Raw genomic sequence first — 56,660 nt, 5'->3', positions numbered from 1 at the left:
TCCGAGGTGCCGCCGCTGCCCACCGTGCCGGTCCAGCGTCCCCGCCGGAAGCCCACCTGGCTGTTCCTCGCGCTCGGCGTCGTGCTGGTGCTCGCGATGATCATCGGCGCGACCGTGTTCCTCAACGCCCGCGACGACTCCTCGGCCACGGCCCCCACGCCGGCCAACGTCGCGCCCGCCGACGCGCTGGGCATGGCCGAAGCCAAGCTGCCCACGCTGCCCGGCGCGGCGAGCCCCGACAACGGCACGCTGGAGCTCGGCAAGGCGGTCTCGCTGCAGCTCATCACGCAGGCCGACGCCGACCTGATGAGGACGAGCGGCGCCGACAAGATCGTCTTCCGGGCCTCGGCCGACCCCGCGAACAGCCCGAACGGCACCATGACGATCGTGGTCCCGGCGTCCGCCCCGGCCACGGCCGACCAGCTCGCGATGGGCCTGCGCAAGGAACTGACCGGATACGGTTTCACGATGTCGCCGCTCGGCCAGTCCGAATCGGAACTCGCCTTCGTCGGCAGCAATCCGAGCGGGCGGGTCATGGCACTGTGGTACAGCTCGGGATCGCTCGCCGTCGGAATGGGCGTCTCGCAGCCGCTGACGGGTGACCCGGCCGAGCTCCGCAGCCGTCTGGACCACGTTCGTGCGCAGGTCACCGCCGCTTTGCCGGCGAGCTAACGCCTGCCCCGCGCGGGTAGATAACAATACGACCCGCGAATCCACACGAGGCCGCTGCCGTGCACAATGTGCACGTCGCATACACGTCGAGTCGCGGTTCGGCCGACTCGTTCGCGAAACCAAGAGATAGGGGGCCCCTGGTGTCCTGGCAGGAGGAGCTGCGCAAGCTGGACGAAGAGCTTGCATCCGGGCGACTCTCGGCGGACGACTACCGGGTACGGCGTGACCAGGTGCTGTCGTCGGCCGTCGGGCAGCCGGACACGCAGCAGTCCCCGTCGCCGCAGCAGAACGGCGGCAACAGCGCGGACTCGACACAGGTGATCGCGCCCGTCAGCCCCCCGCACGGCACGCCGCAGCAGCAGCCGCCCGCCGACAACAGCGCGGACCGCACGCAGGCGGTGCCGCCGTGGCAGCCCCAGCAGCAGCCCGCGGACGCCGGCCGCACCGAATACGTGGCGCCGCCGCAGGCGCCCTACTCGCCGCCACAGGGTTTCCCGCAGGCGGGCCCGGCCTCCCCCGCCGGCGGTTTCCCGCAGGCCCAGCAGCCGTGGAACGCACCCGAGTCCGACCAGAGTCCGCCGTGGGGCGGTGGCGACCTGCCGCCGCTGGTTCCCGCCGGTGACTCCGGCTGGGTGCAGCAGGGCCCGGAGTCGTTCGAGGACAAGCCGAAGAAGGGCAACGGCGCCAAGATCGGCGCCATCGTCGCGGCGGTCGTGGTGCTGGCCGGTATCGCGTTCGGCGCCTACATGCTGTGGGGCCGCGACAGCGGTGGCGCCGCGGAGCAGAACACCGCGACCCCGGCGCCCAGCTCGGTGCAGGCCCCGCCGGACCCGATGGCGGTCGCCGACGTTCCGGGCACCGCGGAGAACTACGACAGCATCAAGACCTTCACGCAGATCCCAGCGCTGAACTACCTCACCTCCGACGAGCTTTCGACGTACGAGACGGCGCAGGCCAGCGACGTGAAGTTCGTGGTGCACGACCTCGACGGCGGGGCCCGCGTGATCCTGATGCTGACCGAGGTGAACAGCCCCGCCGCGGCGCAGAACGCGGCGAGCCAGCTGCTGGCCACGCAGATCCGCAACGGCGCCACCCGCGTCAGCGGCACCCCGGCCGGCGTGCTCGCCTCCTCGGTCGACGCGAAGGACGGCGCACCCGCGCAGATCCGTGCCCACTACGCGCACGACAACGTGGTGGTCCGGATCGAGGTGACCGCTCCAGGCAGCCTGCAGACCGCGCGCACGAACTTCGACTCGATCCTCGACGCCCAGCTGAAGGCGCTGCCGAGCAATGGGTGACGCGCGCAGAGTCACCGCGTGCACGATCGTCGCGCGCAACTACCTGCCCGCGGCCCGTGTCCTGGCCAGGTCCTACCTGGACCAGCATCCCGAAAACGACTTCGTCATCGCGGTCATCGACGGCCACGAGGACGAGCGCGACGGGTACCGGGTCGTCGGGCAGGACGCGTTCGGCATCGACCGCGACGACTACCTGCGCATGGCCACGGCCTACTCGGTCACCGAGCTGGCCACCTCGGTCAAGCCCTATCTGCTGCGTGAACTGCGCCGCGAGTACGACGTGGCGATCTACCTCGACCCGGACATCAAGGTCTTCACGGCGATGCCGGAGATCGCGGAGCTCGCGATGGAGCACGGCATCGTGCTCACCCCGCACGTGCTCTCCCCGCTGCCGCGCGACGGGATGGAGCCCGACGAGGCCGTCATCATGGGCGCCGGGATCTTCAACCTCGGCTTCATCGGGGTCGGTCCCGGCTCCGGCGACTTCCTCGATTTCTGGGCGCAGCGGCTGCGTCACGACGCGATCGTGGCGCCGGAGCAGCAGCTGTTCACCGACCAGCGCTGGGTGGACAACGTGCCCGCGCTGTTCGGCCACCACGTGCTCACCGACCCCGGTTTCAACGTCGCGTACTGGAACCTGCACGACCGCCCGGTCAGACGCGAGGACAATGGTGAACTGACCGCAGGCGGGGCGAAGCTGCGGTTCTTTCATTTCAGCGGATACCGGCCGGAGACGCCGTGGCTGCTGACCTACTACTGCGCACGCAAACCGCGCGTGCTGCTCTCGGCCAACCCGGAACTGCGCGAGCTGTGCGACGCCTACGGTGCGGCGCTGCGCGAGGCGGGTTACGCCGAGACGCTGGAAGCGGTGCCCTACGGTTTCGCCGGTTTCGGGGACGGCACACCGCTGCCGAAACTGGCCCGGCGCGTGTTCCGCGAGGCGTGGATCAAGGCCGAGCGCAAGAAGAAGCGTCTCCCACCGCACGCCTACGGCGAGGACGGCGGCCGCGCACTGCGCGAGTGGCTGGCCAGCCCGGAGGATTCAGCGCAGGCGGCGTCCGGGCTGAACCGCGCGGCGCTCGCCGTCTGGGACGCCCGTGTCGATCTTCGTATCGCCTTCCCGCACCCGACCGGTGAGGACGCCGAGAAGTTCCGTTCGTGGTGCGTGTCCTCCGGCATCAACGAGGGCGAACTCGCCGAGTGGGCGCTGCCCGGTCGTCCGGTGGCCGCCCGCGCGCCGGTGGACGAGTTCGGCGTCAACCTGCTCGGCTATCTGACCGCCGAGCTGGGCGTCGGCGAGATGGGCCGGATCGTGCACGAGGCGATCGAGACCGCCGGGGTGCCGATCGCGTCGGTGGTCGAGGAACGCATCCTCAACCGCACGGATCTCGAGCAGCCCGAGAGCCTGGGTGACCCGCGGTTCCCGGTGAGCGTGCTCGCCGTCAACGCCGACCAGACGAGGGTGCTGCTCGGCACGCATCCCGAGGTCGGGCACGACCGCTACCGGATCGGCCTGTGGGCGTGGGAGACCGAGGACTTCCCCGCGTCGATGCACGAGGCGTTCGGGCTGGTCGACGAGGTGTGGACGGTCAGCGACTTCTGCCGCACCGCGATCGCCGAGCACTCACCGATCCCGGTCAAGACCGTGCCCGTTCCGGTGCGCGACCCTGGCGAACCGTCGCGTCCCGCCCGCGAGGCCGGTGAGCCGGTCCGGTTCCTGTTCGCGTTCGACTTCAACAGCATCGCGCAGCGCAAGAACCCGTGGGGCACGATCAAGGCGTTCCAGCAGGCCTTCCCTGGCCGCGACGACGTGCGGCTGACGATCAAGACCATCAACGCCAGGCAGCGCCCGTTCGAGGCGGAGCGGCTGCGCGCGGCGGCCGCGGGCGATCCGAGGATCGAGCTGATCGAGCGCTACCTGTCGGTGGCCGAACTGCATGAGCTCTACGACCGCAGCACCTGTTACGTGTCGCTGCACCGGGGTGAGGGCTTCGGGCTGACCGTGGCCGAGGCGATGGCCCGCGCCATGCCGGTCATCTCGACGGACTACTCCAGCACCACCGAGTTCCTCGACTCGACCACCGGCTGGCCGGTGCCCTACCGGCTGGTCCCGGTGGGCAAGGGCAACGACCCGTACGAACCGGACACCCGGTGGGCGGATCCGGACGTCGAGGCGGCCGCGGCCGCCATGCGCGAGGTCGCGGACGATCCGGAGGAGGCCGAGCGGCGCGGCCGGAACGCACGCCGGCAGGTGCTGCGCACGCGGTCCATGGCCGCCGCCGCGGAGTGGATGCGGCGCGAACTGCGCGGCGCACACGAGATCTGGCGTTCGCGCCAGGCGCACCGGCCGCAGGAGCCCGAGCACCCGCTGACCCCGGTGCGCAAGGCGGCGGAGGCGCTGCACTGGCGGCCGGAGCCCGGCGCGCCCGCGCGGACGCCGCTGGCACCCGCGCTGCGCAAGGCCGTGCTGCGCGCGATCGACCACTACGACGTGCACCAGCGCCGGGTCATGGGCGAGCTGCGCGACGCCACCGAGGAGACCACCAGCAGGCTGCTGTCCCGGCTGGAGTCCGTGGAGGCCCGCCTCGACGACGCGCAGCGCGCCGCGGAGCTGAGCCGCCGTTTCGACGACAAGCTGGACACGCTCAAGACCTCGGTCGAAAGCCGGCTGCGGGCGCTGGAGACCTCGGTCGAGTCGCTGCGCGACCAGACGCCCGGCCTCGATCTGGCGGTGCGCACCATCGAGGCCGACGTCAGCAAGCTGTCGGAGAGCTTCACCGGCGAGCTGGAGTCGGTCACCGCGCGCGTGCACGCCGACTTCTCGGCCCGCGACCAGCGGCTCGACCAGGACGAGGAGGCGATCAACCGAGTCTCGGTCGACCTGGGTGCGCTCCGCGACGCCGCCCGGCTCTCCCACGTTCCGATCCCACGCGACGCCGAGGTCGTGGTCAGCGACGTGGGTGCGCTGCTGATGCCGGTCGACGAGGTCATGCTTCCGTGGATCCAGTTCCACCGGTCCTGGGAGAACAGCGAGGCCGAGCTCATGTGCGAGCTGGTGACCCGGCATCCCGGCGCCATCCTCGACATCGGCGCGCACGTCGGCTACCACACGCTGCGGCTGATGCGGTCCTGTCCGGACGTCACGCGCGTGATCGCCGTCGAGGCCGATCCGCTCAACGCCCACTACCTGCGCCGCAACCTCGAGGTCAACCTGCCCGCCGCCGCGGTCGAGCTGACCACGGTGCTGCCGGTCGCCGCCTGGGACCACGCCGGCACCGTGCGGCTCACCCATCCGGAGGCCGACAACAGCGGCGACAACCGGGTCAGCGAGGACGGGCCGGGTATCGAGGTGCCCGCGGTCCGGCTGGGCGAGGTGCCCGAGGTGCGCGAGCAGCAGATCACCCTGATCAAGGTCGATCTGCAGGGCCGCGATCACCGGGCGCTGGCCGGGCTGGACGAGGTGCTGCGCCGCGACCGCCCGCACATCGTGTGCGAGTTCTGCCCGAGTGCGATCGAGGAACTCGGGGACGATCCCCATGCGGTGCTCGCCCGTTACCGCGAGCTGGGCTACCAGCCGATCGAGGTCGGCGACGAAGGGCCGGTCACCTACCCACAGGGTGACCGGGAGCTGATTCGCATCGCGCGGCGTAACGAAAAGGACTTCGTGACGCTGTGGCTCCGACCCGACCCCGCCTCGGCAGGGTGATTTTCCAACCGTAGAAACCACTCGGTGTTTCTTCGTTACACTCCCTACGGACTAAGTCGGTTCGACCAGCTGGGGGTGCGTGTTGGCCGAAGTCACGCCCTCCGAACCGGCGAAGAAGAACCGGATCGTCTTCATCGACATCGGCCGCGGGCTCGGCGCGCTGCTGGTCTTCTACAGCCACATCGCGCATCCCTGGGTGAAGGCCAAGGGCGAGCACGCGCCCTACATCGACTTCATCGAAGCGCTCACCAGCAACCCGATGCACATGTCGACCCAGGGCATCGGGCAGATCGCGGTGCCGTTCTTCTTCCTGGTCAGCGGTTTCGTGGTCACCCCGATCGCGCTGCGGCAGGGCACCGGCCGGTTCGCCGTGAACCGGCTGATCCGGGTGTACGCGCCGATGGTGTTCGTGGTGCTGCTGACCGCGCTGCTGATACTGGTGCACCTGCATCCGCCCGCGACGCCGGGACAGTCGCAGGAGCTGACGCCGCTGACCGTGCTGACCAACACCCTGCTGGTCAACTACCTGATCAACCCGCAGATCGTGCTGGTGCCGGTGGCCTGGACGATGATCGTCGAGGTCCTGTTCTACGTCATCCTGATGCTGCTGCTGCCGGTGCTGCGCCGGTGGGTGTGGCTGGCCATCGCCATCGAGATCACGTTCATCTTCGTGGTGATGACGAGCGGCAGGCAGCTCACCGCCGAGTACTTCCTGTTCGCGGTGAACGTGTCCTACCTGCCGATCATGATCATCGGCCAGGTCATCTGGGCGACCACGTCGAAGAAGATCCCGCTGTGGGCAGGCGGCGTGTTCGGTGCTCTGGCGTGGAGCCTGTACGTGCTCGGCGACGTCATCGACGTGGGCCGCGTGGACACCTCGTACAACCTCGCGATGGCCTTCGCGGTGGTGTGCTTCCTGATGGGCATCTTCGCCGAGCCGAAGCTCAAGCAGCGGCGGTTCTGGACGGCGCTGTCGGAACGCAGCTACTCGATCTACCTGCTGCACATGCTGGTCACGTTCGTGCTGCTGAACCTGCTGCGTCCGGCGGTGCCGCTGCCGCTCGCGCTGATCATCGTGATCGCGTGCGTGTTCGGCGTGGTCGAGGTGAGCTACCGGTTCGTGGAGCGGCCGAGCCACGCGCTCGCGCGCAGGCTGTCGCACAAGCCGAAGGACGGCGACAGCACGCCGAAGCCCATCCCGGTCAGCGCGGAGATCACCGTCGAACTCGCGCCCGTGTCCACGCACCGTCCCCGGCCGCGGCCGCAGCCCTCCGAGGAGCGCACGGTCGTGATGCGCCCGGTACCGCGCAATGGACGTCACGCGGCACCGCCGCGACACCAGCGGCGCGTTACACCTAACAGGTGACTTCTGGGCCTGTCACCCAACGCCCTCCCGCGCTGGAGCGCCTTCTAAGTGAGCATCGGGGGCGAAGGGAGGAGCTATGTGGTGGCAACTCGCCTTGGTCATGGCGGTGGGCGTCGTGTTCCTGGTGCGGCTCGTGGCTAACCTGCGCTCCCGGGGCTGACCAGGCCCGACTCGTAGGCCAGCACGACCAGCTGGGCGCGGTCGCGGGCGCCGACCTTGGTCATGATGCGGCTGACGTGGGTCCGCGCGGTCGCCTTCGAGATGACCAGGTATGCGGCGATCTCGTCGTTGGACAGCCCGCCCGCGACGAGTGCGAGCACCTCGCGTTCCCGCTCGGTCACCTCGCGCACGGCGCTGGTGTCCACACGGCGGTTCTCCGGGCGGTTGACGAACTCGGCGATGAGCCGTCGTGTCACGGTGGGCGCGAGCAGCGCCTCGCCTTCCGCGATGACGCGCAGTGCCCGTAGCAGGTCGACCGGCTCGGTGTCCTTGAGCAGGAACCCGCCGGCGCCCGCGCGCAGCGCCTCGTAGACATAGGAGTCGACGTCGAAGGTGGTCAGGACCAGCACTTTCGTGTCCACCAGCTCCGGGTCCGAGGTGATCCGCCGGGTGGCTTCCAGCCCGTCCACGCCCGGCATGCGCACGTCCATCACGACGATGTCCGGGTGGTGCTCCTTCGCCAGCGCCACGGCGCCTGCGCCATCGCCGGCCTCGCCGCACACCTCGAACCCGTCCTCGGTCTCCAGCAGCACCCGGAACCCGGCGCGGACCAGCGCCTGGTCGTCGGCCAGCACAACCCGGATCGTCATTTCTCCCCCGTTCGATCTTCGACGGGCAACGCGGCCCGCACCTCGAAGCCACCGTCGACGGCCCGCGCCGTCAACTCGCCGCCGAGCGCGGCCGCCCGTTCGCCCATGCCACGCAGCCCATTGCCGATCCTCGGGTCGGTCGCGTCCTTGCCGTCGTCGCGCACGACCAGCTCCAGCCTGCCGTCCTTGCGTCCGAAGTGGACGTCCACGGTGCCGGGCCGGTGCGCGTGCCGCACCACGTTGGTCAGCGACTCCTGCAGGATCCGGTACGCCGCCCCGTCCACCGGCGCGGGCAGCTCCCCCGGCGAACCGTGCACCCGCACGGTCAGTCCGGTGGCGCGCGTGTGCTCCAGCAGCTCGTCCAGCTGGCGCAGGCTCGGTGCCGGACCGAGCCCCTGGCCCGACCGCAGCACCGTCACCGTGGCGCGCAGATCGGCCAGCGCGGACGCACTCGTTTCCTTAATCGCCAGCAACGCCTCGACGGCCTGCTCCGGCCGCCGGTCCGCGATGTGCGCGGCGACTCCGGCCTGCACGTTGATCAGGGCCAGGCTGTGCGCGACGACGTCGTGCACTTCCCGTGCGATGCGCAGGCGTTCCAGTTCGCTCATCCGATGCTCGTGCTCGGCCGCCCGCTCCCGCGCGGCGCGGATCGCGGCGACCCGGTTGCGCACCGCCGTGCCGATGCCGATGACCGCGATCAGCCAGACGACGAGCAGCCCGGCGCGCGCGTCGTAGACCATGTTGCCGCTGGTCACCAGCCGCATCACGGTCGCGACCAGCAGCGTCGCCACACCCGCGATGCCGGCGACGAGCGGGCCACGGATCCTGGTCAGCACGAACAGGGCGATGGTGGGCAGCAGCATGGCGGGTCCGCCAGGGTAGGCCGACCAGTAGTAACCCAAGGTCAGCGCCGCGGTGGCGACGAAAACGAGCAGCGGGAAGCGGCGCGCGAGCAGCAGCGGCAACCCGGCCGCGACGAGCCAGCCGTAGCCGAGCGCGTCCAGCTGCCGCGCATGTGGCTGGAAATGCCCCGCCGCCGTGGTCACGCCGAGCACGAACGCCAGCGGCAGCAGCGTCAACAGCGCGTCACCCGCCCACCGGACACGCTCGCTTCGCCACACGACACAAAAGCTACGACAGTCGCCTGGCCGGCGCGTCCGCCCGGAAGCGGCTGTTCGGTTACGACAGGTGCTGTACGAGCTTCGCCGCGGTCTCCTCGTCGCCGGGAACGAACGTGGTGAGCCGGATTTCCGACCGGCTCCCGAACCACAGATGAGTCGTCTCGAAGGTGAGCGAGCCCGCTACGGGATGCCGGAACCGCTTGGAGAACGCGTACATGGGCTGCACGTCGTGCCGGTTCCACAGCGCGTCGAACTCGGACGACTCCCGGCGCAACCGTTTGACCAGCGCTTTCCAGGCCGGCTCGTCGACGTGTTCGGCCATCGCGGCCCGCAGCTGCGCGATGGCGCGCGGCGCGTTGCCCGGCCAGTCGAACATCCTGGCTTGCCACTCGGGATTGAGAAAGCACTGCAGGATCGAGTTGCGCTCCTCGAACGGCAGCCTGCCGACCTCGAACAACCAGTCGTAAGGCGCGTTGTGCGCCAGGATGTCCGTGCGCGCGTTGTAGACCGCCGCGGGATAGGGCGCGAGCTGGTCGAGGATGGCCCGGACGGCGGGTGAGACCGCGCTGCAGTCCTCGCGTTCGGTCGGTGCGACGGTCCCGGCGAGGGTGTACAGGTGCGCTCGCTCGTGCGGATCCATGTGCAGCGTGCGCGCGACCGCGTCCAGCACCTGCTCGGAGGCGTTGATGTCGCGGCCCTGTTCGAGCCACGTGTACCAGGTGACCCCGACCCCGGCGAGCTGCGCGACCTCCTCACGCCGCAGGCCCGGCGTGCGGCGCCTGCCCGCGACGGGCAGCCCGACCTGCTCGGGCGTGATGCGCTCGCGGCGGCTGCGCAGGAACGCGGCCAGTTCCCGGCGCCGGATGGCGTTGCGATCGGCCGGCATGGTGGTGGTCATAGTGCCAGTCTCGCGCCTCGCGCAGCCGGGTACCAGGTAGTGCCGATACCTGGATAAGTGACAACTGGTACCCGGCTCGTCGCGGGCGAAGCGTGGTTGTCATGGCCAATGACCTGCGGGACACCCGCACCCGACCGGTCCTTCTGCGCCGGGAGCTGGGCGGAGCCGGCCTTTTCACCGTGCTCCTCGGCGCCGCGCTGGCGCCCATCGACCTGTTCATCGTCAACGTCGCACTTCCCACCATCAATGCCGAGCTGCGCACCTCGTCGGCGGCGCTGGAGTGGATCGTCGCCGCGTACGGCGTCGCGTTCGCCCTGCTGCTCGTGGTCGGCGGGCGGCTCGGGGACGCCTTCGGCAGGCGGCGCCTGTTCATGACGGGGCTCTCCGCGTTCACGCTGACCTCGCTGGCCTGCGGTATCGCTCCGAACGCGACCGTGCTCGTGATGGCGAGGGCCGCGCAGGGGGCGGCCGCCGCCTTGCTTGTGCCGCAGGTGCTGTCGATCATCCAGGCCACCACGAGTGGCGAGCGGCGTGCGCGGATCCTCGGCTACTACGGCGCCACGGCCGGCCTGGCCATGGTCGTCGGCCAGTTGCTCGGCGGAGTACTGGTGTCCGCCGGCGGCTGGCGTGCCGTCTTCCTCGTCAACGTGCCGATCGGACTGGCGGGTGTGCTGCTGGCCCGGCACACGGTGCCGGAGACGCGTGCCGCGAACCCGCTCGGCGTGGACCGCTGGGGCACCGCGCTGCTGGGCCTGACGCTGCTGACCTTGCTGGTGCCGCTGATGGAGGGCCGCGCACTCGGCTGGCCGGCATGGTGCTGGGTGCTGCTCGGCCTCTGCCCGTTCGCGGCGGCGGTGTTCCTCGCGGTGGAACGGCGCATGGAGGCGGCCGGCGGTGTGCCGCTGCTACCCATGTCGATCCTGCGGGTCGCGAGCATGCGGCGGGGTCTCGGTATCGCCGTGCCGTTCTTCATCGGATTCGGCGGGTTCATGTTCGTCTACGCGCTGACCCTGCAGAACGGTCTGCGGCTCGGGCCGTTGGCGTCGGGGCTCGCGCTGTCCCCGCTGGCCGTCGCGTTCCTGGTCATGTCGCTCTACAGCAGCAGGATCGCGAACCGGCTGGGGCGCCGGGCGGTCGTGCTGGGCGCGAGCGTGCAGTTGCTCGGACTGCTGGTCCTCATCGGCACGGTCGCGATCGCGTGGCCGGACCTCACCGTGCTGCATTTCGTGCCGGGCACGTTGCTGTGTGGCGCGGGCCAGGGACTGACCGCGCCGACGATGTTCCGGGTGATCCTCTCGCGCGTGCCCGGCGAACTCGCGGGAGCGGGCAGCGGCGTGCTCACCACGACACAGCAGACCAGCCTCGCGCTCGGCGTGGCGATCCTCGGCACGGTGTTCGCCACGTTGGGTGGCACCCCGGCCGCGTTGATCACGTGCACCGCGATCCAGGCGGCGCTGGTCGCGGCCATCGCGGTGGCGGCGAACCGGCTACCCGACCCGCGCGGCTGAAAAATCTCGTTCAGGATCGGGCACGCGGAGCTCGCGATCGGCACTGTCCGATGTGGGCGCAGCGGTGCGAGCAGAACCCGTTCGGGCGCACTGCCGAGTGCGTGGACAACCAGGGCATCGAGTTCGGGCTCCGGCAGTCCTAACCCTGCCGCGCGAAGCCGGTCGACTGGAGGGACTGACCGGCGCGGGGGCGGCCGAGGCCGAGCCAGCACAGACCGGCGTCCATGATCGCCGTCGGGTCCAGCAGGTTCCGCGTGTCGACCACCGAATCGCCGTGCATGATGTCGGCGATGTAGGCCCAGTCGAGCTTGCGGAACTCGTCCCATTCGGTCAGCACGACGATCGCGTCGGCCGCCTTCGCGACCTGGTAGGGGTCGTCGACCACGCGCATCCCGGGCAGCTCACCGCCGACCGCGGGGTCGTACGCGGTGACCTCGGCGCCGTGCGCGGCCAGCATCGCCGTCACCGACAGCGCGGGCGAGTCGCGCAGATCGTTGGTACCGGCCTTGAACGCGAGGCCTAACACCCCGATGCGGGCACCGGCGAGCGTGCCGCCGACCGCACCCGCGATCTTGGCGACAATGCGGTCGCGCTGCGCGATGTTCTCCTGGATAGCGGCCGAGAGCAGGGAGAAGTCGAACCCGACGGACTCGGCGACCTGCACCAGCGCGTGCGTGTCCTTCGGCAGGCACGAACCACCCCAGCCGGGGCCGGGCTTGAGGAAGGACCGGCCGATGCGGCGGTCGTAGCCCATGCCCTCGGTGACCGAGGCGATGTCGGCGCCGAGCCGCTCGCACAGTTCCGCGACGGCGTTGACGTAGGACAGTTTCATCGCGAGGAAGCAGTTCGCGGCGTATTTGACCAGTTCGGCGCTGGCCGCGTCGGTGACCACGCTGGGCGCGGACAGGTCGGTGTAGAGGTCGGCGACCCAGCGCGCGGCGTCCTGGTCGTCGGCGCCGACGACGATGCGGTCCGGGTTGAGGAAGTCGCTGACCGCGGTGCCTTCGCGGAGGAACTCGGGGTTCGCCACGACCGGGATGTCGGTGCGGCCGAGCAGGTCGCGGATGCGCTGTGCGGTGCCGACGGGGACGGTGGACTTCGTGATCACCGAGCAGCCGGCGGGCAGCACATCGGCGACCTCGTCGATGACGGCTTCGACCGCGCGCAGGTCGGCGGCGCCGCCCGCGCCCATCGGCGTCGGCACGCAGAGGAAGACGCCCTCCGCGTCGGCGACCGCGTCGCGCGAGCCCACGACGAAGCTGAGGCGGCCGGTCGACAGTCCGCGAGAGACCAGCTCCTCCAGCCCGGGTTCGAGAATGTCCACCTGTCCGACGGCGAGTCTGGCGACCTTGGCCGCGTCCACGTCCACGCAGGTGACCTGGTGACCGAGGCTTGCCAGGCAGGCGCCCGTGGTCAGTCCGACGTATCCGGTGCCGATGACGGCGATCCGAGCTGAGCCCATGGATGCAAAATGACAGCCGGAGTTGACGGCCACGCTAACTGCAGGGGTCAGCCCCGAGTACTCCACGCTACGGGTGAGAAGGGCCACGAATCCAGCGTCTGAACGGACGTTAACCTGGGGTTTCCTAGCCAGGAAGGGATTGACATGCGGATCTTGGACACGGCCGCGATCGTCACCGGAGGTGCCTCCGGACTCGGCGGCGCCACCGCGAAGGCGCTCGCCGACAAGGGGGCGCGGGTGTTCGCGCTCGATCTGCCCGCGGGCATCGAGAAGGCCCCGCAGGTGGACGGCATCACCTATGTCGCGGCGGACGTGACCGACGGCGACCAGGTGCTCGCGGCGGTCGAGCAGGCGGCGGCCGCGGGGGTCCCGCTGCGCACGGTGGTGAACTGCGCGGGCATCGGTCCCTCGGCGCGGATCCTGTCGAAGAAGGGCCGTCACGATCTCGGGCTGTTCCGCAAGGTCGTGGAGATCAACCTGATCGGCACGTTCAACGTGATGACCCTGGCCGCGGAAGCGATCGCGAAGACCGAGCCGCTGGAGGACGGCGCACGCGGCGTGGTGATCAACACCGCGTCGGTGGCGGCGTTCGACGGGCAGATCGGCCAGGTGGCGTACTCGGCTTCGAAGGGCGGCGTCGCCGGGATGACGCTGCCGTCGGCGCGCGACCTGGCCTCGCAGGGCATCCGGGTGATGACGATCGCGCCGGGCATCATCGACACCCCGATGCTGGCGACGGTGAGCGAGGATTTCCGCGCCGGCCTCGCGGCGGGCGTGCCGTTCCCGAAGCGCCTCGGCCGCCCGGACGAGTACGCCCAGCTGGCGATCGACATCGTGGAGCACGACTACCTCAACGGCGAGGTCATCCGCCTGGACGGCTCGCTGCGGATGGCGCCGCGCTGACCAGCAGCGGACGGCGAAGCCGGTTCTTCCCGCCTCGATCCCCAGCCTCGCTCGGGATCGGGGCGGGGAAGGCTAAAGACTTCCCATGAACGGGATCTCGTTGGCGGGTCCGGACATCCACTCGCGCAGTACCTTCGTCGCCCGGACGTCGTCCTCGTTGTAACGCAGCAACCGTTCGCGCTGCTCGACGTCCGACGGAAGATCGTTCATCCCGACCGCAGCCCGGTACCACCGCATCGACGCCTCGCCGCCGGCCTCCGGGTCGCGCCAGGCGAATCCGGCGACCGGCGCCACCACCTTCAGTCCCTTGCCCCGCGAGCACAGGAACTGGTCCGACACACTGCGGAACAGATCCACCCACTCGTCGGAGTCCACAAAGGACTGGACCTCGCGCTTGACCGGAATTCCGGGATGGTCGCCGAATCGTTCCACCGAACCGAACAGCCAGCGGTTCTCGGCCATCGCGTTGTAGCAGTAGGCGCGGAAGGTCAGCCCGGCGGCGAGCGCGCGGGCGCGCACCTCCATCAGCCACGTCCAGAACTCCGCGAACGAGCGCGCTTCGTCCACTGTGGGCAGTGGGTCCCAGGTGACGAACGACCGGTAGCCCGGCGCGAACCCGACGTCCGCACCGGACAGCAGGCATCCCCACAGATACGCACCGGACTCGCCGAAGCTCTCCATGTCCACGTCGACCTCGACGTCGGCGCGCGGCACCTCGACCGAAGGTACCTTGCGCACCACGGTGAGATCGGCGAGCCACGCCCGCGCGAGCGCGACGGCGTCGGCGAAGGTGCCCGACGTCCACAGGATCGGCGGCTCCTCCGCCGGATCGAGCGCGGCCAGCTTGTCCACAGTGGATACGCCCGCGCGGCGCAGCTCCATCGCGTCCTCGCCGCGGACGACGAGGCTGACGTCCCGGACGGCGTTGAGTTCTGTCTCGCAGGTGGGCCACCACGGGCAGGTGCGGCATTCGAGCACGCGTGACGGTTCGGCCAGCGCGGGCCCGCCGCCTGCCGCCGCCTGCGCGACCGCGACCCGGTCGGCGAGCCGCACGTCGTACTCGTCGAGCGCGTTGCGGCCGCCGGGCCAGGTGGGGGCGGTCAGGTCGTGCCACAGCACCAGGTCCGCGTCGAGCCCGATGACCGCGCCGAGCGGGCGGACCGTGGCCAGGCCGCGCGCCTGCAGCATCCGGCGCAGGTGCGCGAGCCGCAGCTGATCGCGTGGCTGCGAGCGCACCTTGCGGGTTTCATCGACGGTGGCGTTACCGGGATCGAGGTCCGTCAGTGAGGTGGTGACCGCGCCGGTGCCGGGGTCGGTGATGCGGTGCCGCACGACCAGCATCGGCAGGTAGCCGCCCTCGGTGCCGATCAGCAGTTCGGCCCCGCCGCGGCGGTGGCCCTCACGATCGGCGGGCAGCAGCGCGCCCCAGATGTAGGAGACGCCGTCGGCCAGCGCCTGCTCCGTCATCCCGACCCGCTCGTCGGTGGGCAGCTCGCGCGGTACCACGACCCACGAGCCGGGTACGGCCTCGACCAGCCGCTGCCGGATCTCGGCCCGGTGCGCGGCCGCGTCGGCGATGCGCTGCTCGGCGGCGGGATCCGGCGGGGCGAGCGGGGTGCCGCGCATGGCCGGATCGTGCTCGAGGTGCACGCGGCGACGGCACCGGCTCATCGCGGTGGCGTCCAGCAGCACCTCTGTTTCCATGCAGACCACTTTAGAAGCTACCCCCGACAAAAAGTCACCGGCCGGTCACGTGTCCGGTATGCCGCCGCGGGACTCGACCAGTAAGTTTCAGTGCATGTCACGCAACAAGGCGGAGAGCAAGGGCCTGACGCCGAAGAAGGCGCGCAACGCCGTCTCCGTGGCCAAGATCGTGGTGCCCGCGGTGGCGCCGGTCCTCGCCCCGGTCGCGGTGCGTGCCGCCGGAGCCGTGCGCGAGGCGTACGACCGCTATCAGGCGCGGCGGCTCGGCGTGCCGGTCGCGCGGCTCTCGGAGTTCACCGGCCGCGGCGCGCATCTGCTGGCGCGTATCGCCGGGGTGCACGAGGCGCTGGCCGACCTGCGCAAGGCCGAGCGGCACACCGGCGAGGACGAGAAGTTCGCCGCCGACGCGCAGGCGACGCTGGAGCAGCTGACCGCGGCCGTGCGCGCCGCGGAACGCATGCCCGCGGCGCGCCGGAAGTCGGCTCACCAGGCGGTGGCAGGGGAACTCGAGCAGCTCGAGTCCCAGATCCTGCGCCGCCTCGGTGTCTAGCCTGCCGACCCGGAACCCCGACTCGGCAGCGCCAGCCCGAACTCGACCGCGCGCCAGCCCGAACTCGGCCGCGCGCCGACCCGGACTCGCCGAACCCGAGCCCGCCCGCACAAACCCGAACTCGGGCGCACGCAAACCTGAACTCGGCAGCGCGCGAACGTCAATTCGCCAGCGCGCAGACCCGAACCCGACCGCATGCAAACCCGAACCCGACCGCATGCAAACCCGGACTCGGCCGCACACAAAGCCGGACTCGCCAGCCCACACACCCGAACTCGGTAGCGCGTAAACCCAGACTCGGCCGCGCGGAAACCTCAACTCGCCAAGGCCACAAACCGAGCCCGCCAGGCCACAAACCCGAGCCCGCCAGCCCGCACGCCCCCGAGCCTGGCCACGCACAAACCTCAACTCGGCAACGCGCAAGCCTCAACTCGCCCACACGCAAGCCTCAACTCGCGAGCGCGCAAGTCTGGACTCGGCCGCACGCAAGTCTGGACTCGCGGTTAGCTGATGAAGCCTTTGGAGATCATCCAGTCGCGGGCGACCTCGCCGGCGTCCTTGCCGTCGACGTCGACCTCCTTGCAGAGTTCGATCATCTGCTTGTTGTCCAGCGCCTTGCCGACCGGCACGAGCACGTTCGCCAGCGCCGGGTGTGCGGCGAGGAAGGACTGCTTCATCGTCACGGCGGCGTTGTACTGCGGGAAGAACTTCTTGTCGTCGTCCAGCACGCGCAGGTTCAGGCCCGCGATCCGGCCGTCGGTGGTGAAGATCTCGCCGAAGTTGCAGGTGCCGGCCGCGATCGCCGAGTAGATCGCACCGGTGCCGAAGGTCTTGACGTTCGTGGCCGGGAAGCCGTAGGTCTTCTGCACCCCCGGGAACCCGTCCTGCCTGGACGCGAACTCGGTCTCGACGCAGAACACCGCCTGGTCCGGGTGCTGCTTGAGGAACGCGGCCATGTCCGAGTTGGTCTTGAGGTTGTGCTGCTGCGCGTACGCCTCCGTGGTGCCGAACGCGTAGGTGTCGTTGACCGGCGAGTAGTCCAGCCACGTGATGCCGTTCTTCTTCTCGTCGGCGGCCTTCACCGCGTCGTACTGCGCGCGCTCGTCCGGGATCGGTTCGGTGTTGCCCTGGTAGGAGATCCAGCCGGTGCCGGTGTACTCCCACATCAGGTCGATCTGCCCGTTGAGCAGCGCCTGCCTGCCGCTGTTCGACCCGGCGATGTTCGTCATGTCGATGACGTCGGCACCGGCGGCGGACAGCGCCAGTTCGGCGATATATCCGAGGATGATGTTCTCGGTGAAGTCCTTCGACCCCACCGTCACCTTCACCCCCTGCAGGCTCGGCACCGGCCGGATCGACCCTGGCTTGACGTCGTAGGGCAGCGCGGCGTTGACGTTGAGCCCGCACGCCGTCAGCGACGTGGCGAGCACGGCCGCGCTGATGATCGCGGCGACTTTCCTCATGACAGCCCCCTCGGTCCGAGAAGCTCCTCCAGCACCGCGCCGATCCAGTCGATGAGCAGCGCCAGTCCGACCGCGAGCACGGCACCGACGATCAGCACCGGCGTGCGGTTGAGCTTGTAACCGGTGTCGATCAGTTCGCCGAGCCCGCCGCCGTTGACGAAGAACGCCAGCGTCGCGGTGCCTACGGCCAGCACGAGCGAGGTCCGCAGACCGGCGAGGATCAGCGGAATGGCCAGCGGCATCTCGATGCGGAACAGCACCCCGGCGCCGGACATCCCGATGCCGCGGCCGGCGTCGGTGAGCGCCGGGTCGACCGCGTCGATGCCGACGATGGTGTTACGCAGCACGGGAAGCAGCGAATAGAACGCGATCGGCAGTACCGCGCACCAGAAGCCTTCCCAGCTGGTCCACAGGAAGAACAGCACGATCACGCCGAGCGCGGGCGCTGCTTGCCCGATATTGGCGATGGCGAGGAAGAACGGCGCCACGGGCCGCGCCCATGACCGGGTGAGCATCATGCCGAGCGGCACCGAGATGACGACCACGATCACCGCGACGGCGATGGTGATCAGCAGGTGGTGCCAGGTGTCGCCCAGCAGCGTGCTCCAGTTGAGGCTTTCCTTCTCGATCGAGTCGTTGTTCCTGGTCATCGCCCAGATCAGCACCGCGCCGACGATGACGACGACAGCGGCGGGCTGGGCGAACAGGCGTGCGCGATCCGCGCGGCGCGAACCGGATTCGGTGGAGAAACCGCTTTCTACGGTGGTGGTCATGACTCGGTGTGCTCCTCGCGCAGGCGCTGGATGGTCGCCATCACCGTGTCGAGCTGGATGGTGCCGACGTACTCACCACGCGAACCGGTCACCGGGACGCCGCCGCCTTCCACCAGCATCGCTTCGAGCGCGTCCTGCAGCGTCGACTGCAGGCTCACCATGTCCCCGATCGGCTTGCCCGCCGTGGTCAGCGACGTGGCCGCGACCAGGTCGCGGACGTGCACCCAGCGGACCGGACGGCGCCGGTCGTCGAGGACGAGCGCGTACCGGACGCCCTGGTCGGTCATCCGCTGCCGGACCTCGGCGGGCGATTCGCTCTGCGCCGCGGTCATCGGAGCCTCGTTCAGCTCGACGTCGCGCACCCGCAGCAGGGTGAGCTGCTTGAGCGAGGCGCCGGCGCCGACGAAACCGGCGACCGTGTCGTCGGCGGGGTTGGCCAGGATCGCGTCCGGGGTGTCGTACTGCAGGATGCGGGACTGTGGCCCGAGCACCGCGATCTTGTCGCCGAGCTTCACGGCCTCGTCGAAGTCGTGCGTGACGAACACGATCGTCTTGTGCAGTTCCGACTGCAGCCGCAGCAGTTCGTCCTGCAGGTTTCCGCGCGTGATCGGGTCGACCGCGCCGAACGGCTCGTCCATCAGCAGCACCGGCGGGTCCGCGGCCAGCGCACGCGCCACGCCGACGCGCTGCTGCTGACCGCCGGAGAGCTGGCGCGGGAAGCGGTTGTGGAACTGCTTCGGGTCGAGCCCGACCAGGTCCATCATCTCCTCGACCCGGTCGTTGATCTTCTTCTTGTCCCAGCCGAGCAACCCCGGTACCACGGCGATGTTCTGCGCGACGGTGAAGTGCGGGAACAGACCGGCCTGCTGGATCGCGTAGCCGACCTTGCGGCGCAGCCGGTCGGGGTTGAGCTTGAGCGCGTCCTCGCCGCCGATGGTGATCTTGCCGGAGGTGGGCTCGATCAGGCGGTTGATCATCCGCATGGTCGTCGTCTTGCCGCAGCCGGACGGGCCGACCAGGATGACGATCTTCCCGGCGGGAATGGTCATAGTGACGTCGTCGACGGCCGGTTCACGTGAACCGGCGTACCGCTTCGTCACGTGCTCCAACTGGATCTCGACGCCCGAAACGGCGCCGTCCGACGTGGTGTTCGCTGTGGTTTCGATCGTTTCAGACACGGACACCCCTTGGCACGGTGAAGCGGGCGATGAGGACGTAGATGCCGTCGAGGATCAGCGCGAGGATCACGACGCCGATCGTTCCGGCGAGAGCCTGGTTGGTCGCGTTCGCACTGCCCGCGCGGGTCAGCCCGGAGATCACCTCGGAACCGAGGCCGGGTCCCTTCGCGTACGCGGCGATCACCGCGATGCCCATCAGCATCTGGGTTGCGACACGCATCCCGGCGAGGATCGCCGGCCAGGCGAGCCGCAGTTCGACACGGGTGAGCACGCCGAAGCGGCCCATCCCGATGCCCTTCGCGGCGTCGGTGACCGCGGGATCGACGCCGCCGAGGCCGACGATCGTGTTGCGCACGATCGGCAGCAGCGCGTAGACGACCAGCGGGATCATGCTGGGCGCGACACCCAGCCCGACGATCGGGATCAGCAGCCCGATCAGCGCGAACGACGGAATGGTCAGGATCGTGCTGGCCAGCGCGGTGGCCAACGCCGATCCGATCGGGCTGCGGTAGACCGCGACTCCGATGAGCACGCCCAACACGGCGGCGATGACTGTGGCCTGCACGACCTCGCTGACGTGGAGCCACGCCTGCAACGAAAGCCTGCTCCACCGGTCTGCCACGTACTCGAACAGGTTCACGCGGGGCGCCCCTCCCTCCCGATCCAGGTCACTCGTTCGGACCAACGAGCCGGGCATGGGAGCGCCCTGTTCAGCACGTCAGTGCGGACCCCCGTAGACCGACTGCGTTGGTTAATGGCCAGCTCACCGTTCCGCAAAACATGGCGGTGAGCAACTATCGCGACCGTCCAAAGTCCCCTGTGTCGCTCGTTCGCATGACACCTGACCAGGAAAGATAACCTTTTTTCACCTTTTTCCGGCGACACGCGCCGACGTAGCGCTCACCACATGAGACAAGCTCGTGATCGTCTTGGCGCGTCTCCTAGGCTGTGCGGGTGAGCAAAGACCCCCGATCGCATGGTGGCTTTCGCACCGTGCGTGGTGTCCTGCTCGCGTCCAGCTCGGCCGGACTGGCCGTCACCGCACACGCACTGGCCGACGGCGAACTGCCCAACACGGCGCTGACGCTGCTGCTGACCGCACTCGTCGGCTGGACGGGGTCTGCGCTGGCGGAGAAGGTCCGCGGACCACTCGGCATCCTCGCCGTCCTCGGCGTGGCGCAGGCCGCCATGCACCTCGTGCTGACCGAGCTCGCGGGGCACATGGGCCCGGCACACGCCGACATGTACCTCACGCACGCGACGGCGACCGCGGTCACCGCACTGCTGGTGGCGCGTGCCGAGTGGATGCTGCGGGTGGCGGTGTCCCGGCTGGGGCTGCTGCCGCTCGTCGTCCGGGGACAACCACCCGTCCCGGCCGGACCGGCCCCGGCACCCGTCGTCTGCGCACCGGACGTCCCGCTGATGTCGGTGCTGTTAAAACGTGTTCACGGCCGCCGCGGCCCGCCGTGCTGCTCCTGAAATTCCTCTTTCACTCCAGCGCAACGCGCTGGCCCCAACACATTCAGGAGCATGCACCTTCATGTCTACTCATCGCGCGCTGCGCGCGACCGTCGTCGCGGTCGCCTTCGGCGCAACCGGCCTGCTCGGCGCGGGCGTCGCCTCGGCGCACGTCACGGCCGACATCTACGGCAGCGAACCGCAGAAGGGCGGCAGCGGAGCCATCGTGCTGCGCGTCCCCAACGAGGAGGCCGACGCCGGGACCACCAAGGTCGAGATCGACTTCAAACCCGAGTACGCACTCAGTTCCGTTCGCTACAAGCCCGTTCCGGGCTGGACCGCCGAGGTCACCAAGACCCAGCTGCCCGCACCGGTGAAGAACGGCAAGAACCTCGATGTGACCAACCCGGTCACGAAGATCGTGTTCACCGCGCAGCCGGGCTCCGGGATCGCCAAGGGCGACGCGGAGTACCAGGACTTCGAGATCACCGCGTCCACGCTTCCGTCCACTGTGGATGAGCTGGTGCTGCCCGCGATCCAGACCTACGACAACGGCCAGGTCGTGAGCTGGGACCAGGTGTCCACCGGCGGTGCGGAGCCGGAGCACCCGGCGCCGACGGTCAAGCTGGCCGCCGCGTCCGCGGGCGGCGACGACCACGCCGCCATGGCCTCCGGCTCGGGCGAGAGCGGTTCCGGCGGCAGCAGCGGCACCGACGACACCGCACGCTGGCTCGGCGGTGCCGGACTGATCGTCGGGGCGCTCGGCCTCGGCGTCGGCGGCGGTGCGGTGCTGCGTTCGCGCAAGGCGGGCAAGTCCAATGCGTAAGGTGCTCGCGACCCTGGCGCTCACGGCGGCCGCCATGCTCGGCATGGCCACCCCGGCATTGGCGCACAACGTGCTGATCTCGACCGATCCCGGCAAGGGCGCCTCCCTCGAAACCGGTCCCGCGAAGATCACGCTGACGTTCGACGCGCCGGTGCAGGGCGGCGACATCAACCAGATCTCCGTGCTCGGCCCCGGCAACACGCAGTGGGCCGAGGGCAGCGTGGAGATCAACAGCAACGTGGTCAGCGCACCGATGCGGCCGCTCGGCCCGGCGGGCACCTACACCGTCGGGTACCGGGTGCTCTCCGCCGACGGGCACGCCGTCGAGGGCGAGTACACCTTCACCCTCACCAAGGCGGGCACCGGCACGCCGGCCAGTGCCAACGCCGCGACCGGCACCGCCGCGCAGTCCGGCGGCTCGGGCGGCGGCGTGCCGGTGTGGGTGTGGATCGTCGGCGCGGTCGTGCTGCTCGGCCTCGGGCTGACCGTCGCGTTGCGGATGGGCAGGAACGCGGAGCAATGACCCGGCGAGGAGCACAGCGGGGAGCGGTCGAGGCATGAAACCGGCCGAGATCACCTCGCGCGTCAACTACCCGCCCCTGATCACCGCGATCACCGCCGCGCTCGCCGGGGTGCTGATCGGCGTCGCGCTCACCGCGGCGGCGCCGGTGCCGGGGGTGGCGCAGGCGAGCGAGGTGGTCTCGGTCGCGATCCCGGTCGTGCGCGTGGTGCTCGACCTCGCGGCGGTCGCCACGATCGGGCTGGCGCTGCTGTCCGTGCTCGTCGGTTACGACCGGCCGAAGCTGACCGAGCCGGTACTCGCGGTGGCCAGGCCCGCCGCGGTCGCGAGCGCCTTGCTGTGGGCGGTCACCGCGCTGGTCACACTGGTGTTGCAGACCGTCGAGTTCCGGCCCGGCCACAGCACGATCGGCTTCGGCGACATCTGGGCTTACGTCGTGGAGATCGGCGCGGGCAAGGCCCTGCTCGCGGTCGCCGGGCTCGCGCTGGCCCATGCCGCACTCGGCGTGCTCGCGCTGCGTCACGGCGAGAAGGTGCCCGCGGAGGTGCGCGTCGGGGTGGGCCTGTTCGCGCTGCTCCCGCTGCCGGTCACGGGACACGCGTCGAACTGGAACTTCCACGACTACACGATGATCTCGATGGAACTCCACGTAATGGCGGCCGTCGCCTGGACGGGTGGGCTCGGCGCGATGGGAGTACTGCTCGCGACGAACCGCACGCTGCTGGCCCACGCGCTGCCGCGGTTCTCCAAGCTCGCGACGCTGTGCCTGGCACTCACGGTGGTCACCGGCCTGTTCAATGCGGGCGTGGAGATCCTGGTGAACCCGACGATCGGGTTCTGGCACGGCCTGTTCGGCACGCCCTACGGCAGGCTCGTGGTGCTCAAGATGGTGTGCGCGGCGGCGATCGGCGGGCTGGGCGGATACCTGCGGTGGCGGCTCATTCCGAGGATCATGCGGCACGAGCGCACCGCACTGGCGATGTGGGCGAGCCTCGAACTCACCGTGATGGGACTGGCCTTCGGGTTCGCGGTGGTGCTGACCCGCGCCCCGGCGTCGTAACGTGCTGTAGCTGCAAATTGCACCTTGCGAGTGACGCTTAGTCCGATCCGGGGTGACTAGTTGAGCCGAATTTACTACTAAATGCACGTGCAGATGCACAAACGACAAGCGGTCACGAACCATCGGCGAATGTCACCGGGTTTCAGCGGTAGCGAGCCCACAGGCCGTGGCTGTGGCCCGAGCGCAGATCGTCGAGCCGCTTGCGCAACTCGCCACGCACCTCGGGATGGCTGCGCAGGATAGGCAGCACGCTGGTGGTCAGCTTCAGCTCACGGGCCGCCCTGAGCACGTCGAAGCCCTCCCAGGCGGCCACGTCGAAGCCGTAGGTGTCGGCCAGCATCCGGTAGCGCCCGGCGGGGTCACCGAACCGCTCCCGGCCGACGGCCAGCGGTGTCAGGTCCCATTCCCTCGGCCCGACGCTCGCCGAGTCGAAATCGCACAGCACCGGACCGCCGGCGCCGACGATCACGTTGCCCGGATGCGCGTCGCCGTGGATCAGGCCCCTGGGCAGCGGAAACTCCAGCTCGCCGAGCGCGGCCTCGACCGCCGCGCAGCGGTGCAGCAGGAATTGCCGGTCACCGGGGTCGATCTCCTCGGCGTCGGCGACCCTGGCCCGCACGTCCGCCAGCGGCGCCCATTCCGGCACGTCGGCGGGTGTGGGCAGCTCGTGCACACGGCGCAGCAGCCGCCCGAGGTCGGCGGCGCTCGCGCGCCGGGCGACCGGTTCGACGTACTGCCACACCGTGACCACGTGCTGGCCGACGTGCAAGGGCTGGTCGACACTGGGAAGCAGGCGGATCGCGGGAATGTCGTGCCGCTCGAAATGCCGCGCGACGGCCACCACCTTGGCCACCCGGTGGCGCAGCGTCCGCGAACCGACGATCCGCACCACCACGGGGGCGCCGGCCAGCGCGTAGACCGCGTTGTTGGTGAACCTCAGCAGCCGCGCGCCGCGGTGGTCGAGCCCGAGCACGGCGCAGGTCCGCGCCAGCGCCTCGTCGAGCTTTTCCCTGGTGAAACGGCCTTCGGCGGCCGGGGCGGTGCCGCACCTGTCCCGGACGTGCTTGTGGGCACGACGGGCGGGAGCGGCCTCGACCCGAGATCCGGGTGCGCGGACGCCGCGTTCGCGGAGCCTGCGGCGGGATTTCTCGGTGGTCACGACGGTGCCCCCAAGGTGGCGCCTGGTCAGGCGGCGTAGAAGGTGCCGAGACGCTCGGCCAGATCGCGGGCGTCCGGGTTGTTCTTGCGCTTGTCGGCCTCTTCCTTCAAGGGCAACATGCGGTCCTTGACGCGGGCCGACTTCAGCCCCTCGGCCGCCTCGAGCGCGGCCCTTCCCACTCTGGCGCCGTGGTCGATATCACCCTCGAGCAGGTGGTTCGTGGCCAGCGCGCTCAGGTTGAACGTCTTGCTGCGCTGCATGTCCTCGCCATAGTCGCCGACGGCCTTGGTCAGCGCGGGAATCGCGTACTTGGTGTGCTTGAGGTCCACCTTGCGCGCGAGCACCGTGTGCACCGTGCCGATCATGGCGTAGACGTCGGTCTCGTTGAAGAACTTGACCCAGTCCTCGGCCTCGGCGAGGTTCGCGCGGGCGAACTCGTCCTTGGCCAGTCCGAGCAGCTTGAACGCCTGCTCCTCGTTCTCCATCATCGCGTAGGCCCAGGCCTGGTTGGCCGCGAGCACCGCGATGGCCAGCTCCGAACCGGACTCCTGCGCCGCGATCTGGCCGAGCTGGAACAGCTTCAGCGCGTCGTTCGGCGCCTCCTGGTGCAGGTAGACGCGGCCCATCCGGTACAGGATGTTCGCCACCAGCGGGTTGTTGTCGCCCTGTTTGGCCAGCTCGAGGGCGTTCGCGAAATGCCCGCGCGCGGAGTCCATCAGCCCGGTGTCGAACGAGGTCCAGCCCGCGAGACTGTGCAGGTCGGCCAGCGCGACGAAAAGTCTGGACTTGACCGGGCTGGTGGCCGAAGAGTCCAGCATCTGCTGTCCCCAGGACAGCTGCGCCACCACGGCATCGCGGCAGAAACCGCCGCCGTACTGGTAATCGAGTGCCCGCAACGCCCTCGTCGCGGCCTCCACCTGGCGCACATCGGTCATCCCGATATGCCCCGGTGCCGGCGTCCTCGCGGGACTAGCCCCCCAAGCCTGCGGCGACGTTCCGAAGACCGCCGCGCCCATCGTGACCTGGGCGGCATGCGCGAGGAAGTTCCGCCGTTTCACGGACTCGTCCTCCTCAGCCTGCTGCTCGTCGGCTGCGCCGACGACCTGAATCTCGGTGGCCTCGTCGTAGGCGAGGCCCATGTATCCACGGGGGACGCCAAGGCCGTCGGCGATCCGCGCCAGCACGTCATAGGCCATGACCTGGCGTCCCTTGAGGATCTCCGACACTTCGGACTGTGACTGGCCGGTCAGCGCGGCGATCTGACGCTGGGAGATGCCTTCCTTCCGCAAGTTGCGGTAGACGGCACTGACTTCACGCGCGGCGAGCGCCTCGCGCATCTCGCGCTTCTCCCAGACATCAGCAGAGATCGGGTGCCCCTGCCGGGCATCCGCAGCGCTACTGGCATCCATGTTGCGCCCCCTCACAGTCCACCTTGGGCGTCGATTCGCAGCGTAGGCATACCCATTCAACCGCGCGAAACGCCGTTTGCCGAGTCTGATCGGCCGGACCGAACTATCCCGACCGCTTACCGTGGAACCCGGGCCGGTCGCCGCTATGACGGCGGTTCGGCTTCTCTTCCGCTCGGGTTCACCTCAATCTAGATATCAGTTCTCCGTGAGCGACCGGGCACTGCCCGCGATCACACAGAGCAACGACAAGACGCGACATGCAAGACCCGAACCGACAGAGCGGAGTTGACGCGGTGGAGTTCCTGGACTCGATCCCGGCAGCACGTGCGACCGCACAGGCGATGAGGGGCCCCGTGCGCCCCGCCGGTCACGCCGGCCTGGCGGCCCGCTCGGCGGTGCCCGCGGTCACCGACCCGCGCGCCGCGCAGGTGCGCCGGTACGAAGGCGGGCAGCTGGTATGGCGTGTGCAGTGCGGCGACATGATCAACCGCGAACGGTGCGTGACCGTGCTCGTGCAGGACGACCAGGTGGTGCTCGTCGGCCCGCCCGGTGAGACCGCACGACTGACCGCGGGCCAGCTCGGCCAGTTGCGGGCGGCGCTCAACGAAGCCGCGAAGCTTACGGAAAGGTGACGGTGAGTTCTCCGTGGATCAGATCCTAGGGAAGGTCCTCCGCGACGCGGTGTGGGAGCGGCTGGACATGCTCGCCGATCTCGCCACCCGCGCGGACGCCCAGTCGCTGGTGTCGGTTGCCCGCTCCGAGCTGCCCCGGCTCACCGAAGGCTGGCGCGCGATGCTCGAGAAGCACGAGCCCGACGAGCGCGGCGACTGCCCGACCTGCTCCACCCGGTGGCACCGCTGCAAGGCGCCGTGCTCGGTCTGGCAGGTCGCACACGAGCACCTCGTCGCGGGCGGACTCGCGCCGCAGCGGGACCTGCGCCGAGCCGCGCGCCGCTCCTCGGCCGCCGTGCCCACGCAGACCCGCAGCGCCGAAGCCACCGGCCGGCACGCGCTTATCCCGCAGGTCGCGACCCACTGACCACTCGCGGATTAATCGAAAAAAGTAACACCTAACCCCTAGCGGACCACCCAATCCGCCGCTATGTTGATCATCATGAGCGCTGGCTGTGAAGTTGCAGACGGCAGCTTGCGCTCATGCCCCGCCCGCTAAGGCGACCCCGAGAACTCCGCGGGCCGGTGCCGTTGCACTCCCCTCCCCCGACCGGCACCGGCCCGCGGGCCCACCCTGTTCGCTCGCGTTGGCTCGCTTCCCGGTTGGCGGCCGATGCCTTGTTTCTGGGGGGCGACCCCCCAGACCCCCACGGTGCTAGCTCCCTGCGTTGGCCAGGTGGAGGCTTAGGTCTGAACCAGCGTTCGTTTGGTCCTTTTCGTTAGCGCACTGTGCGGACGCGGGCCATTAGGGTGCCCGCGGCCAGGGTTGCGATGCCTGCGGCCGCGAAGAGGGATCGGTAGCCGCCCAGGTTCGACAGGATGACTGTTGCTGCCAGTGGGGCTATGACCTGGGGTAATAGGTTCGCGATGTTCACCACGCCCAGGTCTTTGGCGCGGTCCTGTGCGGCAGGCAGGACCTGCGTGAGGATCGCCAGCGCCACCGCCCAGTAGGCGCCGAAACCCACGCCCAGCAGCGGGGACGCGGCGAGCGCGGCGGGCCAGGTCTGCCACGCCGTCAGGACGAAAGCCGCCGCGGCCATCACCAGCACAGCGAACAGGACGTACGGTTTGCGCCTGCCGGAACGGTCCGACAGCGCGCCCACCGTGACGCCGCCGATCACCAGCGCCACCCCGTAGAGGCCCATCATGATCAGCAGTCCGGTATCCGGATCCGGGTAGTGCACCGCGTCCTTGAGGAAGAACAGCAGGAAGAACGTGCCGAGCGCGTTGCCAAGGTTGATCAGGAAGTGACAGCCCCACGCCCACAGGAAATCCGGGTGCTCGCGCGGGGAGACCCACAGTTCGGCGAGCATGTCGCGCCAGCGGTTGGACGGCCGCCATTCCTTCGGCAACGCCAGATCCGGTGTCCGCAGCACGAACACGGCCGCCCCCGCGACGACCACGACGGCGCACGCGACGTACCCGCCCGCCAGATCCGTGATCAGCACCGTCACCACCACCGCGCCCAGCACGGTGCCGAGCATCTGACTGATCCCGACCAGCCCGCCGATCGTGGCGCGTTGTTCCACCGGCACCCGGTCCGGAACCGCCGAGGTGAGCGTCGCGAGCATTCCGTTGAGGCCGGCCTGCACCAGGCACCAGCCGACCGTCATCACCACGACGTTGCCCGCGAGCGCCAGCACCACCAGGCCGGCCGCGCCGATCACCGCGCCCAGCATCGTCCACGGATGACGCCGCCCGAACCGCGAACGCGTGCGGTCGGAGGCCAGCCCGACCAGCGGGTTCGCGAACAGCGAAACGATCGCGCCCACTCCGGTGACGACGCCGAACACGAGTTCCTTGTTCGCCGCGTCGAGCAGCTCGGCCTGCTCGGGCAGCAGCACCTGGATCGGCGCATAGATGCCGAGCCAGAGACCGATGTTCGCGAGGAACAGCAGCGTCGTCCAGCCGCCGCGGACCCGAACGGTCGGCTCCGCCAGCGCCGCCGGGAGCTGCGTGTCGGTCATGCGCTCACCACTTTCTGATACCAGCGGAACGAATCCTTCGGGGTCCGGCGCTGCGTCTCGTAGTCGACGTGCACCAGACCGAAACGCGGCGCGTAGCCCTTGGACCATTCGAAGTTGTCCAGCAGCGACCAGACGAAATATGCCCGCACGTCCACCCCGGCGTCCATCGCGGCACGCAGGGCGAACAGGTGCCGGTACACCGGGGGCAGCCGATAGCGACCGTTGAGCTCGACCAGCAGCTCACGCAGCCCGTCCGGCACGATCGGCGAATCGTTGGTGGTGCGGGGAAAGCCCTCGACGGCACGCAGTTCGAACGGCAGCGGGTTTCCCTCGCCGGGCGCGGCCGCGACCTGCGGTTCGTAGTAGTTCACGCCGTAGAAATCGATGGGCTGCGCGATGACCGGCAGATCGTCCTCGAACCCCGGCGGCAGGTAGGGCAGCATCTCGTCGGGATACCGGCCGAGCAGCACCGGTTCGGCGAACAGCCGGTTGAGTAGCGCGTCCAGCCAGGCGGCGGCCACGTGGTCGGCCGCGCCGCCCGAGGCGGGCCAGACCGGGCAATGGTGATTGGCCGTGCCGATGCTCGTCGCGCCTGCCGCCCGCAGCGCCCGCACCGTCAGACCGTGCGCGAGGTGCTGGTAGTGCGCCGTCGGGATCGCGCCGAGCAGCAGTGTCTTACCCGGCGCGTACTCGCCGGTCGCGTAGCCGTAGACCGACGTGACCATCGGTTCATTCAGTGGAATCCACATTTTCACCCGATCGGCGAAGTGCTCGCCGAGCACGCTCGCGTACTCCGCGAACCGGTCCGCGGTGTCCCTGCTCAACCAGCCGCCCGCGTCCTCGAGAGCCTGTGGCAGGTCCCAGTGGTAGACGGTGGCGACCGGCGCGACACCGGCCGCGCACACCGCGTCGAGCAGCCGGTCATAGAAGGCGAGACCAGCGGGATTGGGCTTTCCTACTCCATTCGGCTGAATTCTGGGCCAGGAGAAGGACATCCGGTAGGCGCCGACGCCGAGCTCGGCCAGCAGCGCGACGTCCTCGGAGTAGCGGTGATAGTGATCGTCGGCGAGGATTTTCCCCTGCGCGGCGGTGAATGTGTCCCAAATGGACTGTCCGCGGCCGTCGGTATCCGTGGCGCCCTCGATCTGGAAGGCTGACGTGGACACACCCCACAGGAAGTCGGGCGGGAAGTTCGGGCTTTCCACAGGCGGCGCACCTTTCGCCGAGGGAAATATGAAAATTTCTCATACAATAGCCGTTCCCTCGTCCGGGGGGAAGCGTTTCGGCACGCTAAAGTCGCAGTTCAGAGCATCAGGAGGAGCACACGTGTCGGAGACCCAGGCGACCCCGCTGCGCCGCCAGCCCGTGCAGCAGCGCAGCGCGAAGCGTGTCGAGCAGATGCTGGACGCGAGCGCGGAACTCATCGACGAGGTGGGCTACGACGCGCTGACCACCACGCTCATCGCCAAGCGGGCCGGGGTCGCCGTCGGTTCCCTGTACCAGTTCTTCCCCGACAAACGCGCCGTCGTGCAGGCGCTGACCCAGCGCAACCTCGACCGGTTCATGGGCGCGGTCAGCGAGCGGCTGGCCACGGAGGACCCCGGCCACTGGTGGGACGTGGTCGATTCGGTGCTCGACATCTACCTGGACATGCACCGCGTGGTGCCGGGCTTTTCCAAGGTGCATTTCGGCGACGTCGTCGATCGCCAGCTGCTCGACTCGGACCGCAACAACAACAAGGTCATCGCGGACTCGCTGACCGAACTGGTGCGCAAGTACGTCTCGCTGTCCGGCGACAAGCTGCCGCTGGCCATGACGGTGGCCATCGAGGCCGCCGACGCGGTGCTCAAGCTGGCCTTCCACCGCGATCCACAGGGCGACAGCGAGATCGTCGACGAGGCCAAGCACCTGATCAAGGGCTACCTCGCGAGCAGGCTCGGCGAGTAGTCCACAGGCCTGTGGACATGTGGACCGCCGGCTATCCGAAGCACTGGTGCTCGCCGCGGTAGGTCGGCACCGTCCGCACCAGCCGTCCGTCGGCGACGAGGTGGTAGTCGGCGAACCGCTCGGCGAGTTCGCCTGCCTTGGCGTGCCGCAACCAGACCCGGTCGCCTAGCCGCAGGTCACGGGCCGCTTTGCCGCGCACCGGTGTCTGCACTTCGCCCGCCCCCTCGATCTTGAGCAGACGCAGTCCCGTGGGCAGGAACGGCGACGGCTGACGCGAGTCGGTCGAGGGTCCGGAGGCGATGTAGCCGCCCGCGAAGAGCGTGGCGATGCCCCGCGTGGGCTTGTGGACAACTGGCAGCGCGAACAGTGCGGCAGGCCGCGGCCGGAACCGCGAATAGCCGTCGAACAACGTCGAGCCGATCAGTCCCGAGCCCGCCGCGACCTCGGTGACCGCGGGCTCCGCGCGCGTCAGCTCGATGCTGCCCGAACCTCCGCCGTTGACGAACTCCAGATCCGCGATCGCGCGCACGGCACGCACCGCCTCGGCCCGCCGCCCGGCCAGTTCGTGCGCGGAACGGCGTTGCATCCACCGCACGGCCGCGTCCGTGCGGTCGCCCGCCGCGTCGGGCAGCCCGGCGATCTGCCCTTCGTAGGCCATCAGCCCGACGAGCCGAAAACCCTTGCGCGCCACAACCTTTCTCGCCAGGCTCGCGGCCTGCCGTGCGGTGAACACCGGCGAGCGGCGGGTGCCGACGTGGGCGAGCCGCAGCGGCCACCACGACGCGTCGAGTTCGAGGCACACCCGGATGTCCGGATGGCCGGGACCGGCGGCCGCGTCGACGATGTCGAGGTGCTCGGTCGAGTCGATCATGATGGTGACCGTGTCGCGGGCGCGTTCGCTCGTCGCGAGCCTGCGCAGGGCCCCGTGATCGACAGTCGGGTAGGCGACGAGAATGTCGTCGCTGGTGCCGCATTCGACGTGCCACAGTGCCTCGGCCAGCGAGTAGCACATCAGGCCGGAGAAGCCGGGCTTGGAGAGCGCGCGCTCCAGCAGAGCGCGGCAGCGAACGGACTTGCTGACCACGCGGACCGGGGTGCCCGCCGCCCGGCGCACGATGTCGTCGGCATTGGCGTCGAACGCGTCGAGGTCGATGATGGCCAGTGGCGGATCGAGATCTTTCGTCGCCTGGTCGTACACGGCCTCATCGGGCGTGGTCATGGCAAGAACGGTACGACAGGCCCGCTTGAAAAGCGAATATTCTTCACCTACGGTTTCGTCACACCACTCGAACAGTGAGGCTCCATGAACCGGTGGACCAACTGGGCCGGCACCGCCACGGCCAACCCCGGCCGGGTGCACACGCCGCGCGACGTCGGCGAAATCGCGCGGCTCGTCACCGATGTCGCCGTGGACGGGCGGCGGCTGCGCGCGCGGGGCAGCGGGCACTCGTTCACGCCGATCGCGGTCGCCGAATCCGACGCGCTCGACCTCGGCGCGTGGACCGGCGTGTCCTCCGTCGACCCCGAACGCGGCGAGGTCACCGTCCGCGCGGGCACCACGCTGCGGCAGCTCAACCAGGAACTCGACGCGCTCGGCCTGGCGATGACCAACCTCGGCGACATCGACGCGCAGACCGTCGCGGGCGCGGTGTCCACCGGAACCCACGGCACCGGCGCACGGTTCGGCGGCATCGCCACCCAGATCGCGCGGCTGGAACTGGTGCTGGCCGACGGTTCGGTGGTCACATGCTCGGCGGATCGGCGGCCGGAGTTGTTCCATGCGGCCAGGGTCGGCCTCGGCGCGCTCGGGGTGCTCACCCAGATCACGCTCAAGTGCGAACCGTCCTTTGTGCTCTCCGCGCAGGAACGTCCGGAACCGCTGGGCGAGGTACTGGAAGGCTTCGACGCGTTCGCCGAGGAGAACGACCACTTCGAGTTCTACTGGTTCCCCTACGGCGCCAACGCACTGGTCAAGCGCAACAACCGGCTACCCGCGGGCGCGGTGGCCAAGCCGCTGTCCCGGGCCCGGCGGTTCGTCGACTACGAGATCATGGAGAACGCCGCGTTCGGCACGTTGTGCCGGGTGGGGCGCGCCGTGCCGCGGTTGACCCGCCCGCTGGGCCGGTTCGCGTCGGCCGTGTTGTCGGCACGCGAGTACAGCGATGTCTCGCACCGGGTTTTCGTGACCCATCGGGGTGTCCGGTTCGTGGAATCGGAGTACGCGGTGCCGCGGGAATCGTTGCCGCACGTGCTCGGCGAACTGCGGGCGCTCGTACCGCGACTGTCCACTCCGGTCGCTTTCCCCGTCGAGGTGCGGGTCGCGGCGGCCGACGACATCTGGCTGTCCACGGCGAACGGACGCGATTCGGCCTACGTCGCGATTCACCAGTTCGTCGGGATGCCCTACCTGGAGTACTTCACCGGGTTCGCGGCGATCGCCGCCGAGGTCGGCGGGCGGCCGCACTGGGGCAAGATGCACAACCTCGACGCGGACGACCTGCGGAAGCTGTACCCGCACTTCGACGACTTCCGCCGGGTGCGCTCCGAAGTGGACCCGGCGGGCGTGTTCACCAACCCGTACCTGGACCGGGTGCTGGGGCCGGTGGGCTAGATGCGGGTGATCGCCTCGTCGATCGGGCTGTTGCCACCGACGACTTCGAGCGTGCGGCGGTAACTGCGCTGCTCCTCCAGCAGCGCGACGATCACCGCGGCCACGTCCGCGCGGGGAATCTCGCCGTAGTCGACGGAGTCCGCGAGGTGGACCTCGCCGGTGCCGGGCTCGTCGGTGAGGCGGCCGGGACGCAGGATCGTCCAGTCCAGATCGCGGCCACGCAGGTCCTCCTCGGCCGCTTCCTTGGCCTGCAGATATGCGGCGAACACCTCGTCCGTCCCCGGCCGCGGCGGCCGGCCGACACCCATCGCGCCGATCTGGATGTGCCTGCGGACCCCGGCCAGCTCGCACGCGGCCCCGAACAGGGCGGCGGCGCCACGGTCCACTGTGTCCTTGCGTGCCTTGCCGCTGCCCGGCCCCGCACCGGCCGCGAAGACGGCGGCGTCGGCGCCCTCGAGTACCTCGGCGACCTCGGCGGGTTTCGCGTTCTCCAGGTCCAGCACGGCCGGTTCGGCGCTCGAATCCCGCAGGTCGGCCGCCTGCTCCGGCTTGCGGATGATGCCCACCACGTCGTCACCGTTCGCGGCGAGCTGCCGCGACAACAGCAACGCGATCTTCCCGTGCCCTCCGGCGATCACGACTCGCATGTCCGCGAGGGTACTGCGACGCAGCGGATGGCCGCAGGCCATGAAACGCGGCGGCAGCCGCTTACTGTGAGGACGGCGGCTCGCACCGCCACCCGCACCGCTACGCAGCTCTCCACGGTCTCGAAATCAGGCCACCGGCAGGTCGTAGGAGGCGAGGAGCTGCTCGTAGACCATCTCGTTGACCCAGCGCCACACGGCGTCCTGCGGGAGGAGCAGGCGCTCGCGGGTGCCTTCGAGGTCCAGTGCGACGGCGGCCTCCGGGTCGGCGGAGACGACGGACAGGCCGAAGGAGCGGGCGCGCGGCAGGCAGTTGTCCACATAGTCCTTGGTCAGCACCGCGGGTGTCGGCAGCACCATCGCGGCCTCGCCGTAGCGGGCGAACGGCACGGTGGCCGCCATCGCGGTGCGCCAGTGCCTGCCGACGGCGAGCACGCCCACGATGTCGGCGGCCGGGGCGGGGGCGGTCGCCGTGAACTCCGGCCACGTCCAGGTGGCGACGGTCGTGCGGTCGGTCACCGGGCCGATACCGACGGCGATCCGCTCGGCGTGCACGTCCGTGCGCAGCCGCGCCACGACACACACGCGACGCCCCAGCATCGTCACCTCGGGCAGCACGACGCCCTTCCAGCCGAGCTGGGCCGCGGCGGCTTCGGCGAGGTAGGAGGTGCTGGCCGGCAGCTCGACCGGCGGCACCACCCGGGTGGGAAATGACCGGGTTCCGCCGGCCACCACCGCATCGCCGGTGTGCCCTGGTGTAACCGCCACGAGTCCGCCTCCTTCTCGCCAGCACTGCGTCCGCGGGCCACTTCCCCCTCGTGAAAAGTGGCACATGACTTGAGTACCAGTGCGCGGGCCGCGGGTCTTCGGGTTACCGGACCAGCTGCGATCGACGGCGTCCAACGGTCGGTGACCGGTCGATAAGCGGTCATGGGACTTCAGTCCGACCCTGCGACCGAACGGGTGAGGACGAGTCGAACGGCGCTACCCAGGGGATTTCCGTACCGCCGAACGGAGCAATCGGCGTCACGTTCCACAGTGGACGATTTGCTCGCACACCCGGCGACGCCTGTGGGGTGACATTCGCCGCTGCGGTGCCGCCCCCAGGGAGGTTAGGGTTACTCCTCGGTTACGTCACGTTGGAGGATCGATGCGCTCGCCGAAGGACTTCTTCGCACCGCTCGCGGTCGGGGCACCCGACCCGGTGCGGGAGATTCCGCCCCTGCCGTCGCGGATGATCCACTTCTTCGATCCCAGCAACGAGAAGATGGCCGCGAAGGTTCCGGACATCGCGAAGAAGGTCGACGTCCTGCTCGGCAACCTCGAGGACGCCGTGCGCGCGGACCGCAAGGAGGCCGCGCGGCAGGGTCTGGTGTCCATCGCGAAGGCCACCGACTTCGGTGCGACCCAGCTGTGGACACGGATCAACAGCCTGGACTCGCCGTGGGTGCTGGACGACCTGATCACGCTGGTCACCGAGATCGGCGACAAGCTCGACGTGATCATGGTGCCGAAGGTCGAAGGCGCGCAGGACATCCACTACGTCGACCGGCTGCTCGCCCAGCTCGAAGCGCGGGCCGGCCTGACGAGGCCGCTGCTGGTACACGCGATCCTGGAGACGGCCAGCGGCGTCGCCAACGTCGAGGAGATCGCCGGGGCGAGCCCGCGCATGCAGGGCATCTCGCTCGGCCCGGCCGACCTCGCGGCCAGCCGCCGGATGAAGACCACGCGCGTCGGCGGCGGGCATCCCGGCTACCTCGTGCGCACCGATCCGGTCGGCGAGGATCTCAACGAGGGCCGCACGACCTACCAGCAGGATCTGTGGCACTACACGGTCGCGCGGATGGTCGACGCCTGCGCGATGAACGGGATCCTCCCGTACTACGGCCCGTTCGGCGACATTCGCGACGTGGTGGCCTGCGAAGACCAGTTCCGTAACGCGTTCCTGCTGGGCTGTGTCGGCACCTGGTCGCTGCACCCGGTGCAGATCGACATCGCGAAGCGGGTGTTCTCCCCCGATCCCAAGGATGTCGCGTGGGCGCGCAAGGTGATCGCCGCGATGGGCGACGGCACCGGCGCGGTCATGATCGACGGGAAGATGCAGGACGACGCCTCGGTCAAGCAGTGCCGGGTGGTCGCGGAACTGGCGGACAGGCTCGCCGAACGCGACCCGGAACTGGCCGAGGCCTACGACAAGGCCACCAAGGAGGCACTGCAGTGAGGCCCCGCCGCTCTGTGCTCTACATGCCCGGCGCGAACGAACGCGCGCTGGAGAAGGCGAAGGGGCTTGCCGCCGACGCGCTGATCCTCGATCTGGAGGACGCGGTCGCGCCCGACGCGAAGGAAGCCGCGCGCGAGCGCGTGTGCGGAATGGTCGGCGAGTACGGCTCGCGCGAGGTGACGATCCGGGTCAACGGCCTGGAGACCGAGTGGCACGACTCCGATCTGCGGGCCACCGCGCAGGCCGGCCCCGCCGCCGTGGTGGTGCCGAAGGTGAACTCGGCGCGCGATGTGCACAACATCGAGCGTGCGCTGGAGCTCGGCGGGGCGCCCGACCACACCGAGATCTGGGCAATGGTCGAGACACCGATCGCGATGCTGCACGCGGAGGAGATCGCGAGCGCCAGCGACCGGCTGACGGTGCTGGTGATGGGCACGAACGACCTGGCGAAGGAGCTGCACGCCGAGTTCGTGCCCGGCCGTGGTCCGCTGCTCGGCGGGCTGTCGCTGTGCCTGCTCGCCGCGCGCGCGACGGGCAAGGTGATCCTCGACGGCGTCTACAACGACGTGAAGGACCTGGAGGGCTTCGAGGCGGAGTGCCTGCAGGGCAGGCAGTACGGCTTCGACGGCAAGACGTTGATCCACCCCGGCCAGATCGAACCGTGCAACAAGGCGTTCTCCCCGTCGGAGGAGGAGATCGCGCAGGCCCGCAAGATCATCACCGCCTTCGACGAGGCGAAGGCAGAAGGCCGCGGTGTGGTGACCGTCGACGGCAGGATGATCGAGAACCTGCACGTCGACAACGCGCAACGGATCCTGAGCCTCGCCGAGGCGATCGGCGCCTAGTCCTCCTCGTAGAGCCAGTCCAGTGCCTTGCGGGCCGCGTTCGAGACGGCGCGGTCGGGGTGGGCGACGACCATCGATTCGAGGACCTCGCGGGTGCGCGGGTGGCCGCAGATGGTCGCGTCCGCCAGGAACAGCAGTTGCGCCGGCCGCGGCTGTGCGGCGAACTCCTCCAGCGCCTTCTTCCGGCCCGCCGAGCGGATACCGGCCGCGAGCACGTCGACCATGCTGTACGTGCGTTCCCGGCCGGTGACCTCACTCGCGTCGATCAGGCCGGCGTCCAGCAGCCAGCTCAGCGCAGCCGGCCCGGCCGCCGAGTGCTCGCGCAGGCCCGCGATCGCCGCGACGCCGGCTTCGCCGTACTCGGCCAGCAGCTGGAAGGCGAACATGCGGTGCTCGAAGTCGTCCGTGCGGCGGGCCAGTTCGGACAGTTCCGCGATCGCCCGGTCGGCCTGCCGCGCCCGCAGCCACAGGCGCGCGCCCTCGTCGAACGCCTCCTCCGGCATCGGGCCGACCCGTGCGAAGAACACCTCCGCGGTCTCGGCCGCCATGTCCTCCAGCGTCAGCGTCGGCACGCCCGCCGCGGCCCGCGCCTCGTACATCGCCTTGGTGCCCAGCGGCAGCATCCGCACGACCTGCCGCTCGTCCTCGGGCACCTCCTCCACCGAGTCCACCCCGGCGAAGTCGAGCAGGTCCTCGAAATGCTCCTCCGTCGCGGGCAGCACCTCGACCAGCCCGAAATCCGCCAGCCGGTCCAGCACCCGCAGCACCGGATCGGCGTCCGCCGAGCGCCACGTCAGTTCCGCCAGATCGTCCATGATCTCGACAAGCATGGGGATCGTCGCGCAGTCGTCCGCCTGCACGGATTCGAGCAGCTCGTAGGCGAGATGCGCCTCGGCGTTGCGGCGGCGCAGCGATTCGCTGTGCTCGGCGACGACGTGCGGCAGGGCCGCGCGCCACAGCGCCATCGAGTCGGCGAGCAGCGGCTGCGCCCGCTTGACGCGCACCAGCCTGCCCTTGAGCACCCGGACGACACCGGTGCGTTTGGCCAGCGACATCAGGTCGGCCGGATCCTGCACGCGGAGCTGTTCTGTCAGGTCACGGGCGTCGGTCTCGGTGAGCCTGCCCTTCGCCGCGAGGTCGCGGCCGTCGCCGACCCAGTCCACGAACCGCCGCAGCCGCCGCACCATGGGCGTCGCCCCGGCCGCCTCGGCCAGGTCCTCGTCCGCGGCCAGCGCGAACACCGGGGTCGGCTCGACGGCCTCGACCTCCGGATCGCCCTCGTAGTGCCGGTAGGCGATCTCGTGCAGCAGCATCTGGTCGACCTCGATCTCGCCCTGCTGCACACGATCGATGAAATCCTGTGCCTCGGCCTCGTCCAGCGGGTCGATGCCGTGCTCGGCCATCGCGACGGCCCAGAACTTCGCCAGGCCGTAGTTGGCGCGTTCGCTCATCGCGTCGTCGAACCTGGGTCCGATCGCGCGGATGAATGAGCGCAGCACCGACGGCGGCTCGCTGCGCTCGTCGAACAGGTCCGCGTCGTCGAAGAAGTCCATCAGCGCCTCGACCGTGGACAACACCGAGGTCGAATGCGGGTCGAGCAGGACGACCTTGCGGGGGAACCAGGTCAGCAGGGCGCCGCGAAGCACTTCACGGGTCCACCGCCCGAGCAGCCCGTCCCGTTCGAACCGGTAGTCGAGCATGGCCCCGGCGACCACCGGATCGATCATCCGCTGGCGCATCTGTGACCACGCGTCGAGCTCGACGAGCAGGCGCTGGCGAGCGTCGATGAAGTCCTCTTCGTCCGCTCCGGTGTAGACCATGCGCATGCCAATTATGGTCTCAAGTTCCGCGCGCGATTACACCTCAGGACAGCGCTGAGCGCCACGAATTACTTCGAATGCTGCAGCAACGCGGAGCACACCGAGATCGTCGAACCGCCGTCCGGCGATCTGTAGGCCGATCGGCTGACCCTCGTCGCCGTACCCGCAGTTGAGCGACACTGCGGGTTGACCGGACATGTTGTACGGCACGGTGAACGCGATGTGCTCGAACGGCCGCCGAGGGTCATTGGTCGGCGAGGCCCACTCGGCGGGTGGCGCGGACACCGGGCACGTCGGCGACACCACGAAATCGAACGGCGCGCCGGCCCGGACGGCGGCCACGCTCATCGCGTCGATCTGCGAGAACCCCCGGTATGCGGCGACCCCGGTGACGTCGGCACCGCCGCGCGCCCATTCCGCGATGTACGGCAGCACCTTCGTACGCCGCTGCTCCGGCAACGCTTCCAGGTCGCACCACGCCCGTACCCGCCAGAACGTGTCCAGGCCGTCGAGCATCTCGCGGGTCAAGAACGGCGCCAGCGGTTCGACGATGGCACCCGCCTGCTCGAAGAGCCGCCCCGCCGCCACGACCGCGTCCCGGATCCGCGGTTCCACGTTCAGTCCCACGCCCGCGTCCAGCTGCAGCCCGATCCGGAGGCCTTTCAGCTGACCGGACAGCTCCGACCAGGCGATTTCCGCGTGCGGAAGGCTCATGTGGTCACGGGTGTCCGGCGCGGACAACACGCCCATCAGCAACGCGCAGCCCGCGACCGTGCGGGTCAGCGGTCCGGCGACGCGGCCGAGGTAGGGCGGGTCGACCGGCACCCGGCCGAAGCTCGGCTTGAACCCGACCAGACCGCACCAGCCGGCGGGCAACCGGATCGAACCGCCGATGTCCGTGCCGACGTGCAGCGGCCCGTACCCGGCGGCGGCCGCCGCGGCGGCTCCCGCGCTCGACCCACCGGGAGTGCGCTCGAGGTCCCACGGGTTGCGGGTCGCGGTGTGGAAGCTCGACAGGCCGGAGGTGAGCATCCCGTAGTCGGGCATCGTCGTCTTGGCCAGCAGAACGGACCCGGCCTCGCGGACCCGCGCCGCGGCGGGCGCGTCGGCCGGCGCCGGTACCAGCTCGGTCGCGGCCGTGCCCAGCGGGACCGGGGTGCCTTTGGTCGCGATGTTCTCCTTCAGGGTCAACGGAATCCCGTCGAGCGCACCGGGCTCACCCGCGCGCCAGCGCTGCTCGGACGCCTTCGCCGCGGCGCGCGCCTGCTCCGGTTCGTAGGCGTACAGGGCGTGCAGCCGGCCTTCGAGCGCGTCGATCCGGGTCAGCACGGCCTCGGTCGCCTCGACCGGCGACAGCCGGCGGGCGCGGTACTCGGCGAGCAGCTCGGTCGCACTCTCGAACACGGGACCTCCTCCTACTCCGGTGGGGTGTATCTGCCGTCGATGGCGGTCCAGCCCCCGTCGACGGCGAGCACGGATCCGGTGACGAAACTCGCCGCGTCCGAGGCCAGGTACACCACGGCTCCGGCGATTTCCTCCGGCTTGGCCCAGCGGCCGAGCGCGCTCTTGCCCGCATACGCCGCGTACCACTCCGGGCTGGCCTTGATCTGTTCGGTCAGCGGGGTTTCCACGACGCCGGGGGCGATCGCGTTGACCCGCACGCCGGCCGGGCCGAACTCCGCCGCCGCTGTGCGGAACAGCTGCACCAGCCCCGCCTTCGTCGCCGCATACGGGCCCTGCCCCGGCTCGACCGTGGTGCCGCGGATCGAGGAGAACCCGATGATGCTGCCTCCGCCGCGTTCGACCATACCCGCGCCGAACGCCCGCACGACCTCGAAAGTCGCGCCGAGGTTGAGCCTGACGACCCGGTCGAACTCCTCGCGCCGGTAGTCGAGGATGCGTTTGCGGACGTTCGTCGCGGCGGTGAGCACCACGATGTCGAGCACGCCGAGATCACGGGCCGCGCGTTCGGTCGCGCCGGGCTCCAGCAGGTCGATCTCGTACGCCTCGCCGCCGGTTTCCTTGGCAGCGGCGAGATCGCGGTCCGCACAGATGACCTCCGCACCGTGGGCCGCGAGCGCTTTAGCGGACTCGCGCCCGATGCCGCTGCCCGCGCCGAGCACCACCGCCCGCTTGCCGTCGAGGCGGAACAGCTTCTCGTAGTCGATGCCTCGACTCCTCCCCGCTGCGCTCCTCGGGCCTTGGCGGCCCTGCGATGCTCGCGCGTCGTCGGCTTCGGGGTTCATGCCCGGATCACCGCCATCCTCGTCACCGTGAACTCCTCGATGGCGAACCGCGGCCCCTCGCGGCCGATGCCGGAGTCCTTCACCCCGCCGTAGGGCATCGTGTCGGACCGGAAGCCCGGTACCTCGTTCACGATGACGCCGCCGACCTCCAGTTCGTCCACCGCCCGGTGCGCCGTTCGCAGCGAGCTGGTGAAAACGCTCGCGTGCAGCCCGTAGCGGGACGCGTTCACCTGCTCGAACGCCTCGTCCACATCGGACACCCGGCGCAGGCACACGACCGGGCCGAAGATCTCCTCGTCCCAGCACGCCGCGCCGTCGGGCACGTCGGCGAGCACGGTCGGCCGGATGATCCCGTCCGCGAATTCGCCGCCGGCCAGCACGCGCGCGCCCGACGAGATCGCCCGCGCGATCCAGTCCATGACGCGTTCGGTGGCTCGTTCGTCGATCAGTTTGGACACACGCGTAGTTTCCTCGCGCGGATCGCCGACGACCACCTCGTCGAGCCGGGCCAGCAGGCGTTCGGCGAACTCGTCGGCGACCTGTTCGACCACCAGCACCCGTTGCACCGAGATGCACGCCTGCCCGGACGCGTAGAAACCGCCACGCAGCACGGCGTCGGTCGCCGCGTCCAGATCCGCGTCCTCGGCGACCACGAGTGCGGCGTTCGAACCCAGTTCCAGCAACGTTTTCGTGGGTGCCGCGTCCTTCGCGATCCGGTGCCCCACGGCGGCCGAACCGGTGAACGACACAGCTCCGACACGGGGATCGGTCACCAGCGTGGAGCCGACCTCGGCGTCTCCGGTCACCAGCTGCACCATCGACGGCGGCAGACCTGCCTGGCGCACGAGATGCACCAACCACAACGTCGCGAGTGGTGTCTGCGGCGCCGGTTTGACGATCACGGGGCAGCCGGCCGCGATCGCGGGCGCGATCTTGTGCGAGGCCAGCAGGAGCGGGTAGTTGAAGCCGGCGATGCCGACGACGACACCGATCGGTTTGCGTTTCCAGAACCCGGTGAGTCCTTCGCCGGAGGGCAACAGGTCGAGCGGCACGGTTTCGCCGTGCAGCCGGGACACCTCCTCCGCCGCGGCCTGCCAGGTCACCAGCGTGCGGGCGACCTCGGTACGGCAGTCCGACAGCGGTTTCCCGGTCTCGGCGACGAGCAGCCCTTCGAACTCGGCCTGCCATTCGGTCAGCGCCCGGCGCACGCCGAGCAGGACGTCGCGGCGCGTCCACGACGGCAGGGCGGCGGCTTCGCGTTTCGCCGTGACGGCCTCGTTGACCGCGATCCGGGCCAGTTCGGGTGTGCCGACCGGGGCGCGGGCGACAACGCCACCGTCATAAGGAAAAACGATCTCCTGGGTGTCTTGTGTGAACAACCACTCCGGACCGATCGGAAGGCCCGAAGGATAAGGGTCGAACATCATTGTCCTCCCTGCAATCTCGCGAGTTCCGCACGCAGGTTCGGGGCCGCGGCGATCAACTGACGCGTGTAGTCGTGCCGCGGACGGTCGTAGACCTCGGCGATCTCGCCCTGTTCCACGATTTCACCCGCGCGCATGACGGCGACCGTGTCGCAGACCCGTCGCACCACGCCCAGGTCGTGCGACACGAACACGAGCGTCAGCTCGAACCGGTCGGCCAGATCCGTGAGCAGGTCGAGAATCTGCTTGCGTACGGACACATCCAGCGCGCTCACCGGCTCGTCGGCCACCAGCACGCTCGGCCGCGGCGCGAGCGCGCGGGCGACAGAGATGCGCTGGCGCTGCCCACCGGAGAACTGATGCGGATACCGGCGGCCGGCATCGGCGGGCAGGCCGACCGCGTCGAGCAGTTCGGCCACGCGCACGTCGTCGGTGCGGCCGAGCGGTTCGCAGATGATGTCCCGCACGCGCATTCGCGGATCGAGCGAGCCCATCGGGTCCTGGAACACCACCTGCAGTTCCGAGCGCAGGAAGCCGAGGCGGCGTTCGGGCAGGTTGTCAATTCGCTTGCCCTGGAAGAAGATCTCGCCCGAGCTCGGCTGGTCCAGCGCCGCGAGCAGCCGCACCATCGTCGACTTCCCCGAGCCCGACTCGCCGACGATGCCGAAGCGCCGTCCGGTTTCGACGGTCAGCGAAACGCCCCGCAGCGCGTGTGTCCGCCGGTAGTGCCGGTGCACGTCACGAAGTTCGATCACGCCGCCTCCAGGTCCGACGCCGCGAGCAGCCGCCGCGTGTAGTCGTGCCGCGGATTCGTCAGCACCTCGCGCGTGGAACCTTCCTCGACAATGCTTCCCTCGTGCATCACCAGCAACCGCTCGCACACGCGCGCGACCACGGCGAGATCGTGCGTGATGAACAGCAGCGCCGCGGACCGCTCGGCGACGCCGGCAAGGATGAGATCGAGAACCTGCGCCTGCACCGTCACGTCCAACGCGGTGGTCGGCTCGTCGCAGATCAACAGTGCGGGGTCGTTGGCGAGCGCGATGGCGAGCAGCACGCGCTGACGTTGCCCGCCGGAAAGCTGATGCGGATAGCGGCCGCCGGTACCGGGCAGGCCCACCGAGTCGAGCAGTTCCTCCGCGAGCGCCTTCGCCTGCCGCCGGGACCTGCGCGTGTGCAGCCTTACCGACTCGGCGACCTGCCGACCCACGCGCATGAGCGGGTTGAGCGCGGTCATCGGCTCCTGGAACACCATCGCCATGTCGCGCCCACGCAGCTGTGACAGTTCCCGCTCGGATGTCCCGATCAACTGTTTCCCGTGGAACGTGATCGATCCAGTCGCGCGCAACCCCTCGGGCAGCAGGCCCATCAGCGCGGACGCGGTGAGCGACTTGCCGGAACCGGACTCGCCGATCAGGCCGACCCGCTCCCCCTCGCCGACCTCGAACGACACGTTCCGCACGAGGCCGTGCTCGTCGGTGAAGATCGTCAGTGCCTCGACGGAGATCATCGCCGCCCCTCCAGCCTGGGATCGAACCGGTCCCGAAGCCCATCCCCGAGCAGGTTGAACCCGAGCACCGCGACGGCGATCGCGACCCCGGGCACCAGCGCCAGCCGTGGCTGCACGGTCAGCAGTTCCTGCGACTCCTGCAGCATCCGCCCCCACGACGGCGTCGGCGGGCGCGTGCCGAATCCGAGGAACGACAGCGCGGCCTCGGCCAGTACCGCGATCGCGAACGACACCGAGCACTGCACGATCACCAGGCCCGCGATGTTGCGCAGCACGTGCCGCCGCGCGATCGACAGCCGCGACCGGCCGCCCGCGCGGGCCGCCAGCACGTACTCCGTGCTCATCACCTGCAACGTCGCCGAACGCGCGATGCGGGCGAACGACGGGATCGTCGCGATGCCGATCGCGATCATCGCGGTCACCGTGCTCGCGCCGTACACCGCGCCGAACATGATCGCCAGCAGCAGCGCGGGAAACGCCAGCACCAGATCGTTGACGCGCATGACCAGCTCGCCCAGCCACCGCTTCGACATCGCGGCGAGGATGCCGAGCGGTGTGCCGATGATCGCCGCGACGCCGACCGCGATCACACCCACGTAGAGCGTGCTCCGCGCGCCGACCATGATCTGGCTGGCGACATCGCGGCCGAACTTGTCGGTGCCGAACCAGTAGTCCGCGCTCGGGCCCGCCAGCCGCACCGCCGCGTCGACCTTGAGCGGATCGTGCGGCGTCCACACGAACGACACCAGTGCGGCCAGCACGACCAGCCCGACCAGTACCGATCCGATCCACAGGTTCCGGTTCATCGGCTACTCCGCAACCTGGGGTCGACGAGCACGTACGCCACGTCCACGACGAAGTTCACCAGCAGCACCGCCACCACCAGCACGAGCACGATTCCCTGTACCGAAAGCAGATCCCGCGAGGACACCGAGTCCAGCAGCATCGAGCCGAGGCCCGGCAACACGAACACCCGCTCCACCACGACCGCGCCGATCAGCAGCGTCGTCAACTGCAGTCCGAGCACCGTCACCACCGGCACGGCGGCGTTGCGCAGTCCGTGCCGCATCAGCGCCGGGTACGGCCGGAGCCCCTTCGATCTCGCCGTGCGCAGGTAGTCCTGGCCCAACGTGTCCAGCACCGCCGAACGCACATATCTCGTCAGCACCGCGCCCTGCACGATGCCCAGCGACAACGCGGGCAGCACGAGTCCGCGCAGGAACTCGCCGACGTCCTGGTTCGGCGGGGTCCAGCCGCCCGACGGCAACCACCGCAACTGCACCGCGAACACCTGCACCAGCAGGATTCCGGCGAGGAACGCCGGAATCGCCACACCCAGCTGCGACAGCCCGGAGATCGCCGTGCCCGGCGCGCGCCGGTGCCAGGTCGCGGCGAGCGTGCCGAACGGGATCGCGAGGATCAGCGCCACCAGCATTCCGGCGCCGACGAGCCACAACGTGACGCCGAGCCGGTCGATCAGCTGCGGTCCGATCGCCTCGCCGGTCACGTAGGACCGGCCGAAGTCGCCGTGCAGCACCCCACCCATCCAGCTGAAATACTGAGCCGTGAGTGGACGGTCGAGCCCGAAGTCGTGGCGCGTCTTGGCCAGCAGTTCCGGTGTCGCGCTGACGCCGAGCGCGACCTGTGCCGGATCGCCGGGCAGCACGGCCATGAAGGCGAACACCACGATCGAGGCGACGAACAAGCTCACCACGAAGATCGCCGTGCGGCGCACGATCGCGGTCATCGCTTTCCCAGCCCCGTCAGATCGAAGGATTCGCTGACCTGGTTGCGGGCCAGACCGGTCACCTTGTTCTTGGCGACCACCACGTTCGGGAACAGGAACAGCCAGTCGGCCGCCGCGTCCGCGGTGATCGTACTGGCGACCGCCTTCATGTCCGCGATCTGTTCCTGCTCCGTGCCGGCATCGGCCTGCGCGAGCAGTTGCCGCACCGTCGGATTGTCGTAGCCCCAGTAGTAGTTCGGATTGCCGAAGGTGGTGATGTCGCGGGCCTCCACGTGCTGCACGATCGACATGTCGAAGTCGTGGTCGGTGAACACCTGCTTGAGCCACACCGCGGGAAAGTCCAGCGGCTCGATCGTCACGTGCACGCCGATGTCGGCCAGATCGGACGCGACGACCTGCGCGGAGGAAACCGCGTAGGACAGGTTGGGAATCCGCAGCCGCAGCGACAGACTCGCCTGTCCCGCCTGGGCGAGCAGCGCCTTCGCCCGCGCCGGATCGTACGGGTAGTAGCCGGACAGGTCCTCGTACCACGGGTCGGTGGGCGGGACCATGCTGCCGATCAGCGTGCCGCGACCCGCCCACGCCGTCTCCAGCAGGGCCTTCCGGTCGATCGCCAGTGTCAGCGCCTGCCGCACGCGGGGATCGTTCAGCGGGGCGCGCTTTCCGTTGAAGGACAACACGACCTCACTGTTCGTGGTGCCCTGCAGCACGGTGAACCGGTTGTCGTTCTCGAACTGGGGAATCGAGTCCGGCGCGGAGATCGTGGAGATCACGTCGATCCCGTTGCTCAGCAGGGCGTTGTTCAGCGCCGTCGGATCCTTGATGTATTTGAGAATCACCGTCTTGTACGCCGGTTTCCGGCCCCAGTACGCGGGATTCTGCTGCAGCACGATCGAGTCTCCGCGGCGGCGCTGCGTCACCACGTACGGCCCGGTGCCGACCGGGGTGTTCGCCAGATCGGCCACTCCGGTGGGGCTGAACATCGCGCCGAGCCGGGTGGTCATGTCGAACAGCCAGCCGTTGCTGGGCTTTTTCAGCACCACCCTGGTGTGCAGCGGATCGACCACCTCGACGTGATCGACCACGTCCATTTTGGACTTGATCGAGATCGTCCAGTCGGTCTTCACGCGCTCGATGGAGAACTTCACGTCGTCGGCGGTGAACGGGGCACCATTGCTGAAGCGGACGCCGTCCTGCAGCGCGAAGTCGTAGGTCCGCCGGTCCGGGCTGACCGTCCACGACCGCGCGAGCAGCGGCACGACCTTGCCGCTGGCGTCGGTTTTCACCAGGCCCTCGTAGACGTTGTACAGCAGCGCCTGCGGAATCGCGGTGCCGTCGGTGTGCGTGAAGTCGAAGTTCGCCGGCTCGGCCGAGAAACCGACCGCGAGCGTGTCCGGGCCGCCGCTCACCGACGCGGTCGAGCCTGCGGAGCAGCCGGAGGCAACCAGCAGCAGCGCCAGCGCCGACGCCCAGGCGCGTACTTTCATACCCACGCTCCAAGCCAGTATGCTGGTCTGACCAGTAGCCTAGGTTTGCATTCGACGGGGAGCAAGGTCAAGAGGCCAATCATGTTCGAACCGGTCAGCGCGGTCCGCGCCTACGAGCGCGTCGTCGAGCAGATCGAGCAGGCCGTGCTCTCCGGCAGACTCCGGCCGGGCGAACGCCTGCCGAGCGAACGCGAGCTGATGGCACAGTTCGGCGTCAGCCGCTCCACGATCCGCGAGGCGCTGCGGGTACTGCAGTCCGACGGGCTGGTCCGATCGCGCGCCGGGGATCCGCGCGGCCCGGAGGTGCTCGGCGCGTCACCGGCGGCGCTGCGAAAGTCGCTCGACCGGCTGGCTCGCGCGGAATCGCTGGGGCTGGCGGAGCTGGTGCAGTTCCGGATGATCCTGGAGGGCTCGGCCTACCGGCTGGCCGCCGAACTGCGCACCGAGTCCGATTTGGACGAGCTCGAGGCCGCGCTCGCCGCGATGAGCGATTCGGATCAACCCGAGTTCAGCAGTGCGGACGTCGCGTTCCACGACATCGTGGCGCGGGCGAGCCGGAACTCGCTGATCGTGGTGTGCGCCAAGGTTGTGCGCGGGGTGGTGCTCGACCTGATCGAAGGCAAGCTGGAGAACACGGCGGACCGCGCGGCGCTGATGCGCGCGTCCGTCGCGCACCACACCGAGGTGCTCAACGCGGTACGCGACGGCGACGGACCGCTGGCCGAGCGGCTGGCGCGCCGTGCGCTGTACGACCACTACGCCGAGTACGTCCCGGCCGAGGACCGCGTCGTGCTGCGCCATCTGCTTGACCTCTAGTTAACTCGAGGTCTTAGCGTCGGAGCATGTCCTTCACGCAATACGAACTGGCGTATCTCAAATCCCAGTCACTGGGGCGGCTCGGCACGATCGGACCGAACGGGCCGCAGGTGCGGCCGACCGGGTTCGCGCTCAACGACGACGGCACGATCGACATCGGCGGACCGGACAACAGCAAGAGCCAGAAATGGCGCAACCTAGCGAAGAATCCGGCGGTCTCGTTCGTCGTCGACGACATGACCCCCGACGAGCCGGGCGCGGTGAAACCCGGCTGGGGTCGCGGTGTCGAGGTCCGCGGCCACGCGGAACTGCTCACCGGCATCGATCCCCCGTACGGCGGCGAGTTCTTCTCCCGCGAGGTGATCCGCATCCATCCGCACTGGATCCACAGCTGGCATCTGGACGCCGACGAGCTGAACAACCGCCGGAAAGTCGCTTAGCGAAGCGCCTGTTCCAGGTCACGCCAGAGGTCTTCGGGATCCTCCAGCCCGACGCTGAACCGGATCAGGCCGGCGGGCACGTGCGCGTCGCCCGACCACGCCGCCCGCCGTTCGAGCAGGCTCTCCACCCCACCGAGGCTCGTCGCGTGCACGATCAGCCGGACCGACGCGCACACCCGGTCCGCGCTCGCGGCGTCCGGCATCTCGAAGGCGATCATCGTGCCCTCACCGGGATAGCCGACCTTCCCGACCGCGGGATGTGCGGCGAGCCGCTCCGCCAGCAGCGCAGCGGTCCGGGACTGTTCGGCGAGGCGGACGGGCAGCGTGCGCAGGCCGCGCAGGGCCAGCCACGCCTCCAGTGCGCCCGGTGTGGCGCCGTTGCGGGTGCGCGCGGCGCGTAGTTCGCCCGCGAGGCCCTCGTCCGCGGTGATCGTCAGCCCGAGCAGCAGGTCACTGTGCCCGCCGATGAGTTTCGTCGCGCTGTGCACCACGATGTCCGCGCCGTGCGACAACGGCTGCCGACCCAGGGGCGAGGCGAAAGTGTTGTCCACGACCACCTTCGCGCGCTTGCCGGTGAGCGGCGCGACGTCGATCAGCTCCAGCGTCGGGTTCGTCGGGGACTCGATCCACAGCAGATCGGTCTCCGCCGCGGCCCGCGCCCAGCCCTCGGTGTCGGCGGGATCGACGCGCCGCACCTGGAGCCGCCCCATCTTGGCGGCGTGGTCGAGCAGGCCACGGGTTCCGGCGTAACTGAACGTGGGCACCGCGACCTCGGTACCGGCCGGGAACAGGTCGAGCACGGCCGCGACGGCGCCGATCCCGGAGGCGAAGGAGACCGCATGCCCGCCTTCGAGCGCGCCGATCGCCTCCTCCAGCGCGTTCCACGTCGGCGTTCCGTCCTCGCGCGAGTAGGCGAACTCGCCGCCCGCGACGTAGGTGCTCGCGGGCACGATCGGCGTGTTCAGCGGCTCCCCGGCACCGGTCGGGCGCCCGGCCACGATCGCCTTCGTCCGAGGGGACCAGTCCGTCATGCCGACTCCTCACACTGTTGTTACGGTGCACCATCCGATAACGAGGAGTATCCATGGCATTGGAAAAGCCCGTCGTCGACCGGCCCGACGGTCCGCCACCCGCCGAGCTGGAGATCACAGACGTGACGGTCGGTGACGGCCCCGAGGCGTCCGCCGGGCAGGTCGTCTCGGTGCACTATGTCGGCGTCTCACATTCCAGCGGCGAACAGTTCGACGCGTCGTGGGACCGCGGGCAGCCGCTGCGGTTCCCGCTCGGCCAGGGTCACGTCATCCCCGGCTGGGACCAGGGTGTGCAGGGCATGCGCGTCGGCGGCCGGCGCAAGCTGGTCATCCCGCCGCACCTTGCCTACGGAGAGCGTGGCGCGGGCGGCGTGATCAAGCCCAACGAAACGTTGATCTTCGTGGTCGATCTCGTCGAGGTCGGCTAGCGAAACCGTCGCGCGCTCTCCGCGAGCAGCGACACCATCGTCGCGACGTGGGCCGGTGGCCGGTCGCGGTGCACCGTGTAGATCTCGCGCACCGGCCGCCGTCCGCTCAGGTCGCGGACGACCAGCCCGCTCCGGTCAGCCGCCGTGAGCAGGCTGTCCGGCACGAAACTCACTCCGAGCCCCGCGCGCACGAGCGCGAGGATGCCCGCGTAGTCGCGCGTCTCGTAGGCCACCCTCGGCGCCACGCCGGTCTCGGCGACCAGGCTCTGGAAGCACACCCGGCTCGGCGCGCGGTCGTCGCCGGAGATCCAGTCGTCCTCGGCGAAATCCTCGAAGCGCAGGCGTCGGGCCGCGGCGCGGGGATGGTCGGCGGGCAACACCAGGCGAAGCCGGTCGGCCAGCAACGGTTCGCGCGCGAGCCCGCGCGCCGGCGGCAGCTCCACCCCGGGGTACCGGTGCGTGATCAGCAGGTCCAGCTCACCGGCCACGACCAGGTCGTACCCGTCCGGCGGTTCGAGGTCGGTCAGCCGCAGCCTGGTCCGCGGATGCGCCTCGCGGAAGGCGCGCATCGCGGGCGGCAGGAGCAGTTGGCCCGCGGTCGCGAAGGTGCCGACCGAGAGGTCCGCCGCCGGCAGCTCGCGTAGTTCCCGCACCGCCTGTTCGGCGGCCCGCAGCTCACCGGCGATCGTCTCGCCGTGGCCGACCAGCAGCCGGCCCGCTTCGGTGAGCGCGGCACCGGTCGCGCGGCGTTCCAGCAGCGTGCACCCGACCTCGCGTTCCAGCCTCGCGAGTTGCTGCGACAGCGCGGAGGGCGTGAATCCCATGCGGCGCGCGGCCGTCGCGATGGACCCGGCGTGCGCGACCTCGACGAGCACGCGCAGCCGTTCGGCGGTGATCACGCCGTAAGTATCGCTAATGTCGGCTTAGCGGAAAGCGTTAGCGGCTTATGGCTCGGCGGGGCCAGGCTGGAGCCATGACAGCCACTCTCGCGTATGACGTCGCCGCCGCGGCCGAGCGCCTCCGCCCCCACGTCCGGCACACGCCGCTGCTGCGCGCCGAGGTCGACGGCAAACCGGTGGTGCTCAAGCTGGAGCACCTCCAGCGGACCGGCTCGTTCAAACTCCGTGGCGCGCTCAACGCCCTGCTGACCGGCGAGCGGCCGGACCGCGTGGTGACCGCTTCCGGCGGCAACCACGGCATCGGGGTAGCGGCGGCGGCCGCGATCCTCGGCCTGCCCGCGACCGTCTACGTGCCCACGTCGGTGCCGGAGGGCAAGGCGCGGCGCATCGAAGGCGCCGGGGCACGGCTGGTCCGGGTCGGCGACCGCTATGCCGACGCCGCCGCGGCCGCGCACGAGGCGGCCGCGAAGCCCGGCGTGCGGTACGTGGAGGCGTACAACGATCCCGCCGTCGTCGCGGGGCAGGGCACGGCCGCGGCCGAGATCGTGCGCGACGCCCCGGAGGTGGACTCGATCGCGGTCGCGGTGGGCGGCGGTGGTCTCGCCGCCGGAGTCGCGCTGGGCGGCGGAGGGCGGCTGACGGTGGCCGTGGAGCCGGAGCACTGCGCCGGCCTGCACGCGGCGCTCGCGGCGGGCAAGCCGGTCGATGCCGAGGTGAACTCCGTCGCGTCGTCGGCCCTCGGCGCCACCCGGGTCGGCGAGGTGCCCTTCGAGGTCCTCTCGACTCACCCGGTGAGGTCGCTGCTGGTACCCGACGACGAGATCCTCGCCGCGCGCGACCGGCTGTGGGAGGAGTTCCGGCTCGCCGTGGAACCGGCGGCGGCGGTGTCGTTCGCCGCCTGGCTACGCGGAACGGTCCCCGGTGAACGACCATGCGTGATCCTCTGCGGCGCCAACACAGACTGGCTCCCGTAACAGAGCAATGTGACACACCCCACGTGGGCCGAGGTGACCACCGAAGGTGACCACCTCGAATGGCGAGACACCGCACCGTGGGGGCGTGGGGGCTCGGCCCCCACAACAAACAAGGAATAAGGGAAAGTGGCCAAAAGCCACTGAACAGGGTGGGCGAGGAGGGAGTTGAACCCTCACGTCCTTTCGGACACACGGACCTGAACCGTGCGCGTCTGCCATTCCGCCACTCGCCCGAGCGCTTCTCTCTGACAGCCCGCAAAGCGTATCAGGCGCGTTCGGGGGGTTTTACCGGGGGCCGTGTCGAGGGGCTCAGATCCGGATAGGATCGGGTGCGAAAGCACACGCATGAAGGAGGCACGGACCCCGGTGGGCCGCGTTGAACGGTTTGATCGACGCCTGGAAAGCCTGGTCGGCAACACCTTCGCGCGTATGTTCGGCGGCAATGTCGTCACTCAGGAAGTGGCGCAGGCACTCGAACGAGAAGGTGAGGAGAACGTACGTGAGCTGGCCGGGGGTAGGCTGCTCGCCCCGAACCACTACATCGTCTCGTTGGGTGCTGCCGACCATGACCGAATGGCCGGCGATGAGCAGCGGGTCACCAAGGTGCTTGCGGAAGCAGTGTCACAGCATCTCGCCGAGCACGGCTGGGACACCTATGGTGACGTCGTAGTTTCGCTCGAGCGCAACGAGGCACTGCATACTGGACAATTCAAAACCCGTTCATCCGTCGATCCGGACGCACATGCGCGTGGCGCCACGGACCCAGGACGGCCAGCACGACCCAGCAACGCAGGAGACCCAGCAATGAGCCAGCCCCCCGGCTACGGCCAATACGACCAGGGTGACCCGTACGGCCAGCACGGCGGCCAGCACGGTGGCCAGTACGGCTATGGACAGCAGGGACAACCCGGGTACGACCAGGGCGGCTACGGCGGCCAGCCGGGTTACGAACAGCAGGGCGGCTACGGCGCCCAGCCCGGCTACGAACAGCAGGGCGGCTACGGCGGTGCCCCTGGCACGCCCCCCGGTGGGTACGAGCAGGGCGGGTACGGCCAGCCCGGCTACGACCAGGGCTACGGCGCCCCGCAGCAAGGTGGCTACGACCAGGGTTACGGCGCTCCCCAGCCCGGTTACGAGCAGGGGTACGGCGCCCCGCAGGGTGGCTACGACCAAGGTGGCTACGGCGGCCAGCCCGGTTACGACCAGGGCTACGGTGCCCCCCAGCAGCCCGGCTACGGCGCCCCGCAGGGCGGTGGATACCCCCCGCAGGCCGCTCCGGACCCGTACGCGCAGCAGGGCTACGCCCCGCCCGCGGTGCAGGGCGGCAACCGTCAGCTGAACGCGACGCTCCAGCTGGACGACGGCTCCAACCGCAGCTACTCCCTCAAGCAGGGCGGCAACGTGGTCGGGCGTGGCCAGGACGCGGACTTCCGCCTCCCGGACACCGGTGTCTCGCGGCGCCACCTGGAGATCACCTGGGACGGCCAGAGCGCGACGCTCGCCGACATCGGTTCCACCAACGGCACCACCGTCAACGGCACGCCGGTTCAGACGTGGCAGCTCGCCGACGGCGACGTGATCCGGGTGGGCCATTCGTCGCTGGTGTTCCGCACCCAGGGCTGACCCACCAGCCAAACCAGCACCTGCTGTCTCCGTTGGCCGAGCCCCTGGGAAGCTGGTATCCCATGTCCCGCAGAATTGTCGGCGGGACACCGTGGCGCAACGGCGTCACGGGCGGGAGCACAGCAGAAGTCGGGAGCTGACACAACAGGTGCCAGAGCTGGTCGTTCAACTAACCAGAGTGGGATTCCTCGTCCTGCTCTGGTTGTTCGTGCTGGCCGCACTGCGGGTGGTGCGGTCCGATCTGTACGCGGCCTCCGGCCTCAAGGTGGCGATACCGGGGCTGCGCCGGAGCAAGGACAAGCAGAAGCCCAGGGGGTCGAGCAAGCAGCCCCGTCAGCTGATCGTCACGCACGGCGCGCTCGCGGGTACCCGGATCGCGCTGGACGGCAGGCCGATCACGCTCGGCAGGGCTGACGACTCCACCCTGGTGCTCGATGACGACTACGCGTCGACCCGGCACGCCCGGCTGATGCTGCGGGGAGCGGATTGGTACGTGGAAGATCTGGGATCCACAAACGGGACTTACCTCGACCGGGCTAAGGTCACTGCACCGCTGAGAGTTCCACTCGGCGTCCCCATCCGGATCGGTAAGACGGTGATCGAGCTTCGCCCATGACACTCGTCCTTCGCTACGCGGCTCGCAGTGACCGTGGCCTGGTGCGGTCCAGCAACCAGGACTCGGTGTACGCCGGCCCGCGCCTGCTCGCACTCGCCGACGGCATGGGTGGCCATGCCGCGGGTGAGGTCGCCAGCAAAGTCGTCATCGCCTCCCTCGCCCCGCTCGACGACGACGAGCCTGGCGACGACCTGCTGTCCCAGCTCAGAGAGGCGGTCTCAGGGGGCAACGCGGCGATTTCGGAGCTGGTCGCGAACGACCCCGACCTCGACGGCATGGGCACGACGCTCACGGCGATGCTGTTCTCCGGTTCCCGGATGGGCATGGTGCACGTCGGGGACTCGCGGGCCTACATGTTCCGCAACGGTCAGTTCTCCCAGATCACCCGCGACGACAGTTTCGTCAACGAACTGCTCGAACAGGGCCGGATCACCGCCGACCAGGCGGCCACGCACCCTCAGCGTTCGCTGCTGCTGAAGGCGCTCACCGGCCACGAGGTCGAGCCGAGCCTGACGGTGCGCGAGGCCCGCGCCGGCGACCGCTACCTGCTCTGCTCGGACGGGCTGTCCGGCATGGTCAGCGACGAGACGCTCGCCGAGGCGATCCAGATCCCCGATCCGCAGGACTGCGCGGACCGGATGATCGAGCTCGCGCTCAAGGGCGGCGGCACCGACAACGTGACCGTGATCGTCGCCGACGTCGTGGACGTCGACTTCGGCGAGGACGCCCCCATCGTGGGTGGCGCCGCCGGGGACGGCAGTGACGAGTACAACCACCAGGGCGACTCCCCCGCGGCCCGTGCCCGCGCGCTGACCGCGCCGCCCCCGCAACCGCCGCAGCTGGCCGAGCCGCCGCCGGATCCGAAGGCCAAGCGCCGCAAGCGCTGGCGCTGGATCGTCGGTGTCCTGCTGGTGCTCGTGCTGCTCGCCGCCGGCGCCATCGCGACCCGTTACTTCGTGCTCAGCCAGTACTACGTCGGCGAGGGCGCCAACTCCGAGGTCGCCATCTTCCGTGGCGTGCCTGGCAGCGTGCTCGGCATTCAGCTGCACCAGCAGGCGGAGGGTTCCTGCCCGCCGGGCAGCTCGCTGTGCGACGTACTGACCGTGCCGCAGCTGCAGCAGGACGCGCAGACCGCCGTGCGCAGCGGCGTGAAGAAGGACAACCTGCAGGCCGCGCGCGACTACATCAACAACTTCCTGCGCTACAAGACGCTCAAGGACTGCACGCCGCAGTCCCCGGAGGGCACCACCACGGCCACCGGCGGCACGTGTACGACCCCATCGGGTGGCGGTGGCTGATATGAGCCAGCCACCGTTGTCCGAGCAGGCCGCGGCGATCTACCAGACCAATCCGCAGCGGGAGCTGCCGACGCGACGGGGAACCGAACTCGGTCTGCTCGGTTTCGCGGCGTTCATCGTGACCTGCGCGTTCGTCCTGGTTCAGGCGAACCAGGAGCAGGAGCTCTCGTTCTCGATCATCTGGTACGGCCTGGCCTATCTCGCGTTGTTCGCGGTGGCACATTTCGCGGTGCGGCGATGGGCGCCCTACGCGGATCCGCTCATCCTGCCCAGTGTCGCGCTGCTCAACGGCATCGGCCTGGTGATGATCTACCGCATCGACCTGGCGATGGCCGAACGAGCCGCCCAGAGCGGTAGCGAGTACAGCGCGGTCGCCCCCAAGCAGGTGCTGTTCACCGCGCTCGCGCTCGCGTTGTTCCTCGCGGTGCTGATCCTGGTCAAGGACCACCGCACGCTGACCCGGTACGGCTACATCTGCGGTCTGGTCGGCGTGTTCGCACTCGCGTTGCCCGCGCTGCTGCCGAGCTCGTTGTCGCAGGTCAACGGCGCGAAGGTGTGGATCAAGCTGCCGGGTGTGTCGATCCAGCCCGGCGAGTTCGCGAAGATCCTGCTGATGGTCTTCTTCGCGTCGTTCCTGGTCGGCAAGCGTGACCTGTTCCGGGTCGCGGGCCGCAGGGTGCTCGGCGTCGAGCTGCCCCGCGCACGTGACCTCGGCCCGATCGTCATCGCCTCGCTGGTGGCGATGTGCATCCTGATGTTCGAGAAGGACCTCGGGCAGTCGCTGCTGCTCTTCGGCATCGTGCTGACGATGGTGTACGTGGCCACCGAGCGCGGCATCTGGGTCGCGGTCGGCTTCGGGTTCTTCGTCATCGGCTGCGTCATCGCCTACAACCTGTTCACCCACGTGCAGCAGCGCGTGGCGAACTGGATCGACCCGCTGGCCACCTACTACGACGCGGGTGGCGGCTATCAGGTCGCGCAGGGGCTGTTCGGTCTCGGCACCGGCGGGGTCGGCGGCACCGGCCTCGGGGCCGGGCGGCCGGACATCGTGCCCGAAGCCAACTCGGACTTCATCACCGCCGGGATCGGCGAGGAACTCGGCTTCATCGGCCTCGCCGCACTTCTGATGGTGTACCTGATCCTGGCGACGCGCGGCATGCGCAGCGCGCTGGCGGTGCGCGACACCTTCGGCAAGCTGCTCGGCTGCGGTCTGTCCTTCTCGATCGTGATGCAGGTCTTCGTGATCGTCGGCGGGGTGACCAAGCTGATCCCGATGACGGGTATCACCACCCCGTTCCTGTCCTACGGCGGCTCGTCGCTGCTGGCGAACTACATCCTGGTGGCGCTGCTGCTGCGCATCTCCGACGCGGCACGGCGCCCCTCGCCGAAGGCGCGGCCCCGCCAGCCACAGGCCCAGGCTCCGCTCGCGGAGGCCCACACCGTCATGGTGCAGCGGCCGCCGGCGGGCGGGACCCAAACGGGGAGTGCCGAATGAACAAGCCCATGCGCCGTGTCGGCATCGCCATGCTGGTCATGGTGACGCTGCTGCTGG

At 69.6% G+C, this 56,660-nt stretch carries 53 protein-coding genes and 1 tRNA gene (2 of these 54 cut by a window edge); 26 read left to right on the top strand and 28 right to left on the bottom strand.

The window, feature by feature from the left end; genetic code table 11:
* From HFP15_RS10940 to HFP15_RS10925, 4 genes are all read left to right on the top strand, one after another.
* On the top strand, positions 1-672 hold the 3' portion of the coding sequence (locus HFP15_RS10940; RefSeq protein WP_168514280.1) for a hypothetical protein. Its footprint begins 366 nt before the window's first position; only the last 672 of its 1,038 coding nucleotides appear in the window; its start codon lies off the left edge, out of view; it ends in the stop codon at positions 670-672.
* 140 nt (positions 673-812) lie between these two features.
* Positions 813-1,970, top strand: a complete 1,158-nt coding sequence (locus HFP15_RS10935) for a hypothetical protein (RefSeq protein ID WP_168514278.1) — start codon at positions 813-815, stop codon at positions 1,968-1,970.
* Positions 1,963-5,676: an FkbM family methyltransferase gene (locus HFP15_RS10930; protein ID WP_168514276.1), complete on the top strand. Its 3,714-nt coding sequence runs from the start codon at positions 1,963-1,965 to the stop codon at positions 5,674-5,676. The genes HFP15_RS10935 and HFP15_RS10930 overlap by 8 nt, the downstream gene beginning before the upstream one ends.
* Positions 5,677-5,755: 79 nt before the next feature.
* The gene (locus HFP15_RS10925) at positions 5,756-7,042 is read left to right on the top strand and encodes an acyltransferase family protein (RefSeq protein ID WP_312871531.1); all 1,287 of its coding nucleotides are present in this window, start codon (positions 5,756-5,758) and stop codon (positions 7,040-7,042) included.
* Between the two features lie 137 nt (positions 7,043-7,179).
* Here the strand turns inward: HFP15_RS10925 and HFP15_RS10920 are convergent, their stop codons facing one another.
* Genes HFP15_RS10920 through HFP15_RS10910 form a run of 3 tightly spaced genes read right to left on the bottom strand, consistent with a single transcriptional unit; the run spans position 7,180 to position 9,870 of the window.
* Positions 7,180-7,851: a response regulator gene (locus HFP15_RS10920; protein ID WP_168514274.1), complete on the bottom strand. Its 672-nt coding sequence runs from the start codon at positions 7,849-7,851 to the stop codon at positions 7,180-7,182.
* Positions 7,848-8,972 (bottom strand): sensor histidine kinase, encoded by a 1,125-nt coding sequence (locus HFP15_RS10915; protein ID WP_168514272.1) that lies wholly within the window; start codon positions 8,970-8,972, stop codon positions 7,848-7,850. Before HFP15_RS10915 ends, HFP15_RS10920 begins: the two co-directional genes overlap by 4 nt.
* A gap of 58 nt (positions 8,973-9,030) precedes the next feature.
* On the bottom strand, positions 9,031-9,870 hold the full coding sequence (locus HFP15_RS10910; protein WP_168514270.1) for a helix-turn-helix transcriptional regulator: 840 nt from the start codon (positions 9,868-9,870) through the stop codon (positions 9,031-9,033).
* A gap of 101 nt (positions 9,871-9,971) precedes the next feature.
* On the opposite strand from HFP15_RS10910, the gene HFP15_RS10905 reads away from it, so the two are divergent.
* Positions 9,972-11,378 carry an MFS transporter gene (locus tag HFP15_RS10905; protein ID WP_168514268.1) on the top strand — a complete coding sequence of 469 codons (1,407 nt, stop codon included), beginning with the start codon at positions 9,972-9,974 and terminating at the stop codon, positions 11,376-11,378.
* Between the two features lie 139 nt (positions 11,379-11,517).
* Here the strand turns inward: HFP15_RS10905 and HFP15_RS10900 are convergent, their stop codons facing one another.
* Positions 11,518-12,840 carry a UDP-glucose dehydrogenase family protein gene (locus HFP15_RS10900; protein WP_168514266.1) on the bottom strand — a complete coding sequence of 441 codons (1,323 nt, stop codon included), beginning with the start codon at positions 12,838-12,840 and terminating at the stop codon, positions 11,518-11,520.
* Positions 12,841-12,984: 144 nt separating this feature from the next.
* Here HFP15_RS10900 and HFP15_RS10895 point away from each other — a divergent pair, with 144 nt between their 5' ends.
* The gene (locus HFP15_RS10895) at positions 12,985-13,743 is read left to right on the top strand and encodes an SDR family NAD(P)-dependent oxidoreductase (protein WP_168514264.1); all 759 of its coding nucleotides are present in this window, start codon (positions 12,985-12,987) and stop codon (positions 13,741-13,743) included.
* Positions 13,744-13,815: 72 nt separating this feature from the next.
* On the opposite strand, the gene HFP15_RS10890 is transcribed toward HFP15_RS10895, so the two are convergent.
* Complete coding sequence (locus HFP15_RS10890; protein WP_168514262.1) at positions 13,816-15,447, bottom strand: TM0106 family RecB-like putative nuclease; 1,632 nt, start codon at positions 15,445-15,447, stop codon at positions 13,816-13,818.
* 94 nt (positions 15,448-15,541) lie between these two features.
* On the opposite strand from HFP15_RS10890, the gene HFP15_RS10885 reads away from it, so the two are divergent.
* A complete protein-coding gene (locus HFP15_RS10885; protein WP_168514260.1) occupies positions 15,542-15,997 on the top strand; it encodes a DUF6474 family protein in 456 nt (151 codons plus the stop codon).
* A 503-nt stretch (positions 15,998-16,500) separates the two neighbouring features.
* Here the strand turns inward: HFP15_RS10885 and HFP15_RS10880 are convergent.
* The 4 genes from HFP15_RS10880 to HFP15_RS10865 are packed head-to-tail and all read right to left on the bottom strand — an operon-like array spanning position 16,501 to position 20,051.
* Positions 16,501-17,460, bottom strand: a complete 960-nt coding sequence (locus HFP15_RS10880) for a glycine betaine ABC transporter substrate-binding protein (protein ID WP_168514258.1) — start codon at positions 17,458-17,460, stop codon at positions 16,501-16,503.
* A complete protein-coding gene (locus HFP15_RS10875) occupies positions 17,457-18,233 on the bottom strand; it encodes an ABC transporter permease (protein ID WP_168514256.1) in 777 nt (258 codons plus the stop codon). Before HFP15_RS10875 ends, HFP15_RS10880 begins: the two co-directional genes overlap by 4 nt.
* Positions 18,230-19,417 carry an ATP-binding cassette domain-containing protein gene (locus HFP15_RS10870; RefSeq protein ID WP_312871530.1) on the bottom strand — a complete coding sequence of 396 codons (1,188 nt, stop codon included), beginning with the start codon at positions 19,415-19,417 and terminating at the stop codon, positions 18,230-18,232. Before HFP15_RS10870 ends, HFP15_RS10875 begins: the two co-directional genes overlap by 4 nt.
* Positions 19,404-20,051: an ABC transporter permease gene (locus tag HFP15_RS10865; RefSeq protein WP_168514254.1), complete on the bottom strand. Its 648-nt coding sequence runs from the start codon at positions 20,049-20,051 to the stop codon at positions 19,404-19,406. The genes HFP15_RS10870 and HFP15_RS10865 overlap by 14 nt, the downstream gene beginning before the upstream one ends.
* A 314-nt stretch (positions 20,052-20,365) precedes the next feature.
* On the opposite strand from HFP15_RS10865, the gene HFP15_RS10860 reads away from it, so the two are divergent.
* From HFP15_RS10860 to HFP15_RS10845, 4 genes are all read left to right on the top strand, one after another.
* Positions 20,366-20,890 (top strand): hypothetical protein, encoded by a 525-nt coding sequence (locus HFP15_RS10860; protein ID WP_312871529.1) that lies wholly within the window; start codon positions 20,366-20,368, stop codon positions 20,888-20,890.
* 61 nt (positions 20,891-20,951) lie between these two features.
* Positions 20,952-21,695, top strand: a complete 744-nt coding sequence (locus HFP15_RS10855) for a YcnI family copper-binding membrane protein (RefSeq protein ID WP_168514252.1) — start codon at positions 20,952-20,954, stop codon at positions 21,693-21,695.
* On the top strand, positions 21,688-22,218 hold the full coding sequence (locus tag HFP15_RS10850; protein WP_168514250.1) for a copper resistance CopC family protein: 531 nt from the start codon (positions 21,688-21,690) through the stop codon (positions 22,216-22,218). Before HFP15_RS10855 ends, HFP15_RS10850 begins: the two co-directional genes overlap by 8 nt.
* Positions 22,219-22,252: 34 nt before the next feature.
* Entirely contained in the window at positions 22,253-23,275 is a 1,023-nt protein-coding gene (locus HFP15_RS10845; protein ID WP_168514248.1) for a CopD family protein, read from the top strand.
* 142 nt (positions 23,276-23,417) lie between these two features.
* Here HFP15_RS10845 and HFP15_RS10840 read toward each other — a convergent pair whose 3' ends face one another.
* Both HFP15_RS10840 and HFP15_RS10835 read right to left on the bottom strand, forming a co-directional pair.
* The gene (locus HFP15_RS10840; protein WP_210717085.1) at positions 23,418-24,266 is read right to left on the bottom strand and encodes a phosphotransferase enzyme family protein; all 849 of its coding nucleotides are present in this window, start codon (positions 24,264-24,266) and stop codon (positions 23,418-23,420) included.
* A 194-nt stretch (positions 24,267-24,460) separates the two neighbouring features.
* Positions 24,461-25,843, bottom strand: coding sequence for a helix-turn-helix transcriptional regulator (locus HFP15_RS10835; RefSeq protein WP_168514246.1), 1,383 nt, complete (start codon positions 25,841-25,843; stop codon positions 24,461-24,463).
* A 293-nt stretch (positions 25,844-26,136) separates the two neighbouring features.
* Between HFP15_RS10835 and HFP15_RS10830 the strand changes: the two genes are divergently transcribed.
* Positions 26,137-26,475 (top strand): hypothetical protein, encoded by a 339-nt coding sequence (locus HFP15_RS10830; protein WP_168514244.1) that lies wholly within the window; start codon positions 26,137-26,139, stop codon positions 26,473-26,475.
* A 13-nt stretch (positions 26,476-26,488) separates the two neighbouring features.
* Positions 26,489-26,881, top strand: coding sequence for a hypothetical protein (locus tag HFP15_RS10825; RefSeq protein WP_168514242.1), 393 nt, complete (start codon positions 26,489-26,491; stop codon positions 26,879-26,881).
* Between the two features lie 352 nt (positions 26,882-27,233).
* Here the strand turns inward: HFP15_RS10825 and HFP15_RS10820 are convergent, their stop codons facing one another.
* Positions 27,234-28,481, bottom strand: a complete 1,248-nt coding sequence (locus HFP15_RS10820; protein ID WP_168514240.1) for an MFS transporter — start codon at positions 28,479-28,481, stop codon at positions 27,234-27,236.
* Positions 28,478-29,686 (bottom strand): glycoside hydrolase family 1 protein, encoded by a 1,209-nt coding sequence (locus tag HFP15_RS10815; RefSeq protein ID WP_168514238.1) that lies wholly within the window; start codon positions 29,684-29,686, stop codon positions 28,478-28,480. The genes HFP15_RS10820 and HFP15_RS10815 overlap by 4 nt, the downstream gene beginning before the upstream one ends.
* A 121-nt stretch (positions 29,687-29,807) precedes the next feature.
* Between HFP15_RS10815 and HFP15_RS10810 the strand changes: the two genes are divergently transcribed.
* Positions 29,808-30,428 carry a TetR/AcrR family transcriptional regulator gene (locus HFP15_RS10810; protein WP_312871528.1) on the top strand — a complete coding sequence of 207 codons (621 nt, stop codon included), beginning with the start codon at positions 29,808-29,810 and terminating at the stop codon, positions 30,426-30,428.
* A 31-nt stretch (positions 30,429-30,459) separates the two neighbouring features.
* Here HFP15_RS10810 and HFP15_RS10805 read toward each other — a convergent pair whose 3' ends face one another.
* Entirely contained in the window at positions 30,460-31,647 is a 1,188-nt protein-coding gene (locus tag HFP15_RS10805; RefSeq protein ID WP_168514234.1) for an amino acid deaminase/aldolase, read from the bottom strand.
* A gap of 84 nt (positions 31,648-31,731) precedes the next feature.
* Between HFP15_RS10805 and HFP15_RS10800 the strand changes: the two genes are divergently transcribed.
* The gene (locus tag HFP15_RS10800) at positions 31,732-33,039 is read left to right on the top strand and encodes a D-arabinono-1,4-lactone oxidase (RefSeq protein WP_168514232.1); all 1,308 of its coding nucleotides are present in this window, start codon (positions 31,732-31,734) and stop codon (positions 33,037-33,039) included.
* On the opposite strand, the gene HFP15_RS10795 is transcribed toward HFP15_RS10800, so the two are convergent.
* The gene (locus HFP15_RS10795; protein ID WP_168514230.1) at positions 33,036-33,686 is read right to left on the bottom strand and encodes an NAD(P)H-binding protein; all 651 of its coding nucleotides are present in this window, start codon (positions 33,684-33,686) and stop codon (positions 33,036-33,038) included. The genes HFP15_RS10800 and HFP15_RS10795 overlap by 4 nt on opposite strands.
* 126 nt (positions 33,687-33,812) lie before the next feature.
* On the bottom strand, positions 33,813-34,451 hold the full coding sequence (locus HFP15_RS10790; RefSeq protein ID WP_168514228.1) for a hypothetical protein: 639 nt from the start codon (positions 34,449-34,451) through the stop codon (positions 33,813-33,815).
* Positions 34,452-34,833: 382 nt separating this feature from the next.
* Between HFP15_RS10790 and HFP15_RS10785 the strand changes: the two genes are divergently transcribed.
* Together HFP15_RS10785 and HFP15_RS10780 are read left to right on the top strand one after the other, a co-directional pair.
* A complete protein-coding gene (locus HFP15_RS10785) occupies positions 34,834-35,904 on the top strand; it encodes an HpcH/HpaI aldolase/citrate lyase family protein (RefSeq protein ID WP_168514226.1) in 1,071 nt (356 codons plus the stop codon).
* Positions 35,901-36,749: an HpcH/HpaI aldolase/citrate lyase family protein gene (locus HFP15_RS10780; RefSeq protein WP_168514224.1), complete on the top strand. Its 849-nt coding sequence runs from the start codon at positions 35,901-35,903 to the stop codon at positions 36,747-36,749. The genes HFP15_RS10785 and HFP15_RS10780 overlap by 4 nt, the downstream gene beginning before the upstream one ends.
* Here the strand turns inward: HFP15_RS10780 and HFP15_RS10775 are convergent.
* The 9 genes from HFP15_RS10775 to HFP15_RS10735 form a co-directional block, all read right to left on the bottom strand.
* Complete coding sequence (locus tag HFP15_RS10775) at positions 36,746-38,575, bottom strand: hypothetical protein (protein WP_168514222.1); 1,830 nt, start codon at positions 38,573-38,575, stop codon at positions 36,746-36,748. The genes HFP15_RS10780 and HFP15_RS10775 overlap by 4 nt on opposite strands.
* A 30-nt stretch (positions 38,576-38,605) precedes the next feature.
* Positions 38,606-39,973 (bottom strand): amidase, encoded by a 1,368-nt coding sequence (locus tag HFP15_RS10770; protein ID WP_168514220.1) that lies wholly within the window; start codon positions 39,971-39,973, stop codon positions 38,606-38,608.
* 11 nt (positions 39,974-39,984) lie between these two features.
* A complete protein-coding gene (locus HFP15_RS10765) occupies positions 39,985-40,737 on the bottom strand; it encodes an SDR family NAD(P)-dependent oxidoreductase (protein WP_168514539.1) in 753 nt (250 codons plus the stop codon).
* 74 nt (positions 40,738-40,811) lie between these two features.
* Positions 40,812-42,239, bottom strand: a complete 1,428-nt coding sequence (locus HFP15_RS10760; protein WP_168514218.1) for an aldehyde dehydrogenase family protein — start codon at positions 42,237-42,239, stop codon at positions 40,812-40,814.
* Positions 42,239-42,994, bottom strand: a complete 756-nt coding sequence (locus HFP15_RS10755; RefSeq protein WP_168514216.1) for an ABC transporter ATP-binding protein — start codon at positions 42,992-42,994, stop codon at positions 42,239-42,241. Before HFP15_RS10755 ends, HFP15_RS10760 begins: the two co-directional genes overlap by 1 nt.
* Positions 42,991-43,749, bottom strand: a complete 759-nt coding sequence (locus tag HFP15_RS10750; RefSeq protein ID WP_168514214.1) for an ABC transporter ATP-binding protein — start codon at positions 43,747-43,749, stop codon at positions 42,991-42,993. The genes HFP15_RS10755 and HFP15_RS10750 overlap by 4 nt, the downstream gene beginning before the upstream one ends.
* Complete coding sequence (locus HFP15_RS10745; protein ID WP_168514212.1) at positions 43,746-44,555, bottom strand: ABC transporter permease; 810 nt, start codon at positions 44,553-44,555, stop codon at positions 43,746-43,748. Before HFP15_RS10745 ends, HFP15_RS10750 begins: the two co-directional genes overlap by 4 nt.
* The gene (locus HFP15_RS10740) at positions 44,552-45,496 is read right to left on the bottom strand and encodes an ABC transporter permease (RefSeq protein WP_168514209.1); all 945 of its coding nucleotides are present in this window, start codon (positions 45,494-45,496) and stop codon (positions 44,552-44,554) included. Before HFP15_RS10740 ends, HFP15_RS10745 begins: the two co-directional genes overlap by 4 nt.
* Entirely contained in the window at positions 45,493-46,983 is a 1,491-nt protein-coding gene (locus HFP15_RS10735) for an ABC transporter substrate-binding protein (protein ID WP_168514207.1), read from the bottom strand. Before HFP15_RS10735 ends, HFP15_RS10740 begins: the two co-directional genes overlap by 4 nt.
* Before the next feature lie 78 nt (positions 46,984-47,061).
* Here HFP15_RS10735 and HFP15_RS10730 point away from each other — a divergent pair, with 78 nt between their 5' ends.
* On the top strand, positions 47,062-47,799 hold the full coding sequence (locus HFP15_RS10730; protein WP_168514538.1) for a FadR/GntR family transcriptional regulator: 738 nt from the start codon (positions 47,062-47,064) through the stop codon (positions 47,797-47,799).
* 26 nt (positions 47,800-47,825) lie between these two features.
* Entirely contained in the window at positions 47,826-48,239 is a 414-nt protein-coding gene (locus HFP15_RS10725; RefSeq protein ID WP_168514205.1) for a PPOX class F420-dependent oxidoreductase, read from the top strand.
* On the opposite strand, the gene HFP15_RS10720 is transcribed toward HFP15_RS10725, so the two are convergent.
* Positions 48,236-49,270, bottom strand: a complete 1,035-nt coding sequence (locus HFP15_RS10720) for a trans-sulfuration enzyme family protein (RefSeq protein ID WP_168514203.1) — start codon at positions 49,268-49,270, stop codon at positions 48,236-48,238. The two genes, HFP15_RS10725 and HFP15_RS10720, sit on opposite strands and share 4 nt — an antisense overlap.
* A gap of 53 nt (positions 49,271-49,323) precedes the next feature.
* On the opposite strand from HFP15_RS10720, the gene HFP15_RS10715 reads away from it, so the two are divergent.
* On the top strand, positions 49,324-49,698 hold the full coding sequence (locus HFP15_RS10715) for an FKBP-type peptidyl-prolyl cis-trans isomerase (protein ID WP_168514201.1): 375 nt from the start codon (positions 49,324-49,326) through the stop codon (positions 49,696-49,698).
* On the opposite strand, the gene HFP15_RS10710 is transcribed toward HFP15_RS10715, so the two are convergent.
* On the bottom strand, positions 49,695-50,597 hold the full coding sequence (locus HFP15_RS10710) for a LysR family transcriptional regulator (protein WP_168514199.1): 903 nt from the start codon (positions 50,595-50,597) through the stop codon (positions 49,695-49,697). The two genes, HFP15_RS10715 and HFP15_RS10710, sit on opposite strands and share 4 nt — an antisense overlap.
* Positions 50,598-50,671: 74 nt before the next feature.
* Between HFP15_RS10710 and HFP15_RS10705 the strand changes: the two genes are divergently transcribed.
* The gene (locus tag HFP15_RS10705) at positions 50,672-51,571 is read left to right on the top strand and encodes a serine/threonine dehydratase (RefSeq protein ID WP_168514197.1); all 900 of its coding nucleotides are present in this window, start codon (positions 50,672-50,674) and stop codon (positions 51,569-51,571) included.
* Between the two features lie 150 nt (positions 51,572-51,721).
* On the opposite strand, the gene HFP15_RS10700 is transcribed toward HFP15_RS10705, so the two are convergent.
* Positions 51,722-51,804: transfer RNA gene (locus HFP15_RS10700), tRNA-Leu, on the bottom strand.
* Between the two features lie 133 nt (positions 51,805-51,937).
* Here HFP15_RS10700 and HFP15_RS10695 point away from each other — a divergent pair.
* The 5 genes from HFP15_RS10695 to HFP15_RS10675 form a co-directional block, all read left to right on the top strand.
* Positions 51,938-53,194 carry an FHA domain-containing protein gene (locus HFP15_RS10695; RefSeq protein ID WP_168514537.1) on the top strand — a complete coding sequence of 419 codons (1,257 nt, stop codon included), beginning with the start codon at positions 51,938-51,940 and terminating at the stop codon, positions 53,192-53,194.
* Positions 53,195-53,342: 148 nt separating this feature from the next.
* Positions 53,343-53,810, top strand: coding sequence for an FHA domain-containing protein FhaB/FipA (locus HFP15_RS10690; RefSeq protein WP_168514195.1), 468 nt, complete (start codon positions 53,343-53,345; stop codon positions 53,808-53,810).
* Positions 53,807-55,108, top strand: coding sequence for a PP2C family protein-serine/threonine phosphatase (locus HFP15_RS10685; RefSeq protein ID WP_281355541.1), 1,302 nt, complete (start codon positions 53,807-53,809; stop codon positions 55,106-55,108). Before HFP15_RS10690 ends, HFP15_RS10685 begins: the two co-directional genes overlap by 4 nt.
* Position 55,109: 1 nt before the next feature.
* On the top strand, positions 55,110-56,603 hold the full coding sequence (locus HFP15_RS10680; protein ID WP_168514193.1) for an FtsW/RodA/SpoVE family cell cycle protein: 1,494 nt from the start codon (positions 55,110-55,112) through the stop codon (positions 56,601-56,603).
* Positions 56,600-56,660, top strand: the start of a protein-coding gene (locus HFP15_RS10675; RefSeq protein WP_168514191.1) for a peptidoglycan D,D-transpeptidase FtsI family protein. The gene runs 1,409 nt beyond the window's last position; the window shows 61 of its 1,470 coding nt (coding positions 1-61); its start codon is at positions 56,600-56,602; its stop codon lies off the right edge, out of view. The genes HFP15_RS10680 and HFP15_RS10675 overlap by 4 nt, the downstream gene beginning before the upstream one ends.

This window comes from Amycolatopsis acididurans, from assembly GCF_012328925.1.
GTDB classification, from domain to species: Bacteria; Actinomycetota; Actinomycetes; order Mycobacteriales; family Pseudonocardiaceae; genus Amycolatopsis_E; species Amycolatopsis_E acididurans.
The sequence above is the reverse complement of the archived record's forward strand: the minus strand, read 5'-3'. Positions and strand labels throughout refer to the sequence as shown.

Coding starts and splice junctions, on each gene's coding strand:
- HFP15_RS10930 (WP_168514276.1), top strand. CDS start 1,963: ATGGGTGACGCGCGCAGAGTCACCGCGTGCACGATCGTCGCGCGCAAC.
- HFP15_RS10920 (WP_168514274.1), bottom strand. CDS start 7,851: ATGACGATCCGGGTTGTGCTGGCCGACGACCAGGCGCTGGTCCGCGCC.
- HFP15_RS10910 (WP_168514270.1), bottom strand. CDS start 9,870: ATGACCACCACCATGCCGGCCGATCGCAACGCCATCCGGCGCCGGGAA.
- HFP15_RS10905 (WP_168514268.1), top strand. CDS start 9,972: ATGGCCAATGACCTGCGGGACACCCGCACCCGACCGGTCCTTCTGCGC.
- HFP15_RS10900 (WP_168514266.1), bottom strand. CDS start 12,840: ATGGGCTCAGCTCGGATCGCCGTCATCGGCACCGGATACGTCGGACTG.
- HFP15_RS10895 (WP_168514264.1), top strand. CDS start 12,985: ATGCGGATCTTGGACACGGCCGCGATCGTCACCGGAGGTGCCTCCGGA.
- HFP15_RS10890 (WP_168514262.1), bottom strand. CDS start 15,447: ATGGAAACAGAGGTGCTGCTGGACGCCACCGCGATGAGCCGGTGCCGT.
- HFP15_RS10885 (WP_168514260.1), top strand. CDS start 15,542: ATGTCACGCAACAAGGCGGAGAGCAAGGGCCTGACGCCGAAGAAGGCG.
- HFP15_RS10880 (WP_168514258.1), bottom strand. CDS start 17,460: ATGAGGAAAGTCGCCGCGATCATCAGCGCGGCCGTGCTCGCCACGTCG.
- HFP15_RS10875 (WP_168514256.1), bottom strand. CDS start 18,233: ATGACCACCACCGTAGAAAGCGGTTTCTCCACCGAATCCGGTTCGCGC.
- HFP15_RS10855 (WP_168514252.1), top strand. CDS start 20,952: ATGTCTACTCATCGCGCGCTGCGCGCGACCGTCGTCGCGGTCGCCTTC.
- HFP15_RS10850 (WP_168514250.1), top strand. CDS start 21,688: ATGCGTAAGGTGCTCGCGACCCTGGCGCTCACGGCGGCCGCCATGCTC.
- HFP15_RS10845 (WP_168514248.1), top strand. CDS start 22,253: ATGAAACCGGCCGAGATCACCTCGCGCGTCAACTACCCGCCCCTGATC.
- HFP15_RS10835 (WP_168514246.1), bottom strand. CDS start 25,843: ATGGATGCCAGTAGCGCTGCGGATGCCCGGCAGGGGCACCCGATCTCT.
- HFP15_RS10820 (WP_168514240.1), bottom strand. CDS start 28,481: ATGACCGACACGCAGCTCCCGGCGGCGCTGGCGGAGCCGACCGTTCGG.
- HFP15_RS10805 (WP_168514234.1), bottom strand. CDS start 31,647: ATGACCACGCCCGATGAGGCCGTGTACGACCAGGCGACGAAAGATCTC.
- HFP15_RS10800 (WP_168514232.1), top strand. CDS start 31,732: ATGAACCGGTGGACCAACTGGGCCGGCACCGCCACGGCCAACCCCGGC.
- HFP15_RS10795 (WP_168514230.1), bottom strand. CDS start 33,686: ATGCGAGTCGTGATCGCCGGAGGGCACGGGAAGATCGCGTTGCTGTTG.
- HFP15_RS10785 (WP_168514226.1), top strand. CDS start 34,834: ATGCGCTCGCCGAAGGACTTCTTCGCACCGCTCGCGGTCGGGGCACCC.
- HFP15_RS10775 (WP_168514222.1), bottom strand. CDS start 38,575: ATGCGCATGGTCTACACCGGAGCGGACGAAGAGGACTTCATCGACGCT.
- HFP15_RS10760 (WP_168514218.1), bottom strand. CDS start 42,239: ATGTTCGACCCTTATCCTTCGGGCCTTCCGATCGGTCCGGAGTGGTTG.
- HFP15_RS10750 (WP_168514214.1), bottom strand. CDS start 43,749: ATGATCTCCGTCGAGGCACTGACGATCTTCACCGACGAGCACGGCCTC.
- HFP15_RS10745 (WP_168514212.1), bottom strand. CDS start 44,555: ATGAACCGGAACCTGTGGATCGGATCGGTACTGGTCGGGCTGGTCGTG.
- HFP15_RS10740 (WP_168514209.1), bottom strand. CDS start 45,496: ATGACCGCGATCGTGCGCCGCACGGCGATCTTCGTGGTGAGCTTGTTC.
- HFP15_RS10735 (WP_168514207.1), bottom strand. CDS start 46,983: ATGAAAGTACGCGCCTGGGCGTCGGCGCTGGCGCTGCTGCTGGTTGCC.
- HFP15_RS10725 (WP_168514205.1), top strand. CDS start 47,826: ATGTCCTTCACGCAATACGAACTGGCGTATCTCAAATCCCAGTCACTG.
- HFP15_RS10720 (WP_168514203.1), bottom strand. CDS start 49,270: ATGACGGACTGGTCCCCTCGGACGAAGGCGATCGTGGCCGGGCGCCCG.
- HFP15_RS10715 (WP_168514201.1), top strand. CDS start 49,324: ATGGCATTGGAAAAGCCCGTCGTCGACCGGCCCGACGGTCCGCCACCC.
- HFP15_RS10705 (WP_168514197.1), top strand. CDS start 50,672: ATGACAGCCACTCTCGCGTATGACGTCGCCGCCGCGGCCGAGCGCCTC.
- HFP15_RS10685 (WP_281355541.1), top strand. CDS start 53,807: ATGACACTCGTCCTTCGCTACGCGGCTCGCAGTGACCGTGGCCTGGTG.
- HFP15_RS10680 (WP_168514193.1), top strand. CDS start 55,110: ATGAGCCAGCCACCGTTGTCCGAGCAGGCCGCGGCGATCTACCAGACC.